This is a genomic window from Silvimonas sp. JCM 19000 (assembly GCF_054652575.1).
Window position 1 is genome coordinate 228,119 of record NZ_BAAIHC010000003.1, and the last position, 56,431, is coordinate 284,549.

Consider the following 56,431-nt stretch of genomic DNA (forward strand, 5'->3'; position numbering starts at 1 on the left):
TGGTCCGGGCGTTTTTTATTGCCGCAAGCCACGCCGTAACCGATCAACCCAGCACAGGAAACGCATCATGCACGCGCTTGATCCCGTGGTACGCCAGCATTTGCAAGGGCAGGCACCGCAACGCCTGGCGCTGGCGGGCGCGGCAGGGTATGCGGTGGTGTATCTGTTTGAAGATTCGCAGAGTTGCCTCACTGTCGATGGCCTCGGTGGCGGTCGGGCGGCTCTGGCGCCGGGCGAATGGCTGTGTGCCCCGCGCGCGCAGGCCGAGTTGCAGCTGCAAGGCATCGGCAATCTGCATGTGCATGGCATTGTGCTGGCGCTGGAGTCCGCCCCGGTGCCGCGGCGCTTGTTCAGCAAGTGCGAAATTCCGGTGGCGATCGGGCCGGGATGGCGGGTGCGGATACTGGCGGGGGCGGCGTGCGGCAAAAGCGCGCCGTGTAGCGCTGCGCCCATCGCCATGTTTGATGTGTTTCTTGAAGCCGGCGCAATGCTGGATGATCCTGCCTTTGCTGGCTGCACGGTCGAAGTGTTGCAGGGCGGCCTGGCTATCGGTGCGCGCCAGCTCGCGAGCGGCAGCGTTAGTCATCTGGGGGCTGAACACACCGCCTTGCAGGCCACGCAACGCACCCATGTTCTGGTGACGCAAGGCCTGGCCGAGGCAGTTGCTTAGCCGCGCCGCCCACGCCATCCGCGTGTGCGCGCTAGCTACCGGGCAGCCTGGTACCGCGCACCGCCAGATATACCGCATAGAGCGAACTCGACGCGGTGATAAACAGGCGGTTGCGCTTGAGTCCACCAAAGCACAGATTGCTCGCCGTTTCTGGCAGACGAATCTTGCCCAGCAGCCTGCCTGCGGCCGAATAACAATGCACGCCATCGGCGGCGCTGCTCCAGACATTGCCCAGCTCATCAACCTTGATCCCATCCGGCATGCCAGGGCTGATCTCGGCCAGCACGCCCTGATCGCTTAATGTGCCGTGCTCGTCCAGACCAAAGCGGCGGATATGATGCGGTCCGTCGGCAAGGTGCGAGCCGCCGCTATCGGCCACGTACAGCAGGCGTTCATCGGGCGCAAAGGCCAGCCCGTTGGGTTTGACCATATCGGTGATCATGGCGTGCAAGCGGCCCCATGGGTCGATACGGAACACGTGGCAGCACGGCTGCTCGGGTGCGGCGCGCTCGCCTTCGTAGTCGGTCAAAATGCCGTAGTCGGGATCGCTAAACCAGATGCTGCCATCGCGTTGCACGACCACATCATTAGGCGAATTAAGGCGGCCGCCGCCAAAGTGCGAGACTAGTGTGGTCGTGCTGCCGTCATGTCCGGTGCAGGTAACGCGGCGGGCGCCGTGTTCGCAGGTGATGGTGCGGCCCTGCCCATCGCGCGCCCGGCCATTGGCAAAACCTGAGGGTTGCCGAAACACGCTCACCCCGACGCCTTCAATCCACCGCAGGATACGGTTTTCCGGGATGTCGCTGAACAACAGATATTGGCCATCGCCATACCACTGCGGGCCTTCGGCCCAGCGCGCGCCGCTGTAGAGGCAATCGATGCTGGCATGCGGCAGTACCAGTGCGCCGAAGGCCGGATCGATAATTTCATAACCCGTCATGGCTGGCGCTCGATAAAACGCGGCGCCAGCGTGAATTGCGCCTGCAGCACTTCGCCCGGCTCCAGCCAATGGCCACCCAGCGTGTCGGGTTGCACGCGCTGCAAATTGAGCCAATCAGTGCAATTGCTAACCGGTTCCATGCAGAAATGATCCAGAGCGGGCGGCACATACAGCACAAAGAAATCAAATGGCGCGTGGGCAGTCATGGTCAACGCGGCGCCATGCTGCGGCCACCGGACTTCGCTCTGGCGTTGCCAGCCGGTGAAGTTGTTATCAAGGTTGAGCTCATCAATCAGACAGCCCTGGCGCAACTGCGCCAGCAGCGGCGGGCTGCTCAGATGCGTGGGCATTAGCTCGGCATCGGATTGCCACATGCCGCTGACGTCGCTGCGCAACCAGGTGCGGGCGTCGCGCAAAAAATACGGATGATGGCCCAGACCAGCGGGCATGGCCACGCTGTCGCGGTTTTCCAGCGTCATGGTGATATGCAGCGCGTCATCCAGCTCAAAAAACTGGGTGGCCCGAAAATCAAACGGCCAGTCATCGCGTGCGTGGTCTAGCGTCAAGGTGGCGGTATTGCTGGTTTGCGCTGCCACTTGCCACGGCAGCCGCCAGCCCACGCCGTGCAGGGTATGCGGCGAATCAGGCATGTTGGCGCGCATCTGGATGGTCCGCGCGCGTGCGGGGGCGCGACCTTCCCGAATGCGATTGCAGAACGGCAGCAAAGGAAAACTGGCCATCCCCAGTGGATTGCCCTGCGCCAGGGCCGCCGCCGAGGCCGGGCGCAACCATTCAAAACTGGCGTCACCACGTTGGCTGAAATAACGCACGATGCTGCCGCCTATGCCCGGCGCAAGGATCAATGCATGCGGCCCGTGGGCCAGATGCAACAGGTCTGGGGACGTCTGGACCATGCTGGTTCTCTGTGGTTGGGGGCAAAGTGCCGTCAGTTTTGGCGCTAATATACCAATATTATTACTAATAAAGACGATTTATTTTAGTGCGCTATGAGCAATCGAGCGGAAAAAAAATGGCTGATCGCATATCATGCTGATCGACATGGCGCGCCCGCGTGCGCTGTTACATCGCAATCAGGAAGGACCGCATGAGCCGCACTTCGCGCAAGATGGAAAAACTGCCGCAACGGCGCCCCACCATGACCGACATCGCCAAGCTGGCCGGGGTGTCGCAATCGACGGTTTCGCTGGTGCTCAATAACAATTTGTCCGGCGCCAAACTATCGGGCAAAACGCGCGAAAAGGTTCTGCAGATTGCCAACGATCTGGGCTATCGCCTGACGCAGCGCACCACCGCCGCCCCGCGCCAGGGCCGCAATCTGATTGGTTATATTGTCGATTCAATTTCAACCAGCCCGCATCCGGTGGTCAGCGTGGATGGTGCGCGTGATGCGGCGTGGGAACACGATTGCGTGCTGTCGGTATTTGCCACGCGGGGGGATCCCGATGTCGAGGCCGCCATCCTGGCGCATCTGTTGGCAAACCCGGCGCTGGTGGGCGTGATTTATTCAACCATCTTTACCCGTAGTATCGAAGTGCCCACCGTGCTTAATCGCACGCCCACTGTGCTGCTCAACTGTTACAGCGAAGAACGTGCTTTTTCGCATGTTGAACCGGGCGAAGTGGGCGGGGGCCATACCGCGACCGAATATCTGATTAATGCCGGTCATACCCGTATCGGGTTTATCAATGGTGAGCCATGGATGGATGCGGCCAAAGATCGCTTTAAAGGCTATCGCACCGCCCTGGCCACGGCTGATCTTCCATTTGATCCGCGCCTGGTGCGGGATGGGGACTGGATGTCGGGTACCGGCTTTGAACAAACCTTGTCGCTGATGGCAGAGCCGCGGCCGCCCACTGCAATTTTCTGCGCCAACGACTTGATGGCGCTGGGCGCGCTGGAGGCGCTCAAGCAGTTGGGGCTCAAGGCGCCGGATGATGTTGCGATCATGGGCTACGATGATCAGGAAATCGCGCGCCATACGCACCCTCCGCTCACCACGGTGTTGTTGCCCAACTATGAAATGGGGCGCTGGGCGGTGGATACGCTGATTGCCGAAGCTGCGTCACCCGAAGATGCGGCCACGCAAGGGGCGCTGCGCAAGCGCCATATCAAGATGGAATGCCCGCTGGTGGTGCGGGAATCGGTAAGCCGTGCTGATAAAGATCAATAATATTTGACAAATATTATTAACCATCCAAGAATCACCTCGCTGTAGTCAAAAAACAAGAAGTACAAAAGTAACGACACTCTTTTGCGTAGTGGATGTTTACCCCGAGGAGATTTGTGATGCGAGTACGATCTGCAGTACTGGCCAGCCTGATTGCAACCTGCTGCGTGGCTGCTGCCACTGCCGCCGCGGATGGCCTGCCCAAACTACCCAAAAAAGCCGCCTACAAGGTTGGTTTTTCCCAGACTGAAAGTAACAACCCGTGGCGTATCGCCGAAACGCAGAGCATGAAGGACATCGCCAGCAAATGCGGCTGGACCCTGGTTAACACCGATGCCGCCAGCTCTGCGTCCAAACAAGTGGCCGATGTGCAAAGCATGATTGCGCAGAAAGTCGATCTGATCGTTTTGGCGCCGCGAGAAGAAAAACCGCTGGTCCCCGCCGTGATGGCGGCCAAGAAAGCCGGTATTCCGGTGATTGCGGTTGACCGTGACCTTGATCAAAGCGTGGCCAAACCAGGCCGCGATTACGTGACGTTTATCGGTTCCGACTTTGTCGACCAGGGCCATCGCGCCGCGGAATGGCTGATCAAGGCCACCGGCGGCAAGGCCAAAATCATTGAGCTGGAAGGCACCACCGGCGCTTCGCCCGCCAACAATCGCAAGAAGGGCTTTGACGAAACCGTCAAGAAACAGCCCGGCATGCAGATTATTGCCTCGCAAGACGGCGATTTTGCCCGCGATAAAGGCCGTCAGGTGCTCGAATCCTTGCTGCAAGCGCATCCGGACGTGACCGCGGTGTACGCCCACAACGATGAAATGGCCATGGGCGCCATCGCCGCGCTCGAAGCCGCGGGCAAAAAGCCGGGCAAAGACGTAATCGTGGTGTCGATTGACGGCACCAAAGATGCGCTGCAAGCCATCATCGACGGCAAGCTGGGCGCAACCGTGCAATCGAGCCCGTTCTTTGGCCCGATTTCTTGCAAGGTGGCGCAACGCTATGCGGCTGGCGAAAAGATCGAACCCTGGGTGAAGGTGAGCGATTTGTTCTTTGACAAGAGCAACGCACAAGCCAACCTGGCAAACGGTTTCTGATGATCAAGACGGGTCGCAGCGTGCTGCGGCCCGTTTTTTGATGGACTCCGGCCCGCGTGAACCGTCGCGCCGGATCTACGCAGAACCTTCGGTCGGAGCGGTCTCCGCTTCATCCTCTGTTATGGCCGCCCGGCGGCCATTTTTTTACCGGCGCGCCATGCGCCGGTGGTCGAGGAATACAGCCATGAATTCGCAAGCGTCCGCACCGCTGCTGCAAATGCGTGACATCACCAAGGCATTTTCCGGGGTGGCGGCATTAAAGAATGCGCGGTTGACGATCGGCCACGCCGAAGTCCATGCCCTGATCGGGCAGAACGGCGCCGGCAAATCCACCCTGATCAAAATCCTGACTGGCGCTTATAAGCGCGATAGCGGCGAAATCCGTTTTGCCGGCCAGGCCATCGATTTTTCTACACCGCTGCAGGCGCAACGCGGCGGTATCAGCACCATCTACCAGGAACTCAATCTGATCCCGCTGCGCTCAGTGGCCGAGAATATTTTTCTCGGCCGTGAGCCACGACGGCTGGGCCTGATTGACTGGCCCGCCATGTATCGCCAGGCCGAGGCCCTGCTCAGCAAACTGGGCATCGGCGCCGATGTGCGTTTGCCGCTGCATCTATGCAATACCGCTACCCAGCAAATGGTCGCGATTGCGCGGGCGGTGTCGCAGCAGGCGCAACTGGTGATCATGGATGAGCCGACCTCGTCGCTGGATGAGCAAGAGGTGGAAACGCTGTTTCGCGTTATTCGCCAACTGAAGGCCGATGGCGTCTCCGTCATTTTTGTCAGCCACCGGCTGGATGAGTTGTATGCGGTATGCGATCGCGTCACGGTGATGCGCGATGGCCAGACCGTGGCCGAAAAAGCCATGTCCGAGATGGACAAACTGCAACTGGTGACCACCATGCTGGGCCGCGAACTGGCCAGCAGCGTGGCACGCGCCGCCAGCGATAGCGCAAGCACTGACACGGGTCGCGCGGCCACCTTGCAACTGGATCAGCTCAAAAGCGGCTTACGCGTTAACGACGCCAGCTTCGCGGTGCATCCGGGCGAAATCGTCGGGCTGGCGGGTTTGCTCGGCGCCGGCCGGACCGAAACGGCGCGCTGCGTATTCGGCGCCAACAAGGTGGATGGCGGCCAGATGAAGCTGAAGGGCGAGACGGTGCGCTGGCAAAGCCCGGCCGACGCCATCGCGCAGGGCGTGGCCTATCTGTCGGAAGACCGCAAGATTGAAGGCATCATCCCCGAGATGTCGGTGGCGGAAAATCTGACGCTGGTGTTGCTGCCCAAGCTGGTCAAGCTGGGCGTGGTCAACCGCCAGGCGCAGCAGGAAATCGTGCAGAAATTTATCAGCCGCCTGCAAATCAAGACCTCCGGCCCGCAACAGAAAATCCGCGAGCTTTCGGGCGGCAATCAGCAAAAGGTGCTGCTGGCACGCTGGCTCTGTTCCAGGATTGATCTATTGATGCTGGACGAGCCTACGCGCGGTATCGACGTCGGTGCCAAGGCCGAGATCCTTAACCTGATCCGCGAACTGGCCGATGACGGCCTTGCCGTGCTGATGATTGCGTCCGAACTGGAAGAGCTGACCGCCTATGCCCAGCGCGTGGTGGTGCTGCGCGATGGTTATAGCGTGCGCGAACTGCAAGGCGGCGAGATCAGCGAAACCAACATCATGGCGGCGATGGCCAATGCCGGCCGCGCCACCGCAGAGGAGGGCGTGCAATGACGCTGACGCTGAAAACCCCGGGCCCGCGCAGTCTGCCCAAATGGGCCAAAGTGCCCTCGGGCGCGCTGTTGGGGCTGGTGCTGCTACTGCTGTTCAATTTGTGTTTTACCGACCACTTTTTGTCGCTGCAGACGCTCAATATCAATATGACCCAGGTCTCGACCATCGTGATTGTGGCGGTGGGCATGACCATGGTGATCGCTACCGGCGGCATCGATTTGTCGGTCGGCTCTTTGATGGCGATTTCGGGGGCGCTGGCGCCGCTGATTTTTGGCGCAAAGACCGGCCTGCTGGCGATCCCCGCCATCGGCATGATCGTTGCCATCGTGTTGCCGATATTGGCGGCCAGCATAGGCGGTGCGCTGAACGGCACGCTGGTGGCACGCTTTCGTATCCAGCCGATTGTGGCCACGCTGATCTTGTTTATCGCCGGGCGCGGCGTAGCGCAGGTGCTGACCAATGGCAATCTGCAAACCTTTAGCCATGCCGGATTCCGCTGGCTCGGTCTCGGCAAGGTGCTGGGCATACCCTTCCAGGTGTTGCTGATGCTGGCGATCGTGCTGCTGGCGGCGTGGGTAATGCGCTCGACGCTGTTTGGCCGCTATATCCTGGCCACCGGTGGCAACGAGCGCGCGGCGCGGCTGGCCGGAATTCCGGTGCAGCGCGTCAAGCTGGCGGTGTATGTGATCTGCGGCGCGCTGTCGGGCCTGGCGGGTTTGCTGGTGATTGCGATCAACTCGTCGGCCGACGCCAACCTGATCGGACTGGGCATCGAACTCGACGCCATCGCCGCCGTTGCAGTGGGTGGCACACTGCTGAGCGGGGGCCGCGCCCGCATCGTCGGCACCTTGGTGGGCGCGCTGATCATCCAGCTGGTGCGTTACACCTTGCTGGCCCACGGCGTGCCCGACGCGGCCGCGCTGGTGGTCAAAGCCGGCATTATCCTGGTCGCCGTATACCTGCAAAAGCGGGAGAACTGAGATGTCTGAATCCATACCGATGAACGCAGGCCATCTGGCACAAGCGCTGGCCGCGCCGATCGCGCGCAAACGCAGCCGCTGGCATTTGCTGCGTACCCAGGGCGTGCTGGTGGCGCTGGTGTTGCTAATCATTTTTGGCGCCACGCGCTACGACAACTTTCTGGGCGCGTATAACGTGCTGTCCCTGCTGCGCTACAACAGCATGTTCGGGCTGATCGCCGTGGGCATGGCATTTGTAATCATGACGGGCGGTATCGATTTGTCGGTGGGCACAACGGCGGCGCTGGCGAGTGTGATTTCAGCCTTGCTGAGCGCGCATGGCGTGGCCTTACCGCTGGCCGCCGGTGTCGGTGCGGGCGCGCTGATAGGCTTGATCAACGGCCTGGTCATTACCCGACTGAAAATCCTGCCTTTTATCGTGACGCTGTGCACGTTTCTGGCGGCACACGGGCTGGCGCTGCTATTTGCGGGCAACCAGTCGGTGTCGGTGTCATGGGACAGCGGGTTCACCGAAATCGGCCAGGGGGATTTTCTGGGCTTTCCGATTCCTGCATGGTTGGGGGTGCTTGCCTTTGTCTGTGGCGCCTTGCTGCTTAACTTCAGCGCCTTTGGTCGCACCGTGCTGGCCATCGGCGGCAACGAAGAAGCCGCGCGCCTGATGGGCTTGCCGGTGGATCGGGTCAAGTTTCTCACTTACTTGATGAGCGGGGCGTTGGCAGGGCTGGCGGGGGTGATCCTGGCCTCGCAATTTGGCGCGGGCCAACCCAACGAGGGCAACGGCTGGGAATTGTTCGCCATCGCCGCGGTGGTGGTGGGCGGCACGCGCCTGACCGGTGGCGAAGGCTCAATTGGCTCTACCTTGTCGGGCGTGCTGCTGCTGGGGCTGATCTTTAACATCCTTAACTTTGAAAATGGCAAAGGCGTGATCAGCCTGTCGGCCTATTGGCAATCGGTGATCCGTGGCGTGTTTTTGCTGATTGTGGTGCTGCTGCAAGCGCGGCTGGCCCAGAAGGAACACGAGGCGGGTGGCTGACGCGGCCGCGCTGACAGCAACGCCCTCCGGCACAGACTGCGGAGGGCGTTTTTGTTTCGGATGTATCTGATCTGGATCAAGCTCTCAAAATTCGGTGGCGATCAGGCTGTTGACCTCGAAAGGCCGCGCTGCGCAAGATGCAATTCCTGGAATGCAATGCGGAGTCGGGCCATGCAAGTTAAACAATGGGGTGATCAGTTGGTTGTGTGCGTACCGGAAAGCATTGTGGATGCATTGAAATTGAGCGAAGGCGACGAGGTTGAAGTGGAGATCGCCCGCGCAAATGGGACCGAAGCGCGCTCTGCGGCCGAGGTGGCGCGCGCTCTGGCCCAACTGCGTTCTCTGCGCGGTTTGCTTCCTGCGGATTATGTGTTTGACCGAGAGGAGGCAAATTCGCGTGGCCAAGGTTTTTCTTGATAGCAACGTTGTGCTTTACGCTCTACTGGATGGCGGCAGCAAAGCGGACCGCGCAGAGGAATTACTGCGGGAAGATCCGCAAATCAGCGTGCAGGTTTTGAACGAGGTAAGCAATGTGCTGCGTAGAAAGAACAAGCAACGCTGGCCGGAAATTGACTTCGCAATCGATGCCATCAAAAGGATCTGCACGATTCACCCCCTGACCGTCGCTACGCATGATCAAGGGCGTGCGGCCGCGGCCAGGTACGGCTTCGCGATTTATGACGCGATGATAGTCGGGTCTGCGCTTGCGGCGGGATGTGACACCTTGTACTCGGAAGACCTGCAGGCCGGGCTCGAGATTTACGGTCAGTTGCGCATCGTGAATCCCTTCGTTCAAGAAGGGACCGGTATAAAAAATACGTCGCCGCCTGGCTATCCCTTGTAAGCAAAGTCCCTGATAACACGTTATAATCGACGGCTTTTCTATCGTCTTTCCAGCGATGAACCTGCTCGTACTCGGCGTCAATCACGAAACCGCACCGCTTGCTGTGCGGGAGCGGCTTGCGTTCTCGCCAGACGAACTGCAGGCCGCTTTGCCTGGCCTGATCGCCCAACCAGGCGTGTCTGAAGCCGCCATTATCTCCACCTGTAATCGCACCGAACTGTATTGCAACGCCCGTGATATGCGCGCATTGCTGGACTGGTTTGCGCAGAGCCGTGGCCGCAAGGCCGACGAAGTGGGCCAGTATCTGTATGTCCACAGCGGCGAAGCCGCGGCGCGGCATACTTTTCGCGTGGCGGCCGGGCTGGATTCCATGGTGTTGGGCGAAACCCAGATTCTGGGCCAGATGAAAGACGCGGAACGGCTGGCGCGCGAAAGCGGCAGCATGGGCGTGTTGCTCAACGGCCTGTTCCAGCGCGCCTTTCAGGTGGCCAAAGATGTGCGCAGTCATACCCGCATCGGTTCGGCCTCGGTCTCTATGGCGGCCGCGGGTGTACGGCTGGCCGAGCGGATTTTTCCCAAGGTGGCGGACTGTAGCGTCTTGTTTGTGGGCGCGGGCGAGATGATCGAACTCTGCGCCACCCACTTCTGTGCGCAGAAGCCGCGCAAAGTCGCGGTGGCCAACCGGACGCTGGAGCGCGGGCAGAAGCTGGCGGCTGAGCACGGTGGCGAAGCAATGCTGCTGACCGAGTTGTCCGAGCGCCTGCACGAATTCGACATCATCGTCACCTCGACCGCCTCGCCCTTGCCCGTCATCGGCAAAGGCATGATCGAGCGTGCCATCAAGCTGCGCAAACGCCGCCCGCTGTTTATTGTCGATCTGGCGGTGCCGCGTGATGTTGAGCCCGAAGCCGCAGCCCTGGCCGACGTCTATCTATATACCGTTGATGATTTGCACGAAGTCGTGCGTCAGGGCGTGCAATCGCGCCAGGGCGAAGTGGTCGCGGCCGAAGGCCTGATCGCTGAACATGTCGATGAATTTGCGCACTGGTTGACCAGCCGTGAGCTGGTGCCCACCATCCGCGATCTGCGCGACCACGCCGAACGTACCGCCCGCAATGAACTGGCGCGGGCACGCAAACGTCTGGCGGCGGGAGACGATCCGGAAGACGTACTTGAAAAGCTGACCGCACAATTGTCGGCTAAATTTCTGCACGCGCCGCTAGCTTCGTTGAATGCCGCAACCGGCAACGAGCAAGCCGCGCTGGTAGCCGCCACCCGCCGTCTTTTCCGCCTGCACGACGAGGAATAGCCTTGATGTCCCACTTTCAGACCGCCCGTTGGCAACAGGGCGCGTTTGAGGTCGACACCGACCCTGCGCGCCTTGATTTTGATACCGCTTATGACTTTATTGGCCGCCAGTCTTATTGGGCGGCCGGCATGCCGGTGGAAACCTTCCGCCGCTCGGTGGTAGGCGCGCTGTGCTTTGGCGTGTATGAGGGCGAGCGCATGGTCGGCTTTGCCCGCGTGATCAGTGACGGCGCCACCATCGCCTATCTGGGCGACGTGTTTATTGATACTGAATACCGTGGTCGGGGCCTGTCGAAGTGGTTGCTTGCTTGCATCCACGCGCACCCCGATCTGCAATCCTTGCGGCGCTGGATGTTGTTCACCGCCGATGCCCACGGCCTGTACCAGCAATTTGGCTGGACAGCCGCGGCCCGTCCCGAGCGCTATCTGGAACGGCTTAACCCGGACGTCTACAAACAATGAAACCTTCTATTGCCGCGCGCCTGGCGCAACTGGCGGATCGCCTCGAAGAAGTGGGGGCGCTGCTCGCCACGGAAGAAGCCACGCGCGACATGAACCAATATCGCAAGCTCACGCGCGAACACGCCGAGCTGGAGCCGGTGGTTGCGCTGTATACGCAGTTTCGCCAGGCCGAGTCCGATATTGCGACAGCCCAGGAGTTGCTGTCCGATCCCGATATGAAGGCATTGGCTGAAGAAGAACTGGCCGACGGCAAGGCGCGCATCGAGGCGCTGGAAATCGAGTTGCAGAAAGCGCTGCTGCCCAAGGATCCCAACGACGAGCGCAATATTTTTCTGGAAATCCGCGCGGGCACGGGGGGCGATGAATCGGCGCTGTTTGCCGCTGATTTGTTCCGCATGTACAGCCGCTTTGCCGAGCGCAATCGCTGGCAAGTCGAAATCATGTCGGCCAGCGAATCGGATCTGGGCGGCTACAAAGAAGTCATTGCGCGCGTGGTGGGCTTCGGCGCCTATTCGCGGCTTAAATTTGAATCAGGCGGCCATCGCGTGCAGCGCGTGCCCGCGACCGAAACCCAAGGCCGCATCCATACCTCGGCGTGTACCGTAGCGGTGATGCCGGAGGCGGACGAAGCCGAAGAAATCAATATCAATCCGTCTGAATTGCGCATCGATACCTTCCGCGCTTCGGGCGCGGGTGGCCAGCACATCAACAAAACCGACTCGGCCGTCCGCGTGACGCACTTGCCGACCGGCATTGTGGTGGAGTGTCAGGATGATCGCAGCCAGCACAAGAACAAGGCGCGCGCGCTGGCAGTGCTGGCCGCGCGGATCAAGGATGTGCAGGACCGCGAACGCCACGCCAAAGAGGCGGCCACGCGTAAAAGTCTGGTGGGCAGCGGCGATCGCAGCGAGCGCATCCGCACCTACAACTTTCCGCAAGGCCGCATGACGGATCACCGTATCAATCTGACCTTGTACAAGCTGGACGCCATCATGGATGGCGATCTGGAAGAACTGACTCAGGCGCTGGTTAACGAACAGCAGGCCGAATTGCTGGCCCAGTTGGGCGAATAAAGCAGCGCGCTATTCAAACCAGTCGGGGTGCTGTGCCTCGACCTGGGTGAGCGTTTGGGTGAGCTGACCCAGATGCTCGGCAATGGCTGTGCTGGCGGCATCGGCATCGTGATTGCGCAAGGCAGTCAGAATCTGCTGGTGCTGCTCCAGCAGCTCTTGCATCGGCGAAATATGATCCAGCGTCAGATAACGTACGCGATCCATATGCGCCTTCAGTTGCTCGATGTTTTCCCATGCTTTGGCGCAGTCGATGCTGGTGGCCAGCGCGGCATGGAACGCATCGTCCAGCGCCAGGAACTGCGGCATGTCTTTGCGGCTGCAGGCTAGCGCCTGCAGCTCCAGGTTGTGCGCCAGCCAGTTTAGTGTTTCCGGACTGATGCGTGCGGCGGCCTGGCGGATGACGGCAATCTCGATGGCTTCGCGAATAAAGCGGGCGTCGAGCACTTCTTTGGCCGAAATCTTGCGCACAAAGGTGCCGCGCTGCGGCAGCACGCGAACCAGGCCGGCTTCGCCCAGTTTGATAAATGATTCACGTACCGGTTGGCGCGAGACCTCAAACATGGTCGAGACATCGGTTTCTGATAACGGCGTGCCAGGCGGCAACGTGCAATTGATGATCGCGCTGCGCAGCGCTTTGAACACGCGCTGATTGACCGGCAAGTAATCGTCGTCGGGCGAGCTGGATTGAACCAGAGAGGGCGGCAAGGCCAGGGTTTTGCGGGGACTGGGCATGAATGATCTAAAAGGTGAACGGCCAGGTCGGATGACCTGGCCGCTTTTAATATCAGAATCATTGGCAGTGTATGCCCGGCCGCGTCTTTGCTACAAGCTGGCTGAGTTCAACTCGGCCACCTGCGGCGTGCGCGGGCCACGTGGCTCACGCAAGGCAAACAGCACCCACAGTGCCCCCGTTGCAGCCACCACGCCCGCCAGCACAAATGCGCTGTCAAACTTGCCGGTGTTCTGCACGATCATGCCGGTGACGATGGGGCCGATGATGCCCGAGATGCTGCCCACCAGATGCACGCAGCCGCTGACCCCGCCCACGCGCGCCGGATGCACCACGTCCTGGATGATGGCCCAGTAAATCGAACCGGTGATGTACAGAAAGAACACCGATACCGACATCATTGCCACCGCCGGCACCACGCTGGCGATCGTGCCCGCCAGCGCCACGCACACCGCGGCGACGCCAAGGCAAGTACTCAAAACGATCTTGCGCGATAACAGCGATTTGCCGGTCAAGCGCAAGATCACATCCGAAATCACGCCGCCCAGCGCCAGACCGATAAACCCGACCACCCACGGAATCACAGTGACCAGGCTCATCTGTTTGATATTCAGACCGTGTGCCAGCATCAGATAGCTGGGAAACCAGGTCAGGAAGAAAAACAGGATGTAGTTGTAGCAGAAGAAGGCGAAGGCAGTGGCCATGATGACCGGCTGTTTGATGTAGTGCAGCAGCCCGTCGCTAGCCGATGTGACCTGCGGTGCGGCAGGATCGCTGGCTTTCAGGCTTTCGATCAGTTCGCGTTCTTTGGCAGTAACGCGTGTGCTGTCCGCTGGCTTGTTGGCCACCAACAGAAACCAGACTACGGCCCAGACCAGACCGATGGCGCAGATCACTACAAACGCCTGCCGCCAGCCCAGGCTGACTGCCAGCATGCCGACGATGGGCCCGGCCACCGCGCCACCCAGCGGTGAACCGGCGCTGAGTATGCCCATGGCCGTCGCCGCCTGGCGCCGGGGGAACCAGCCATTAATCATCTTGTTGGCCGAGCTGCAGATCGGGCCTTCGGCCATACCGAACAGCACGCGCAGGATCAGCATTGAATAAAAGCCGGTAGCCACTGCGGTCAAGCCGCAGAACAGCGACCAGAAAATAACCGCTAGCCCCATCACCACTTTGGGTCCGTAGCGATCAACAGCCAACCCGCCGATGAAATTGAACACAGCGTAGCCAAAGAAAAAGCTGCCCAGAATCACACCAAACTGCTGTGCGTTCAAATGCAGATCTTGCTCGATCAGAGGCACGGTCAGCGAGAGCGCCACCCGGTCCAGATAGTTGATCATGTAAACCAGTAACAGCAGAAATACCAAGGTCCAGCGCAGATTCTTGATCATGTCGCGTCCGTCCGAGAGGGGTGGAGAGTCGTATTCCAGCGGACTCGCAGCGGGTACTTCGCCCGCTGCTTGATGTGGCCAAGCCATGGAGCGGTCAGAAGCGCAAAACCACCTTGCAGCAGGCCGCGGCATCGTGTTCAAACAGGTGCAATCCGCGCTCCACTTCGGCTAGATCAAAAGCGTGGGTGATCAAAGTGCCCGGCTGCACCAGCCCACGCTGAAACCAGCTGATGACTTCCGGAAAGCGCGCGCTGTTGAGCCGGGAGGTAAAGATGGAAAGCTCTTTGCTGGTCAGTGATTGCTGCGTGACGCTGCTGGGTTCAGCGGAAAAGCCCATCAGCCCGATGCGGCCGGCGGGCGACGCCAGCAAAGCGGCTTCTTGCAGAATCGAGGGATGGCAGGCGGCATCCGCGATCAAAGTGGGGCGTATCTGCAAACGCGCCAGTTCTTCGGGCAGCGGGGTAACACTGCTGTCGATCAGGATGTCGGCGCCGCTGGCCTTAGCCAGTTTGAGCCGGCTGGGCAGCCGATCTGCCACGATGACTTGCTTGACGCCATAAACGCCTTTCAAAGCCTGGATCATGGTCAAACCCATAGGCCCGGCACCGTAGACCAAGGCGATATCGTCGGGTACTGGCTTGAGATGGCCGCATAGATTGGCGGCGATTGTAAACGGCTCGATCATGGGCGCGATGTCATCGCCGATGCAGTCCGGCAACAGGTAGGCATTGCGAGAGGGGGCAATCGCGTATTCGCTAAAGCCACCGTCCAGATGCACCCCGATTACTTGCAGCGTGGTGCAGACATTGGGCTTGCCTATAGAGCAGGGATAGCAATGGCCGCAACTCACCACCGGATCGACCGCGACACGGCTGCCAATGCGGGCGCTGTCCACGCCTTGGCCCACCGCATCAATCACGCCGCTGAATTCGTGTCCGATCACGCGGGGGTAGCGCGCAAACGGATTGTTGCCATGAAAAATATGCACATCCGAGCCGCAGATGCCCGCCGCCACGACTCTGACGCGTACCTCGCCCGGGCCGGGCTGGGGCTGTTCGCGCTCGGCAATCCGCAGCACGCCGGGTTTCTCGATCACGACTGATTTCATTGCTGTTCTCCTGGGTGTGTAAGCGATGAGCAGATGGATTTACCAACTGGCCAGCGTGCCGTCTTCGAGGCGGGCCACCGGCAAATAGGCGGGTTCATAGGGATAGCGCGCGGCCAGCTTTTCATCGATTTCAACGCCCAGACCGGGCGCGTCGCCGGGGTGCATATAACCGTCTTCAAAGCGCCAGGCATGCGGGAATACTTCGAGCATCTGCGCGGAATAACCCATGTATTCCTGCATGCCGAAGTTGGGCGCCCACAGATCGAAATGCAGCGCCGCGCCCATGCACACCGGGGACAGGTCGGACGGGCCGTGGCTGCCGGTACGCACCTGGTACAGCGCCGCCAGGTCGGCTATCCGGCGCAGATGGGTGATGCCGCCCGCGTGGGTGACCGTGGTGCGGATGTAATCAATGAGCTGTTCTTCAATCAGCTGTTTGCAATCCCAGATGCTGTTAAATACTTCGCCGACCGCGAGCGGCGTGGTGGTGTGCTGGCGGATCAGCCGGAAGGCCGCTTGATCCTCGGCGGGGGTGGGGTCTTCCAGCCAGAACAGGCTGTAGGGTTCGAGTGCTTTGCCCAGGCGTGCGGCTTCGATGGGCGTGAGTCGGTGGTGCACGTCGTGCAACAAATGCTCATCAAAGCCAAAGCGATTGCGTACCGCTTCAAACAGCTTGGGCACGTAGTTCAGATATTTTTCGGACGACCAGCATTGTTCTTCCGGCCAGCCTTTGGTTGCGGGTTCGTAGGCGGCGTCTTTGCTTTTGGCCACGCCATACACCGATTTCATGCCGGGGATACCGCATTGCACACGGATGGCTTTGTAACCGGCCGCCTGTTTGGCCGCGTACTGGTCCAGGGTTTCTTCGATATCGCGACCGTTGGCATGCGTATAGACGATGACGCCTTCCCGCGATGCGCCGCCGAGCAACTGATACAGCGGCAGATTGGCCACCTTGCCTTTGATATCCCACAAGGCCATATCCACCGCCGCAATGGCCGACATGGTTACCGGGCCGCGGCGCCAGTACGCCCCCTTGTACAAGTACTGCCAGATGTCTTCGATGCGGGACGGATCGCGCCCGATCAGCAGCGGGCAGATATGGTCTTTCAGGTAACTGGCCACCGCCAGTTCGCGGCCGTTGAGGGTGGCATCCCCGATGCCGTCGGGGCCGGAATCGGTACGGATTTTGAGCGTGACAAAATTGCGGCCCGGGCATGTGACGATGACGTCGGCGTGGGTGATTTTCACAGCGCTTCTCCTTGGCTTTTGAACGATGGAACCGTTAACTTGTGATGCGAAACATACTACCATACAAGAATGTTTTCAAAGTTTGTCGCAGGTTTTCTTGATCCATCACCTATGGAGCATCGCAATGAACGTTCGCACCGCTACACCCGCCCGCCTTGATCGCCAGCAACTGGCGCGCCTTGGGGCGCATACCCTTGGCCACTGGAGCGCGCCGCCGGGAATAGGCATCGTCCATCTCGGCGTGGGCAATTTTCATCGCGCGCATCAAGCCTTGTTGACCGAGGCGGCAATGCATGCGGCGGGCGGCGACTGGGCCATATGCGGCGTCAATCTGCTTGATGACACGGCCATGCAGAACGCGCTGGCGCCACAAGACAATCTGTACAGCGTGTTGGTGCGCGACCGTAACGGCGAGCAGGCGGTGGTGGTGCAGTCCATACGCGAAATACTGGTTTTGCCGCGCGAGCCCGCGGCGGTGATGGCACGGCTGCGCGATCCGGCCACGCGCATCGTGTCGCTGACGGTCACCGAAAAAGGCTATTGCTACGATCCGCGCAGCGGGGGCCTCGATCTGACGCACCCGGCGGTGCAGCACGATCTGACGCATCCACACGCGCCGCGCAGCGTGCCGGGCTTGCTGGTGGCGGCCTTGCGTGCCCGGCGTGAGCAGCCGTTTACGGTGATGTCATGCGACAACCTGGCGCACAACGGCCGGGTGCTGCGGCAGGTGGTGATCGATCTTGCGGCGCAATCCGATCCGGAACTGGCGGACTGGATAGCCCGCGAGGTGTGCTTTCCGTGCACCATGGTTGATCGCATCGCGCCCGCAACCACCGATGAGGACCGGGCTGCCGCCACGCGCGCCCTGGGCGTGCTCGACGCCTGGCCGGTGCCGTGCGAGCGCTTCTACCAATGGGTAATCGAAGACCGCTTTGCTTGCGGCCGTCCAGCGTGGGAGCGCGTCGGCGCCACGCTCACCGACGACGTTATCCCCTATGAGCTGGCCAAGCTGCGCATGCTGAACGGCACACATTCCACCATCGCGTATTTATCGCTGCTGGCGGGTTACACCACGGTGGATGAGGCGATTGCGGTGCCGCTGTTCTACGCCTTTATCCGCCGCATGATGACCGAAGAAATTGCGCCCACTTTGCACATGCCCGCCGATTTCGACGTACTGGCCTATCGCGACGAATTGCTGGAGCGGTATGCCAACCCCTCGCTAAAACACCGGACGGCGCAAATCTCGATGGATGGCAGCCTGAAGTTGCCGCCGCGTTTGCTGGGCACCCTGCAGGAAAGGCTGGCCGCTGGCCTGCCCGTGCGACGCCATGTGCTGGCGGTGGCGGCGTGGATGCGCTGCCTGTGGGGCATAGACGATAACGGCAAGCGCTTTGAGCTGAGCGATCCGATGGCATCGCGCCTGTTGCATATCGCCGCGACGTGCACCAACGCGCCCGACCAACTGGTGGTGGGTTTGCTCAGTGTGAGCGAAATTTTTCCGCCGCAGCTGGCGCAATCGGCACAGCTGCGCGTCGATCTGCTGCAAGCGTTGCTGGCGCTGGAGGGCGGTGCGCAACGCGCCATTGAGGACCTGGCCTGACGCCGCATGCCGTAGTGTGGCCTGCCAGATATTTGGCCTGGCGGGCCACTCGGCCAGACCCGCGCGCAGGGCGGTCCGCGCAAATTCATATATAATCGCGTGCTTTGCTGGAAGGGTGGTGCATGCACGTTTTTTATGAAGAAGAGGGTGGCTTCAAGGTCGCTACGGTCAAGGAATCGCAAACGGCGAGCCTGATGGTGGAAGACGTGCGCGGTAAGCGCAGCAAGGTGAAAGCCGCCAACGTGCTGCTGCGCTTTGAACGTCCGGGCCTCGATACCATCATGGTGGAAGCCGAAAAACTGGCCGCCGACATCGATATCGACTTGCTGTGGGAAAGCTGCGGCGAGCACGAGTTCGGCTTTGAAGAACTCGCCGCCGAGTACTTTGGCGCCAACCCGAACGCGCAATCGCAAATTGCCGTGGTGCTGCGCATCGTCGCCTTCCCGATGTATTTCTACAAAAAGGGTCGTGGCCGCTACAAAGCCGCGCCTGCCGAGAACGTCAAGGCGGCGTTGGCCGGGCTGGAGCGCAAACAGCGCGAAGCCGCGCAAATGGCCGAATGGCAGGCCGAACTGGTCGCCGGCAACATCCCCGAGGTGTTTGTGCCGCAACTGAACAAGTTGCTACATCGCCCGGACAAAAATTCTCTTGAATACAAAGCGATCGCCGCCGCCGCTGATGCCCAGCACATCGCGCCGCTGCGTTTGCTGCAAAACGTTGGCGCTATTCCCGACGTGGCCGACTATTTTCTGCAGGGTTTCCTGATGGAAACCTTCCCCAAAGGCCGCGAAGCGCAAATGGCGGGCGAGATTGTCATGCCGGATGATCTGCCGATTGCCGATGTGCAGGCGTTCTCGATCGATGACGTCACCACCACCGAAATCGACGATGCGCTCAGCCTTAAAAAACTGCCCAATGGCAACTGGCAAGTCGGCATCCATATTGCCGCGCCCGCGCTCGGCATCCTGCCCGGCACGCCACTGGATAAAGAAGTGTTTGATCGCCTGTCGACCGTGTATTTTCCCGGCGACAAGATCACCATGCTGCCCGACGCCGCGGTGGATGTGTTCACGCTGAAAGAAGGCTCGGCGCGCCCGGCCTTGTCGATGTACCTGGAGGTTTCTCCCGGCTACGACATCCTGTCGCATCGCTCGAAAGTCGAGCGCGTGCCGGTGGTGGCCAACCTGCGCCATGACCAGATCGAAGCACACTTCAACGAAGAAACCGCCGGTCAGCAAGATGGCCCCGATTTTCCGTGGAAGACCGAACTGACTTTCTTGTGGCGCATGGCCGGTGAAATGGAAGGCCGTCGCGGTCGTTCCGATCCGCCGCCAGGCCCGCCGCGGGTGGATTACAGCTTTTATGTAGATGTGCTGGAAAACGGCGAAAAACGCGTGCGCATCCTGCCGCGTAAACGCGGTTCGCCCATGGACAAACTGGTGGCCGAGATGATGATCCTGGTCAACAGCCAATGGGGCAAGGATTTGAAAGAAGCCGAAGTCGCCGCCATCTATCGCGTACAGAACAACGGCCGCGTCCGCATGACCACGCAACCTGGCCCGCACGTGGGTCTGGGCGTTGAGTTCTATGCCTGGTCGTCGTCGCCGTTGCGCCGTGCCGTAGACTTTATCAACCAGCAGCAGTTGATTGCGATGATCAATGGCAGCACGCCACGATTCCAGCGCAACGACGCCGAATTGTTTGCCGCGATTGGTGCGTTTGACGAGGCTTATGCCGCGTACGCCGATTTCCAGGACAAGATGGAACGCTACTGGTGTTTGCGTTATCTGGAACAAGAAAACAAAAACGAGTTTTCGGCCATGGTGATCAAGGAAAATCTGGTGCGCGTTGACGGCATGCCGTTGATGTTGCGTGTGCCTGGCTTGCCCGAATTGCCAGCAGGGACGTCTGTGGCGCTGCAACGCCTGAAGACCGACTGGCTGGAACTGGGCCTCGATTGCCGTCTCGCCACGATCTGAACGCAGGATAGCCATCATGCAAGCTAAACGTCCGTTAAACCGCTACCTGCCGATCCGCTTTGCCAATGGCGAGCAGATCCGGCAGTTTTCCAAGCCCTGCGTGCGTTGCGGCACCATGCTCAACGCGCGCGATATGGTCGGTGTGGCGCGCATGCTGGACGACAGCCTGGCCATCGCCGCCAAAGCGCATTGCCCCAAGTGCGGCGAAACCTTTGGCGTTGCTTGCCGCGTGGATAACCAGAAGCGTGTATCGCGCGTGGTGTTTCCGGCGCTTTTATTCAGCTGGTTTCTGCGCAATATGCCGCTGCAAGCCAATGAGCGCGAGCCTTCGGACGAAGCGCGCATGGATGATGCCACCCCGGTGGCCGCAGCGCCTGCCCCCGCGCCGCAACCGCAGCCCAAGAGCGTGGTCCGGGCCGAAGAATCGGTCGGTAGCTATCGCGGCAAGGTCATCCCGGCGTGGGTGGAGGTCGATGGCCGCCAGCTGCGCTTTGATCGTATTTCGCTTAACTCCAGCTTCAGTTCGGAAGAGTTTTTGCTGGATGAGTTTCTGGTCTATCGCGGCTGATCCTGCGCTAGATCTTTTGCCGATGCCCCGCGCCGCTGTCATCCCCCACGGCCGCCGCATCAGAATCGGAACCTTGCTGGAAGACTGTTCATGAACCGTACCATGCTCAAATCCAAGATTCATCGCGTCACGGCTACTCATGCCGAGCTGCATTACGAAGGCTCGTGCGCCATCGATGAAGACTTGCTCGAAGCGGCTAATATCCGCGAATTTGAAGAAGTGCATATCTGGAACATCAACAACGGTGCGCGTTTTTCCACGTACGCCATCAAAGGCGCGCGCGGTTCGGGCGTGATCTCGTTGAATGGCTCGGCGGCACGCCAGGCGCAAGTGGGCGATTTGCTGATCATTGCCACGTTTGCCCAATACAACGAAACCGAACTGGCCACGCACCATCCGGCGCTGGTGTATGCCGACGCCGAGAACAAGATCGCGCGTATCGGCCACGCCATTCCGACCCAGGAATAAGCGGCACGCAGCCAGATACTGCAAACAGAAAAACGGCCCCGGCGGCCGTTTTTTTATGGCGCTGTGACTTTTGCACATTCCGCCCGTGGGCGTACTATCACGCCTCTTTGTTCAGTCCCCCACAAGGCTCCGCTTATGTCCTCCGCCACTCAGGTCAAAGATTATTTGCTGTCGTTGCAGCAGAACATTGTTGCCACGCTCGAGAATCTGGATGGCCACAGCTTCCGGCTGGACCAGTGGCAGCGCGAAGAAGGCGGCGGCGGTATTTCGCGCCTGGTGGAAGAGGGCGGGGTGATCGAGCGCGGCGGAGTCAATTTTTCGCACGTGCTGGGCAAAACCCTGCCACCCAGCGCAACAGCGCATCGACCTGAGTTGGCCGGTCGCGCATGGGAAGCCATGGGCGTGTCCCTCGTCATCCATCCACGCAATCCCTATGTACCCACGGTGCATATGAATGTGCGGCTGTTCCGCGCCTACGCCGAAGGCCATGACGACGTGTTCTGGTTTGGTGGCGGCATGGATCTGACGCCGTACTACGGCTTTGAAGAAGATGCCGTGCACTTCCACCAGACCTGTCATGACGCGGTTCAGCCGTTCGGCGACAAGTACTACCCCGAATTCAAAGCCTGGTGTGATCGCTATTTCTTTCTTAAACACCGCAATGAGCCACGCGGCATCGGTGGTCTGTTCTTTGATGATCTGAGCGAGTTGGGCTTTGACGGTGGCTTTGCCTTTATCAAGGCGGTGGGTGATGCGTTTCTGCAGGCCTATGTACCTATCCTTGAGCGCCGTCGCGAATATCAATACGGCGAGCGTGAGCGCGATTGGCAAGCGTATCGGCGTGGTCGCTATGTCGAGTTCAATCTGGTCTGGGATCGCGGCACGCTGTTCGGGCTGCAATCGGGTGGACGCACCGAATCGATCCTGATGTCGATGCCGCCGATTGTTAAATGGCGCTATGACTGGCACGCGCCAGCCGGATCGCCCGAGGCGCGATTGCACACTGATTTTCTGATCGGCAAAGACTGGCTGGGCAAGGCACCCGCCTGAGCATGCGCCCCGGCCAGCGCGCTGCAAGCCGCGCCCAGCCTGTTTAAAACGCGTTCTGGCGTTTTGTAGTTGCATCCGCGCAATTACAAGCTAAACGGCAGCGCGGCGCAAAAGCTTGCTATTCGGGCTTTTCCGGATGGTCCGGCAATTTTTGCACCGGTTTATGACGTCTTTTTGAAATTTCGCCTCTGTTTGGGGCGAAAAATCTGGCAATATGGTTGCCATTTTCTGCATTGCGTAATACCCCTACGTAACGCACCTTAGCGCCGGCTACCCCGCCGGCCATGTTGACGCCTGATACGTACGATCCGCATCGGCTGCTCGACCCCCGCAGTGAGTCGCTAACAAAACTGTTCTGGCCAGGCGCCGGACAGAAAAAAATCTGGCCGCAGCGCAGAACCATTCTGTTAGCGGCGCTTGCACCATGTAGATGTGAACCGACCAGGTCAACGCAACGTTGGCCTTTTTTGACCTGCGCGCCGAGAGGCGCTTAGCCAGAAGGAAGACCGTGATGGATCACGTGATGCCCCAGCCACAGGGGATGTACGATCCCGCACACGAGCACGACGCCTGTGGCGTCGGCTTTGTCGCCCACATGAAGGGCCAGAAGAGCCATTCGATCGTCGAACAAGGGTTGTTGATACTCAAGAACCTGGATCACCGTGGTGCGGTCGGTGCCGACCCGCTGCAAGGTGACGGCGCCGGCATTCTGATCCAGATTCCAGACGCACTCTACCGTGAAGAAATGGCCGCGCAAGGCGTGGCGCTGCCGCCTGCGGGCGAGTATGGCGTCGGCATGATTTTCCTGCCGCAAGAAGCCGCCTCACGGGCAGCGTGTCAGGAAGAAATCGAGCGCGCCGTGCGTGCCGAAGGCCAGGTGGTGTTGGGCTGGCGTGATGTGCCGTCCAACCGCGATATGCCGATGTCGCCTACCGTGCGCGCCAAAGAGCCGGTCATTCGCCAGATTTTTGTTGGCCGCGGCGCCGATGTGCTGGTGACCGACGCGCTGGAACGCAAGCTGTACATCATCCGCAAATCGTCCAGCCACGCCATTCGCCGCCTCAAGCTCAAGCACGGCCACGAATTCTATGTGCCGTCGTTCTCGGCGCGCACGGTTAACTACAAGGGCCTGCTGCTGGCTGATCAGGTCGGTGTTTACTACGCCGATCTGGCCGATGCCCGCTGTGTGTCCGCGTTGGCGCTGGTGCACCAACGCTTCTCCACCAACACCTTCCCGACGTGGGATCTGGCGCATCCGTTCCGCATGATTGCCCACAACGGTGAAATCAACACCGTGCGCGGCAACGTCAACTGGATTAGCGCGCGTGAAAAAGCCATCAGCTCGCCCATCCTGGGCAAGAGCCTCGAAAAAGTCTGGCCGCTGATTTATCCGGGCCAGTCTGATTCCGCATCGTTTGATAACGCGCTCGAACTGCTGGTGATGGGCGGCTATACGCTGGCCCAGGCCGTGATGATGATGATTCCGGAAGCGTGGGAAAAGCACACGCTGATGGACGAAAATCGTCGCGCCTTCTACGAATACCACGCCGCCATGATGGAACCGTGGGATGGCCCGGCCGCCGTCGCGTTTACCGATGGCCGCCAGATTGGCGCCACACTGGACCGTAACGGCCTGCGCCCCGCGCGCTATCTGGTCACCAACGATGATCTGGTGGTGATGGCGTCCGAATCGGGCGTGTTGCCGATCGCGGAAAGCCGCATCAACAAGAAATGGCGTCTGCAGCCAGGCAAGATGTTCCTGATCGATCTGGAACAAGGCCGCATCATCGACGACCAGGAAATCAAGAACACGCTGGCCAACGCCCGTCCGTACAAGGAATGGGTGGGCAAGATCCGTATCAAGCTGGACGAAGTCCAGACCGCGACCGAGATCCCGCAAGCGCCCTGTTCCACTATCCTCGATTGCCAGCAAGCCTTTGGTTACACGCAAGAAGACGTCAAGTTCATCCTTGAGCCGATGGCGCGCCTGGGCGAAGAAGGCACGGGTTCGATGGGTAACGATGCCGCGCTGCCGGTGCTGTCGAGCAAGGCCAAGCCGCTGTATTCGTACTTCAAGCAGCTGTTTGCGCAGGTCACCAACCCGCCGATCGACCCGATCCGCGAAGACCTGGTGATGTCGCTGGTGTCGTTTATCGGCCCCAAGCCCAACCTGCTGGACCCGAGCGATATCAACCCGCCGATCCGTCTGGAAGTGTCGCAGCCGGTGCTGGCCGAACACGATATCGAGAAGATCCGTCATATCGAGAAATACACCGGCAACAAATTCCGTTCGCACGAACTGGACATCTGTTACCCCGCTGCCTGGGGTTCGGACGGCATCGAAGCGCGCCTGGCCTCGCTGGCGGCCGAAGCCGAAGACGCGGTCAAGGGTGGCGCCAACATCCTGATCATCAGCGACCGCAAGATGGACCGTAACCACGTTGCGATCCCGGCGCTGCTGGCCACGTCGCACGTGCATTTAAGCCTGGTGCAACAAGGCCTGCGCACCAGCACCGGCCTGGTGGTGGAAACCGGTTCGGCGCGCGAGACGCATCACTTTGCCTTGCTGGGCGGCTTTGGCGCGGAAGCGGTATACCCGTACCTGGCGATGGCCACGCTGGCCGATATGGCCAAGGGCGATGCCGAGCTGGCCACCAAGTACCAGAAAAACTTTATCAAGGCCGTGGGTAAAGGCTTGATGAAGGTGATGTCCAAGATGGGCATCTCCACCTATATGTCGTACACCGGCGCGCAGATTTTTGAAGCCGTGGGCCTGCAAAAGAGCCTGGTCGACAAGTACTTCTCCGGTACGCCCACCAAGGTCGAAGGCCTGGGCCTGTTTGAAGTGGCGGCTGAGACCTTCAAGCTGCACACCTCGGCGTTCTCGGCTGATCCGGTGTTGGTTAACGCGCTGGAAGCGGGTGGCGAATACGCCTTCCGTATCCGCGGCGAAGAACACATGTGGACGCCCGATTCGATCGCCAAGCTGCAACACGCCACGCGCGCCAACAAGTACGACACGTACAAGGAATACGCGCGTCTGATCAACGACCAGACCAAGCGCCAGCTTACGCTGCGCGGCCTGTTCGAGATCAAGCCGGTGGGCGAACCGGTGCCGCTGGAAGAAGTGGAATCGGCCAAGGAAATCGTCAAGCGCTTTGCCACGGGCGCGATGTCGCTCGGTTCGATTTCGACCGAAGCGCACACCACGCTGGCCATCGCCATGAACCGGATCGGCGGCAAGTCGAACACCGGTGAAGGCGGCGAAGATGCACGCCGCTTTATTCCGCTGAAGCAAGGCGAAAAGCTGTCCGAAGTGATCGGCAAAGGCCGGATCGAGCGCGACTACACCTTCCAGGAAGGCGATAGCCTGCGTTCGGCGATCAAACAGGTGGCCTCAGGCCGCTTTGGTGTGACCGCCGAATACCTGGTCAACGCCGATCAGATCCAGATCAAGATGGCCCAGGGCGCCAAGCCGGGCGAAGGCGGCCAGCTGCCGGGTCACAAGGTCAGCGAATATATCGGCTACCTGCGTCACTCGGTACCGGGCGTGGGCCTGATCTCGCCACCGCCGCACCATGACATCTATTCGATCGAAGATCTGGCACAACTGATCCACGATCTGAAGAACGTCAACCGCAAGGCATCGATCTCGGTCAAGCTGGTTTCCGAAATCGGCATCGGCACGGTAGCGGCCGGTGTCGCCAAAGCCAAGGCCGACCATATCGTCGTGGCCGGTCATGACGGCGGTACCGGCGCTTCGCCGCTGTCGTCGATCAAGCATGCGGGCACGTCATGGGAACTCGGCCTGGCCGAAACCCAGCAAACGCTGGTGCTGAACCGCCTGCGTAGCCGTGTGCGCGTTCAGGTGGATGGCCAGATGAAGACCGGCCGCGATGTCGTCATTGGCGCGTTGCTGGGTGCGGATGAATTCGGCTTTGCCACCGCACCGCTGGTGGTGGAAGGCTGCATCATGATGCGCAAATGCCATCTGAACACCTGCCCGGTGGGCGTGGCCACGCAAGACCCGGTGCTGCGTCAGCGCTTTAGCGGCCAGCCCGAGCACGTGGTTAACTTCTTCTTCTTTATTGCGGAAGAAGTGCGCGAACTGATGGCTCAACTGGGCGTACGCAAGTTTGACGAACTGATCGGCCGCGCCGATCTGCTCGACAAGCGCGCAGGCGTGGAACACTGGAAAGCTGCTGGTCTCGACTTCAGCAATGTGTTCTATCAACCGGCCGTGCCGGCGGAAGTGCCGCGTCTGCATACCGACGTGCAAGATCACTCGCTGGAAAAAGCGCTGGACAACCAACTGGTTGAACGCGCCCAGGCTGCCATCGAACACGGCGAAAAAGTCCGCATTGAACTGCCGGTTAAGAACATCAACCGTACCGTCGGCGCCATGCTCTCGGGCGCGGTGGCCAGCCGTTATGGCAACAAGGGCCTGCCCGATGACACCATCCATGTGGCGCTGACCGGTACCGCTGGCCAGAGCTTCGGCGCCTTCCTGGCGCGCGGTGTCACGCTCAGCCTGACTGGCGAAGGCAACGATTACGTCGGCAAAGGCTTGTCCGGCGGCCGTATCGTGATCCGTCCTTCGGCTGACTTCAGCGGCTTTACCGCCGACAACATCATCAGTGGCAACACCGTGCTGTACGGCGCGACTGAGGGTGAAGCCTTCCTGGCGGGCGTGGGCGGCGAACGCTTCTGCGTACGCAACTCCGGCGCGACCGCGGTGGTGGAAGGCGTGGGCGACCACGGCTGCGAATACATGACGGGTGGCACGGTGGTGGTATTGGGTCGCACCGGCCGCAACTTTGCGGCAGGGATGTCGGGCGGTATCGCTTACGTCTACGACATCGATGGCGATTTTGCTGATCGTTGCAATATGGCGCAGGTGGCCCTCGAAAGCGTGCTGCCGGCCAATGAGCAAGTCGACGCCGATGCGCTGCACCGCGGCCAGACCGATGACGCGCAACTGAAAGCGCTGATCGAACAGCACCACGCACTTACCGGCAGCCCGCGCGCCGCTGAACTGCTGGCGGACTGGACCAACGCGCGTAGCCGCTTTGTCAAAGTGTTCCCGAACGAATATCGCCGTGCGCTGAAAGACCTGGCGGCTGCGCCGGTTGCGCAGCAGAAGGAGATTGCATAAATGGGTAAGCCCACTGGTTTTATGGAATTCGACCGCGTTAGCGAAAGCTACGCACCGGTGGCCGAGCGCGTCACCAACTACCGCGAATTCGTGCTGCGTCTGACCGATCAAGCGGCCAGCACGCAGGGCGCGCGGTGTATGGATTGCGGCATTCCGTTCTGCAATAACGGCTGCCCGGTTAACAACATCATCCCGGACTGGAACGACCTGGTGTATCGCGGCAACTGGCAAGAAGCGTTGCAAGTGCTGCATTCCACCAACAACTTCCCCGAATTTACCGGCCGCATCTGCCCGGCCCCGTGTGAAGCGGCCTGTACCCTCGGCATCAATGCCGACCCGGTCGGCATCAAGTCGATCGAGCGTTACATCGTCGACAAGGGTTGGGAACACAACTGGATCGCGCCGCAAATCGCTCGCGTTAAAACCGGTCGTACTGTTGCCATTATTGGCTCCGGCCCGGCGGGCATGGCGGCGGCGCAACAACTGGCGCGCGCTGGCCATTCGGTCACGGTGTTCGAGAAGAATGATCGCGTGGGCGGCCTGCTGCGTTATGGCATCCCCGACTTCAAGCTGGAAAAATCCACCATCGACCGTCGGATGACGCAGATGGAAGCCGAAGGCGTGGTGTTCCGCACCCGCACGCTGGTGGCGGCCGATGGCAAGTTGCCAGCTGGCATCACCAACGACGCCATCACCGTCATCAGCCCGGACCAGCTCAAGGCTGAATTCGACGCCGTATTGCTGACCGGTGGTTCTGAAGTGCCGCGCGATCTGCCGGTGCCGGGGCGCGAATTGCAGGGCGTGCATTACGCGCTGGAATTCCTGATTCCGCAGAACAAGGAAGTGGCTGGCGACCAGCCCAACCCGATCAATGCCGGTGGCAAGCACGTAGTGGTGATTGGCGGTGGCGATACCGGTTCGGATTGCGTCGGCACCTCCAATCGGCATGGCGCGGTTGCGGTCACGCAGCTGGAAGTGATGCCGATGCCGCCCGAGCAAGAAGACAAGCCGCTGGTGTGGCCGTACTGGCCGCTCAAGCTGCGTACTTCCAGCAGCCACGAAGAAGGCGTCGAGCGCGATTTCTCGGTGATGACCAAAGAGTTCATCGGCGAAAACGGCAAGCTGACCGCGATCAAATGCGTGCGTCTGGAATGGCAAGGCGGCAAGCCGGTGGAAGTTGCGGGCTCGGAATTCGAGATCAAGGCGGATCTGGTATTCCTGGCGATGGGCTTTACCAATCCGATCGCTAGCGTGCTGGAAGGCTTTGGCGTGGAGCGGGATGGCCGTGGCAATGCCAAAGCCAGCACGGACGGCGAGGGTTGCTATGCCACTAATGTCGGCAAAGTGTTTGCGGCGGGGGATGTGCGCCGTGGGCAGTCGCTGGTGGTCTGGGCAATCCGCGAAGGGCGTCAGGCGGCGCGTGAAGTGGATGCGTTTTTGATGGGTAGCTCGCTGCTGCCCCGTTAAAACGCGACCGCGTCTGATATTGCAAAGGGACTCCAGCTTAGGCTGGGGTCTTTTTTTTTGCGCGGATGCGGTTGAACTGGCTGGAGTACGCGGTAAGCATCGCATTTGCGGCCAGCGACGTATTGCTTTGATTTTCTACCCAAGGCGCCATGCTGACGATGTTGGATAGCCAGCACCCACCGCTCGCACAGGCTTTTCGCTCATGGAGCGAGGGTGTTGCATGCGCCGGCGGGCCTTTGCCGGGATGTTAATCGTCAGCTTTCAAAGTGGTCAGCGTGTAACTGATACAAAATTGTACGTTTTGAACCACTCTGCTTACAAAAAAGTTGGAAAAGTTCCGCTTATTTGCTCAAATCCCTACGCGCGATTTTGCCGGGGGCTTACCGGGGCGCGGGCTGAACAAATAAATCCAATAAATTTGAGTGGGATGACGACGATGAACGTGTTGTTACAAAGGCTGTCGGGGCTCGCCCTGATGATGGCGTTGGCCGCATGCGGCGGCGGCGGGGGGGGCAGCAGCAGCGATGCCGCGCCAGCAAAATCAGCCATCAGTGTGTCGCCCGCCAGCGTGAGCATGACCTTGCAGGCGGGTGCGGTGGGCACCGCGCTGGTTGACGCAACGGTCACCGACCAGGACGCGTTCAAGAACGTCACTTCCACCATTTTTGCCGAACTGGTCGATAGCCAACAGGTGCTGGATACGTCGATCCCGTTGATGCAGAAAGATGCGCTGCATTACACGGCAACCATACACACCCGCACCGGGCTGGCTACTGGTCATTACACCGGTAATTTCCAGCTTCACTTATGCGTCGACCTGGCTTGTCATAGCGAAATTGATGCGCCGTTAAGCATTCCCTACGACATTACAGTTACGGCTGCCGGTGCCAATGCAGGTAGCACGCCGACCACGCCGACACCCACTTTAACGCCGACGCCTACCCCAACCCCGACGCCCAGCGCCACGGTATTCGGCACCTCAGGCTTTAACGCCACGCCGCGTTCCAGTACCACGGTGAGCTTTACGCTTGGGGGTGCCCGTCCGGCCGATCTTGCCATCGACGTCAACACCGGCCTGGGCTGGAGCGCCAGCACGCCCGATAGCTGGCTGTTGGTGCACGCTGCCGCCACCGGTTCCGGCTCCTTCGGCGTGACCTTTAATCCCGACGGCCTTACTGCGGGCACATATACCGGCAGTGTGGTGCTGACTGCTCTGGATGGTGAAGTGCTGCAGATTCCGGTGGTGCTCAAGATCAGCGGCACGACGACGAGCACGACCAGCAACAATGGGACCGGCCAGGCCAGCGCGGTATTCGTGCCCGCGCTGCGCTTGTCGCAACAGGCCGTGGTCTTTAGCAATTCGGCCGCAGCCGGCCCTGTGTATCTGAATAAAACGATCCAGGTCAGCAGCAATGATGCCGTCAGCCACCCGTGGACGGCGCGTTCGTCGACTGGATGGCTTTCGGTGACCGCCAGCGGTAATAGCGGCGCCGCCAACAGCCTGGGCCTGACCGTAAATACCTCGGTGGTGAATGCGGATACGGTTTACACCGCCACGGTGCAGGTCAGTTCCAGCGATGCTGGCGTAACGCCAGCGACCTTGCGCGTTTCGTATATCAAGTACGGCATGGCCCGGGCCCCGGTCATTACGATCAGCCAGCCCTATCAGCACATCGTGGCTGATCCGCTGCGCCCCTATGTGTACGTCAACAACAACGGCAGCGTCATTACTGCTTACGATGTCCGCACTGGCGCTCAGCTGCACACCCTGACCAATCCGGTGGGTAGCTGGGGCGAAATGGCCGTGAGTCCGGATGGTTCAACGCTGTACGCGCTTGATCCGGGCAATCGCAATTTGCGTAGTGTTAACCTGGATACCTGGACGGTTGGCACTTCACAAACGCTGCTCAATGCAGTCAACGCGGCGACGCCGATGATCGTGGTGCATCCCGAATCAACTGATGTTGTCGTGCTTGGCGATGGCAGCACGTATACCGCTGGTTATGCCAGTCAGACCCTGCTCCGCGGCACTCTGCTTGCAGCGGGCAACGGGGGCCAGAATCTCTACGCCGAGGACACCAGCACCAGCCCGGCCACGATCCGCGCATGGCTGATCGACACGACGGGTAATACGGTGACGGTTACGCCACGGCTCAGCAGCGCCATTCCGCTGGGTGCCAGCATCCAGGATCTGGCCGTGAGCCCGGACGGCGCACACGTATATGTCACTGGCGATTCATTTGCCTGCCTGACGCTGGACAACGCACTGCTCGCTACAAGTTCGCCGCAGGGCACTTATGGCCCGGGCGCAAACGTGCAGGTGGCCGCTGATGGCCACGTGGTGTGCAGCGCTCAGGTCGCTACGACGGACAGCGCGGGGTCGGTGACGGGCAACCCGGATCTGCCCGATGTGTGGGTGAGCAATGTGGCAGGCAGTTTGCTGGGCAGCTTTGCTGTCTCCACGCCATCGACCACGCCGGGCGTGCGGATTTTACCGCGACAACTGGTGACCTCTGCCGGCAGCAGCAGCCTGGTCGTACTGACCAGCAAGCCGGCCCTGTCGATTTATCTGATGCCCTGATGCCTCAGAAACAGTAAGCGGAGTGCCTGAAACCCTCGCTTGTAGCGGGGGTTTTTTTATCATGGATATCTCAATACGCAACGCCTTTGCTGCATCGCAGTCTATGCATTGTGGATAACCCTGATATTTGATTAAGATAAATACCTTTTCGCTGTTTGCGCCGTTTCTTTAAAGGTCGTGCCATGGATAGACAAAGCTGGTTGGGCGGAACGCTCTATCGTCCTGAGTTTGAGCAAGATAGCTGCGGTTTCGGGCTGATTGCGCAAATGGATAACAAACCCAGCCACTGGCTGGTCAAAACCGCTATTTCTTCGCTGGCCAGCCTGACACACCGTGGTGCGGTGGCGGCGGATGGCAAGTCGGGCGATGGCTGTGGTTTGCTGTTTGGCAAGCCGGACAGCTTTCTGCGCACCGTGGCGGGCGAGTTGGGCTTTACGCTTGATGCGCTGTATGCGGCGGGCCTGGTATTTGTCGGGCAGGATGAAAGCGTTGGCGCGGGCTCGCTCAAGACCTTGCAACAGACATTGCAAGATCAGGGTCTGAGCGTCGCGGGCATACGCGTGGTGCCGATCGATATCGAGGCCTGTGGCGAATACGCTTTGCGCACCTTGCCGGCCATCAAGCAGATCTTTGTCAACGCGCCGGCCGGCATGGCGCAAGACGATTTCGAGCGCAAGTTGTATCAGGCGCGGCGCATGGCGGAAAAAGAAAACCGCAATAGCGATCCCGCGTTTTATATCCCCACGCTAAATTCGCAAACGCTGTCCTACAAAGGTCTGGTAACGCCCGAAAACCTGCCGGTGTTTTATCGCGATCTACAAGATCCGCGCTTTGAATCGGCATTGGCGGTGTATCACCAGCGTTTTTCCACCAATACCTGGCCGCAATGGAAACTGGCGCAGCCGTTCCGTTTTCTGGCGCATAACGGCGAAATCAATACCCTGATGGGTAACCGCTTATGGGCCAAAGCGCGTGAAGCCATCATGCATTCCGAACATCTGGATATGCAGGCGGTGCGCCCGATTGTGCAAACCGATGGCTCCGATTCGATGAGCCTCGACAATATGCTGGAAGGCCTGATGCTGGGCGGCATGGATGTGTTCCGCGCCTTCCGCATGCTGGTGCCGCCAGCCTGGCAAAACGTGGATAACAATGATCGCGATTTGCGCGCGTTTTATGAATACAACTCCATGCATATGGAAGCCTGGGATGGCCCGGCCGGTATCGTCTGGACCACCGGCAAATACGCGGGCTGTATGCTCGACCGCAATGGCTTGCGCCCGGCGCGTTATGTGATTACCAAAGACCGCCATTTCACCGTGGCGTCGGAAATCGGCGTGTGGAATTACAAGCCGGGAGACGTGGTCAAGAAAGGCCGCGTCAAACCTGGTCAGATTGTGGCGGTCGATATGCAGACCGGCGAATTCCTTGATACCGAGACCATCGATGGTCGGCTCAAGAACACGCATCCCTATCGTAAATGGATCAAGAAAAACGCCATCCAGCTGGAACTGGCCGAAGACAGCAGCCCCCTGCCGGAAATGGGCAAATCCGAATTGCTGATCTTCCAGAAGCAATTCCAGCTGACGTTTGAAGAGCGCGATCAAATCCTGCGGGTGTTGGCTGCCGATGGCCAGGAAGCAGTTGGCTCAATGGGCGACGATACGCCGATGGCGGTGTTGTCGGAAAAAGTGCGCTCGCCGTTTGATTATTTGCGCCAACAATTTGCCCAGGTCACCAATCCGCCGATTGATCCGATCCGCGAAGCGATTGTGATGTCGCTGAATACCTGCTTTGGCCCGGAACGCAATGTGTTCTCGGTGACCGAAGATAACGCCAAGCGCCTGGAAGTGCGCTCGCCGGTGTTATCCAGCGATAAATTCGACGCCTTGACCTCTTTGCCGGGCGACGATTACAAGCCGTTTATCTTTGATATCACCTACGACCCCAAGCAACACAATCTGCAGCAAGCGGTACAGCATTTGCAGGACCAGGTGCTGGCCAGCGTGCGCAACGACCGCACTGTGATTGTGGTGCTTAGCGATAAACATATCGCGGCGGGCCGCTTGCCGATTCACGCTTTATTTGCCACCGGCGCGGTACACCACGCGCTGGTGAATGCCGGTTTGCGTTGCAAGATCAACCTGGTGGTGGAAACCGCCACCGCACGCGATCCGCATCACTTTGCCTGCCTGATCGGTTATGGCGCGACAGCGGTATTCCCCTATCTGGCTTATCAGACGATCAAAGAACTGGTCGATACCGGCGCAATCGAATATCCGCTGGAAAAAGCCGCCAATAACTTCCGCAAAGCCATCAATAAAGGCCTGCTGAAAATCCTGTCCAAGATGGGGATTTCGACGGTGGCGTCTTATCGCGGCGCGCAGTTGTTTGAAGCCGTGGGCATCGGCGAAGAAGTGATCAAGCAATGCATGGTGGGCACCGTGTCGCGCATAGGCGGCGCCACATTTAGCGATTTTGAAGCCGACGCCTTGCGCCTGAATAAACTCGCCTTTAATCCGATGCGGCCGATCCAGCAGGGCGGTCTGCTCAAGTATGTGTTTGGCGAGGAGTACCACGCGTATAACCCCGACGTGGTAATGCAATTGCAAAAGGCCGTGCAGAACGGCGATTACAAAGACTATTTGCGCTATGCCGATCTGGTGAACAAACGCCCGGTGGCGATGCTGCGCGATTTGATGGCGCTGAAGCTGGACGATTGCCGCGCCATTCCTTTGGATGAAGTCGAATCCGAAGCGGCCATTCTGGCGCGCTTTGATTCGGCCGGAATGTCATTGGGCGCATTAAGCCCCGAAGCGCACGAAGCATTGGCCGAAGGCATGAACCGCCTGGGCGGGCGTTCCAATTCGGGCGAAGGCGGGGAAGACCCGGCGCGCTATGGCACGCTGAAAATGTCCAAGATCAAGCAAGTGGCATCGGGCCGCTTTGGCGTTACGCCGCATTATCTGGTGAATGCCGAAGTGCTGCAGATCAAGGTGGCGCAAGGCGCCAAGCCGGGCGAGGGCGGTCAGTTGCCGGGCGATAAAGTCAGTCCGCTGATTGCGCGCTTGCGCTGTTCCAAGCCCGGCATCAGTTTGATTTCGCCGCCGCCGCATCACGATATTTATTCGATTGAAGATCTGGCCCAACTGATTTTTGATTTGAAGCAGGTTAATCCGGCTGCGTATGTCTCGGTCAAACTGGTGGCCGAACCGGGCGTGGGCACCATTGCCGCAGGCGTGGCTAAAGCCTATGCCGACTTGATTACCATTTCGGGCTATGACGGCGGCACCGGTGCATCGCCGCTCACCAGCGTTAAATACGCCGGCACGCCGTTTGAATTAGGCCTGACCGAAGCGCAACAAGTATTGCGTGCCAATGGTTTGCGTGGCCGCGTGCGCGTGCAAACCGATGGCGGTTTAAAGACCGGCCTGGATGTGGTGAAGGCCGCGATTATGGGCGCGGAAAGCTTCGGCTTTGGCACCGGGCCGATGGTGGCGCTGGGCTGCAAATATCTGCGTATTTGCCATCTGAACAACTGCGCCACCGGCGTCGCGACGCAAGAAATCAAACTGCGCAGCAAATACTTTATTGGCCTGCCGGATATGGTGGTCAATTACTTCACCTTTATCGCGCGCGAAACCCGCGAATGGATGGCGAAGCTGGGTGTGCGTTCGATGGCCGAATTGATCGGGCGCAGCGATTTGCTGGCGCTGGCCGAAGGCGCCACCGAGCGCCAGAAGAAATTGCGGCTGGATGTGTTGCTCAGCCAGGGTTCCATCCCCGAGAGCGAGCCGCGTTTTTGCACGCAAGACCGCAATCCCTCATTTGATAAAGGCGAACTGGCCGAACGCATGGTGACCGATGCCATTGCCGGTATCCACAGCAAGGCTAAACAGCGTTTTGAATATCCAGTCGGCAACGTCAATCGCTCAATCGGCGCGCGGCTGTCTGGCGAAATCGCCAAAGCGCATGGTGCCGCCGGGCTGCCGGACGATACGCTGCATATCAAACTGTATGGTTCGGCCGGTCAGTCTTTTGGCGTGTGGAATGCAGCCGGTTTAACGCTGGAACTGGAAGGCGATGCTAATGATTACGTCGGCAAAGGCATGGCCGGCGGCCGCGTGGTGATTTATCCGCCCAAGGTCAGCGAATTTGCCGCGCACGATGCGGTGATTGTCGGCAATACGTGTTTGTACGGCGCGACCGGGGGCGAACTGTATGCCGCGGGCCGTGCCGGTGAGCGTTTTGCCGTGCGCAATTCGGGCGCTTTGGCCGTGGTGGAAGGCGTAGGCGATCACGGTTGCGAATATATGACTGGCGGCACTGTCATCGTATTGGGCGAAACCGGCTATAACTTTGGCGCGGGTATGACCGGTGGATTTGCGCTGGTGTATGACCCGGTCGAGAAATTTGCCTATCGCTACAACAACGAGCTGGTCGATATCAATTTGATTAACGGCGAAGCCTATGGCGCGGTGCGTGCTTTCCTTAAAGCCAGACTGAAAGCGCATCTGGCGCAAACCGGTTCGGCGCGCGCCCAGGCCATGCTGGAAGACTTTGACGAAGCCGTCGACAACGTGTGGCTGGTAAAGCCGAAAGCGGCCAAGCTCGACGACCTGCTCAAAGACTGATCAAAGCGCGGGTTTAACCCGACCGAATTGACGAGGATGGGGCCGTGCAGGCCCGATCACATCGAGGTAATTATGGCTGCAGATGTATTCCAGTTTATGAATGTGGCGCGCAACCCCGGCGACAAAGTGCCGGCGCGCGAACGCGTGCACGTTTTCAAAGAAATTTACCAATCGCTCAGCGCGGCCGATGCGGCGGATCAATCCAGCCGTTGTCTGTCTTGCGGCAATCCGTATTGCGAATGGGAATGCCCGGTTCACAACTACATTCCCAACTGGCTGCAGCTGGTGAAAGAAGGCAAGTTGTTTGAGGCGGCCGAGCTAAGCCACAAAACCAATTCATTGCCGGAAATCTGCGGCCGCGTTTGTCCGCAAGACCGGTTGTGCGAAGGCGCCTGTACGCTCAATACCGGCGGCTTTGGCGCGGTGTCGATTGGTTCGGTGGAGAAATACATTACCGATACGGCCTATGACCAGGGCTGGCGCCCGGATATGTCCGGCGTGATCTGGACCGATAAAAAGGTCGCCATTATCGGCGCTGGCCCGGCCGGTTTGGGCGCGGCCGATATCCTGGTGCGCAATGGCGTTAAACCGGTGGTGTTTGATCGCTATGAAGAAATTGGCGGCTTGCTGACCTTTGGCATTCCCGAATTCAAGCTGGAAAAAGAAATCGTCGCTCGCCGCCGTGAAATCATGGAAGGCATGGGCGTGCAATTCCGCCTTAACACCGAAATTGGCCGCGATATCAGCATCGAGCAATTGCTGAGCGAATACGACGCCGTATTCATGGGCATGGGCGCTTATAAATACATGCGCGGCGGTTTTGCTGGCGAAGATTTGCCGGGCGTACTCGAAGCGCTGCCGTTCTTGATTAACAACGTGCGCCAATCCATGGACACGCTGCCGGTGGATGAAGCGCCGGTTTCAATGAAAGGCAAGCGTGTGGTGGTGCTGGGTGGCGGCGATACCGCGATGGATTGCAACCGCACCTCGGTACGCCAGGGCGCGGACCAGGTGATTTGCGCTTATCGCCGCGACGAGGCCAACATGCCGGGCTCGCGCCGCGAAGTATCCAACGCGCGCGAAGAAGGCGTCGAATTCATGTGGAACCGCCAACCGATCGGTATCAGCAAAAACGTGGACGGCAGCCTGGCGCTCACGCTGGTCACCACGCGCCTGGGCGAGCCCGATGAGAAAGGCCGCCAGCGCGCCGAAAACATCGCCGGTTCGGAAGAAGTCATCGAATGCGATCACGTGATTGTGGCGTTTGGCTTTCAGGCGGAGGCGGCCGACTGGTTTGGCGCGCACGGCATCACCACCGACGCCAGCGGCCGCACCGTGGCCCCGGCGCGCCAACCGTACAAACACCAGACCGCCAACCCGAAGATTTTTGCGGGCGGCGACCAGGTGCGCGGTGCGGATCTGGTGGTGCGCGCAGTCTACGAAGGCCGCCAGGCGGCGGAAGGCATCCTGGAATTTATTGGCGTCTGGTAAGGCGCAAGCTGGATGGTCGGAACAAAAAAGGACGCTGCGGCGTCCTTTTTTTAATTAGCGATCCGAAGGCACAAACGGATGCACCTCCCGCCAGTGCCGGGCAATATCCACGCGCCGACACACCCAGACGCGATCATGCAATTCGATATGGTCCAGAAAGCGTTGCAGCGCGCGCATGCGGCCGGGGCGGCCCAGCAAGCGGCAGTGCATGCCGATGCTCAGCATCTTGGGGCTGTCCGCGCCTTCGGCATACAGCACATCGAAGGCATCGCGCAGATAGGTAAAAAATTCTTCGCCGGTGCCAAAGCCTTGCGGCGAGGCAAAGCGCATATCGTTGGTGTCCAGCGTGTACGGCACGATCAGATGGGGTACCGCTTCGCCATCCGAGCGCGTCACCTGGGTCCAGAACGGCAGGTCGTCGCCGTAGTAATCAGAGTCGTATAAAAACCCGCCGTAGTCGGCCACCAGGCGCCGCGTGTTGGGGCTATCGCGTCCGGTGTACCAGCCCAGCGCGCGTTGGCCGGTTAGACGCTGGATGATGTCCATGCCGACACGCATGTGCTCGCGTTCTTCGGCCACCGGCATATCCTGGTAATGAATCCAGCGCCAACCGTGGCAGGCGATTTCGTGCTCCAGTTCGACCACGGCCTGAGTGAATTCGAGATTGCGCTCCAGCGCCATCGACACGCCAAACACCGTCAGGGGCAGGCCGCGTTTCTCAAATTCTTTCAGGATGCGCCACGCCCCGGCGCGCGAGCCGTATTCATAGATCGATTCCATCGACAGATGCCGATTGGTAAACGCGGCCGGGTTAAACATCTCGCTGAGGAATTGCTCGGAGGCCGGGTCGCCATGCAAAACGCAGTTCTCGCCGCCTTCTTCGTAATTGAGCACAAACTGCACGGCGATGCGCGCACGGTTGGGCCATTGCGCATGTGGCGGGTTGCGGCCATAGCCGATCAGATCACGCGGGTAGGCGCTGGGGTTCATCGCTGCGGCGTCCTTAGCGTGAGAAATGAGAAAACTGGCCGACGAAGGCTTTGGCAGGGGGCGTATCGAGGTCGCCGAATTTGCTGGTCTGTAGCTTCAGCGACACCATCGCTTCAGCCAGTGCGACGGCGGCAGTCACGCCTTCCACCACCGGCAGACCCACTGCGGCCGAAATCGCGTCGGTGAGATTGGCCATGCCGCCGCAGCCCAGCACGATGGCGCCGATATTGTCCTCAGCCTTGGCGCGCAAGGATTCCGCCACGATGCGCTCAAACGCGGCGCGCGGATTATGTTCCAGTTCCAGCACCGGGATTTCGGCGGCACGTACTTTGCGACAACGCACGGCCATGCCGTATTCGTCCAGTAGTCGCTCGGCGATGATGCCGGTGCGGCCCAGCGTGGTGACGATGGAAAAGCGCGTGGCGATCAGGCTGGCCATATGGAAGGCCGCTTCGGCGATACCGATAACCGGGGCGCGCGTCAGTTCGCGTGCGGCGTACAGGCCGGGGTCGCCAAAGCAGGCGATCACATAGGCATCGGTGCCCGCCTGCTCGCCCGCGCGGATTTCTTCACACACGCCGATGGCGGCGACTGCTTCATCAAAATGCGATTCGATCGACACTGGCCCGCTGAGCGGATTGACCGCAATGATTTCGGTGCCGGGCCGTGCCACATGCAAGGCTGCGGTGCCGATCTTGTCGGTCATCGCGGCCGTGGTATTGGGGTTGATCACACGGATACGCATGGGCACTCCTGGCAGGGTCAGAGCCTTTAGCTATGCAAGTCCTGTGCCACGTTGCGCGATCGTACCAAGGATGGCTTTCAGATCAGGCTCGGCTTCTTCTTGCGCAAAGCTGCAACTGCGCTCCACTGACAACAAATGCTGGTCCATCCAGGCAACGGCGTCGGCGGTGGCGCGGTTGCTGATCAGGTCGAGGATTTGCTCGTGTTCGGAATGGCGGCAAGACACGGCGATCGGCGCGCCGTAGGTGGCGATGATCAACGAGGAGCGCGCCACCAGCTCGCCAAGAAAATGCGCCAGCGTGTCGTTGTCGGCGATGCGGATCAGCGCCAGATGAAACTCGCCCGAATAGCGGATGGCGGCAGCGCGGTTGCCCGCCAGTTGCGCGTCGTCTTCCTTGAGCATGATGGCGCCCAAGGCCTTGATCTGCGCGGGCCGCGCATGGCCTATCACCTGGGGCAGGGCGGCGCATTCAATCATGCGGCGCGCGGCAAACACTTCGCGCGCTTCCTTGACCGAAGGCTGCGCCACCGACGCGCCACGGTTGGGGATGATATCCACCAGCCGCTCATGCGCCAGCCGCTGCAACACTTTGCGGATGCCGGTGCGCGACACGCCAAAGGTCTCCGCCAGTTCGTCTTCGGGCAGTCGCGTGCCCGGCGGTAACTGCACTTCAAAAATCGCCGCGTGCAGGTTTTCGTAGATGACTTCGTCGCGGGTTCGGCTCGACATGTTTGCCTTCTTTGCGCCCATTGCCGGTGCGGCTTGCACCAATTACAGGCAATTTTGTATGCGATGTTATTAAAAATTGTATACAAAGTTTCGCGAATTTCAGCGCATGCAACAGCAGCGCCACAGCGCGCTGCAATCATAGTGAAAGCTCAAACGCTTGTCAGTGACAAACGCTGGAACGCTTTTTGCTGCACTCAGGTCGCTGGCCCATCCACGCAAGCGAATGACCAGGCGGGGCACAAGCATCTGATTGTATACAAAACGCGTTTCGCGGCCGGCCACACGGCGCGAGATACAGTGAATCCAACAGGTCGGGAGTCATTCAATGTCTGAGCAAACCCCTGCCGGTTATAGCGACCGGCTGTACAACGAGGATCTGGGTCCGCTTAAAAAGCAGAACTGGAACTGGTACAACATCTTTGCCTTCTGGATGTCCGATGTGCATAGCGTGGGCGGCTATGTGTTTGCGGGTAGTTTGTTTGCGCTGGGCTTGTCCAGCTGGCAAGTGTTGGTGTCGTTGCTGGTGGGTATCTGTCTGGTTAACCTGTTTGCCAACTGGGTGGCCAAGCCCAGCCAGATGGCCGGCGTGCCCTATCCGGTGATCTGCCGGATGGCCTTCGGTGTCTGGGGCGCCAATGTGCCCGCGATTATTCGCGGACTGATTGCGGTGTCCTGGTACGGCATTCAAACTTTTCTGGCCTCCAGCGCCTTAACCATCGTGTTGCTGCGTTTCTTTCCTGGGCTGGAATCCCTCATCCACACGCAATTCCTCGGCCTCAGTTATATGGGCTGGATGGGTTTCATGATCATGTGGGTGCTGCAGGCCGTGGTGTTCTGGAACGGCATGGAGACCATCAAGAAATTTATCGATTGGGCAGGCCCCGCCGTTTATATCGTGATGGTGATGCTGGCACTGTGGATCGTGATGAAGGCAGGCCCAGGCAAAATCAATTTCACGCTGGGCGATGTTAAATATCACGGCATGGATGCAATTGGCCCGATGATTACCGCCATTGCTTTGGTGGTGTCTTATTTCTCTGGCCCGATGCTTAACTTTGGCGATTTCTCGCGTTATGGCAAATCGTTTTCTGAAGTTAAACGCGGCAATTTCTGGGGTTTGCCGGTCAACTTTCTGTTCTTTTCGATTGTGACCGTGGTGATCACCTCGGGCACCATTCCCGTGTTCGGTACCATGATTACCGATCCGATTCAGGTGGTTGCCAGGATCGATAACACCACCGTGGCTTTGCTGGGTGCGTTTACCTTTGTCACCGCCACCATCGGTATCAATATCGTGGCCAACTTTGTGTCGCCGGCTTTCGATTTCTCCAACGTCAGCCCGGCCCGTGTGTCTTTCCGCGCAGGTGGTTTTATCGCAGCCATCGGCTCGGTGTTTATCACGCCGTGGAATCTGTTTAATTCGCCCGACGTCATCCACTACACGCTCGATACGCTGGCCGCGTTTATTGGTCCGCTGTTCGGGATTTTGTTGGCGGATTTCTATCTGGTGCGCAATCAGCAGATTGAAATCGATGATCTGTACAAGGACAAAGCCGGTGGCGCGTATTGGTATGAAAACGGCGTGAACAAACGCGCGCTGTATGCACTGGTGCCTTCGGTGGCAGCGGGTTTGTTGATTACCTTTGCCGGTATCAAAGCGCTGGCTGACTTTAACTGGTTTATTGGTTGCGCCCTGGGTGGCGTGTCTTATCTGATGATCATGAAAACCAGCGCCGTCAGCATCCGCCCGGCACGCCAGGCGGTTTAAACCCACGCACTGATAGGGTGGGTCATGACCCACCACCCAAAGCCAGAGATCCGAACCATGCGGTCTGGATTTATGGCTGTTGAGTGGTGGCCAAGACCCGCCCTATAGCGTGATCAGCACCGGCAGTGGCAAATCCAGCTCATCGCAATTCGGCCCTTCGCCCGCGCGATCGACCACCAGAAAATCACTGACCGCGTCGAGTGCCAACAACGGGTGGTGCCAGGTGCCCGCCGCGTAATTCACGCCCTGATCGCCACGCGCCAGAAACACGCGGATGTCGCTCAAGGCCACGTGCTCGCCTGCAGGCGCCACCGCCACCAGATAGCACCGCCCCTGCAGCGGCATAAACGCCTGACTGCCATGCGGATGCCGCTCCAGCATCGTTAACGTCAAAGGCAACGCGCGTGGCTGCCCGCGGAAGATGCTGATGATGGGCCGCGCACCCGCATCGACTTCAATGTTTGCCAGATCGTGATAGCGCTCGGTGTTGCCGCCATTGATGCTGAAATGACCCGCGGCGTCGCTGGCCTCGATCACATCACCAAATGGCGCAAACGCCGCGGCCGTCAGCGGCTGGACTGTAATGCAATATGCGCCGTCGCTCATCGCGCCACCTTGCCCCACAAACGCAGCCGCGATACACCGCCATCCGGGATGATATTCAGCCGCACATGGCTCACCGGCCCCAGCGCGGCCAGTTGCGTGTTGAAGCTATGGATGGCGTCCATCTGCAGCGGCTGCTCGGGCAATAGCACCGGCCAGAACATGCTTTGCGTAATCAGCGATTGATCGGTGCCACCCTGCATCAGCGCGGCTTGCAGCATGCAGCGATCGGGATAATTGCCTTTGAAATGCGCGGTATCGACTTCGATGCGCTCGATAATGCCGGGCATGCCCAACTCGATCAGGCACCAGTCATTACCCGGCTCGCGGCGACGGCGGGTTTCCCAGCCGTCACCCATATTGATGCCGCGCCCGGGCAGCAACAGATTGGAGGCCTGGCCAAAATGCGCGTCATTCCACGCCACGGCGCGCCCGCCATTTTCCAGCGCGGCCAGGTCGTACAGCGTGTCGGCATCATGGAATGCGCCCACCGGCTGACCATAGACGCGCAGCCGCGCGATGCCGCCGTCCGGGTAAATATGGATGCGCAGATGGGTGTACTCACCGGCGTCCACCGCGCTTAGCCAATGATGGCTATTGCCGCTAAGGCTGGTGGAGGGCAATACCTCGCTCCAATGCGCGGCTTGCAGGACGTTGATGTCATCGCTGGCGCTGGCGGTGGCTTCTATCGAAACAGCGGGTGCGTAGTTGCCGGTAAAGTGGCTGGTGTCCACGTCAAAACCCGCAATCACGCCACGGCGGCCCAGTTTGATGATGCTCCAGTCGTGGCCCATCACCCGCTTGCGCCGGGTTTCCCAGCCATCCATCCACTTGCCGTTTTCGTCGTATTTGCCAGGAATAAACGTCGCGGGCGCGGGGTCGAGCATGCGGCTGAGCGGTGCGAAGAATTCATCGCTGGCGGCCAGTCCGCGCGCGCCCAGGCGTGGGTCAGCCAGGTTGATCGATCGGCTAGCCCAAAGCGGTAAGTCAGAAGTCGTAGCGTGCATGGTGGGGTCCTGTTTTTATGAGGGCGAGCGGGGCGTCGCTCGCATTACGCAGCAATATCCATACCAACTTGTATACAAGCACATTCGGGCTAGCGGCAATTGGGCAGCAAGGGCGCGTTGTGCTTGAATGGCGGCCATGACGCATACCTTTCTTTCGGCCTTTGTGCTGCTGTTGCTGGTGACCGACCCGTTTGGCGGCATCCCGCTATTTGTTTCGCTATTAAAGAACGTACCGGCCCACCGCCGCCGGCTGGTTATCATCCGCGAAACGCTGGTGGCCTTTGGCATTCTGCTGGCGTTTATGGTGTTCGGCCGGGCGTTTTTGCAAGTCATGCATCTGAGCGAAACCTCGCTGGGCATCGCTGGCGGCGTCATCCTGTTCTTGATTGCCTTGCGTATGGTGTTTCCGCATGCACAGGGCGTATTCGGTGATCACGATGGCACCAGCGAACCGTTTATCGTGCCGCTGGCGGTGCCGCTGCTGGCGGGTCCGTCGGCATTGGCCACGGTTTTGCTGCTGGTGTCGCATGAACCCGAACGCATTTTTGAATGGATCGCGGCGCTGGCCCTGACCATGCTGGTGTGCGGGCTGGCGATGGCGTTTGCCGAGCGCATCAGCAAATGGCTGGGCGAACAACTAACCCAGGCCTTTGAACGTTTGATGGGTTTGATCCTGACTGCTATCGCCGTCGAAATGTTGTTGTCCGGCATCCGCGAATATCTCCATACCTTGTCCTGACGCAAAAGCGCGCGGGGCAGGCTGGCTGGTACAATTACGCCGTTCGCGTGGCTGCTCAGGCCGCGCCCGGTTCAGACCAGAGGAAACCTCATGACTCAAAACGAACTGAAAGAAGCCGTCGCACGCGCGGCCATCGAATATGTGCCGGACAATTGCATTGTTGGCGTCGGCACGGGCAGCACCGCCAATTATTTTATTGATGCGCTGGCCGAGATCAAAGGTCGCATCGAAGGCGCCGTTGCTTCGTCCGAAGCCAGCGTGCAACGCCTGCGCGGCCATGGCATTGCCGTGTTTGATTTGAACAGCGTCGACAAGCTGCCGGTGTATGTGGATGGCGCTGACGAAATCAATCATCAGCTGCAGATGATCAAAGGCGGTGGCGCAGCGCTGACGCGCGAGAAGATTGTGTCGGCCGTGGCGGAACAATTTATCTGCATCGCCGATGAATCCAAATATGTGAGCGTGCTGGGCAAGTTTCCGCTGCCGGTGGAGGTGATCCCGATGGCGCGCTCGTATGTGTCGCGCGAGATCGTCAAACTGGGCGGCCATCCGGCTTATCGCGAAGGCGTGGTGACGGACAACGGCAACATCATTCTGGACGTGCATGGCTTGCAGATTACCGAGCCGGCAAAGTTTGAAGCCGAGCTGAACCAGATTGTGGGCGTGGTCACCAACGGCCTGTTTGCGCGTCGTCGGGCCGATGTGTTGCTGCTGGGCACGGCGTCTGGCGTAAAGACCTATAAGTAAAAAACACAAGCTTGGGGCCAATCAGCGCAAAAGCTGCACCGGTTGGCCAGACTTGAAACAAATCTTTAATGACAGCGTGCTATTTTGCACGGCTTGATGATCATTGGTCCGTCGCTGGAGACGCAACGCATGGCTGAACATATTTCCAAACAATTCGACTCTGAACTGGAAGCGATCCGCTCCAACGTGCTGGGCATGGCCGGGTTGGTGGAAGAACAAGTGCGTCTGGCCATGGAAGCGCTGGCCACGGGCGATCTGGTCACCGTCAACAAGGTGCTGGAGCAGGAAATCCGCGTTAACGCGATGCATCTGCAGCTCGACGATATGTGTATCCACATGATCGCGCGCCGCCAACCGGCTGCTGGCGATTTGCGCATGGTGATGACCGTGATCAAGTCGGTAGAAGATCTGGAGCGTATCGGCGACAAAGCGGCCCGCATTTGCCAACGCACCAAGAACATTTATGAAGCCGGCCGCCTGCAAGTGCCGCGCTTTAATGAACTGAACCACGTGGCCGAAGAAGCGCTCGATATGCTGTCGCGCACCCTGGATGCCTTTGCCCGCCTCGATGCCGTGCAGGCCACCGAGGTAATCCGCGACGATCGCCGTATTGACGACGAATATCGCGCGCTGCAACGCCAACTGATCACCTTGATGATGGAAGACCCACGCACCATTTCGCTGACCATGGACATCCTGTGGATTGCCAAAGCCATCGAACGAATTGCCGATCTGGCGGTGAATGTGGCGGAACAAGTGGTGTTCCTGGTCAAAGGCCAGGATGTGCGCCACAAGACGGCCGACGAAGTCGAGCGTCTGGTAATGGCACCGCCCAGCGAAGCGTAATGGGCGTGGCGGTGATCACTCAAGCGGCCTGCGGGCCGCTTTTGTTTTGTCTGCGCATCAGCCTGCGCAATCCGGCATGACAAATATTGTCAGCCAGGGCGGCCTTCGCTAAGGTGGCCCCAATGCGGCGCCTGCCGCGCTTGAGAAACTGCATGTCCGCCGACCCCTCCGATACCCTGATCGCCGCTGTAGACCTGGGCTCCAATAGCTTTCGGCTGCAGATTTGCCGCTTGCTCGACCAGACGCTGGTGCCCATCGAAACGCTCAAGGAAACCATACGTCTGGGCGCGGGCCTGGATGAACACAACAATCTGAGCGACAGCGCACGCCAGCAGGCGGCCGAGGCGCTGTCGCGTTTTGGCGAGCGTTTGCGTGGCCTGCCGCCGCAGCAGGTGCGCGCGGTGGCCACCAATGCCTTCCGCGTGGCGCGCAATGGTGCTGAGTTTCTGGCGCAGGCCGAAGCGGCGCTGGGCTTTCCGATTGAAGTGATCGCCGGGCGCGAAGAAGCGCGGCTGATCTATATCGGAGCCTCGCACAGCCTGCCGGCCTCGCGTGACAAACGCCTGGTGGTGGATATTGGTGGCGGCTCAACTGAATTTATCGTCGGGCGCCAGCACACGCCGCTGGTGACCGAAAGCACGGTGATGGGCTGTGTGTCGTGGAGCCGGCGGTTTTTTGCCGATGGCACCATTACGCCCGATCGACTGGCCGCCGCCGAAATCGCGGCCGGTGAATATATCCAGCCCTTGGTGGGCGAATTTAACGCCGGCGCCTGGCAGACCGCCATCGGCACCTCCGGCACCGCGCGCTCGCTGGCGGATGTGATGGAGCAGAACGGTTTGTCGGCCGTTGGCATCAGCAAATCCGGGCTGGCGCGGGTAAGGCAGATCCTGTTGCAGGCTGGGCACGTTGATAAGGTCAAACTCAACGGCCTGCGCGAGGACAGACGCCCGGTGCTGGCCGGCGGCTTTGCCATCATGCAGGCGGTGTTTGATCTGCTGGGCATCCAGCATATGCAGATTACGCAGGGCGCATTACGCGATGGCGTGCTGTATGACTTGCTGGGGCGCCGCGGCGAGCACGATATCCGCGATCACACGGTGCAGACTTTCCAGAAGCGTTATCACGTTGATGTGGCCCAGGCACAGCGCGTGGCGGCGTTGGCGCGCACGCTGGCCACGCAGATCGGGCTGGATGCCGCATTAATCCGCGACGTGCATTACGCCGGCTTGCTGCATGAGACCGGACGCTCGATTGCCCACGCCAGCTTTCACAAGCATTCGGCCTATATTTTGCAATATGCCGATATGCCCGGCTTTTCCAGCCGCGAACAGAACCAGATTGCCCAACTGGCGCTGGCGCAACGCGGCAAGCCGGAAAAGCTGGGCAAGAATACAACCGACCCGGTCTGGCGCGCGGCACTGGCGTTGCGCCTGGCCTGCATCATGCATCGGGCGCGCCTGGAACAAGCGGAACCAGGCTGTCGGCTGCGGCTGGAGCACAAGCGTTATGTATTCTCATTACCCCGCGGCTGGCTGGCCGCGCATGCGCTGACGCGTCACGCACTTACCGAGGAAAGCAAGGCATGGCAAAACGCCGGGCACGATCTGATCATCAGCGAACATCCCGCATAAAACATCACCTGGCCGCCACCAAAGCCGGCGCGCAGCCGGGCACCATTCTGTATGTAGGCAAAGAGGACATCCGCGACACTGATGCATCGCTGATCGAATTCGGGCCGCAGGCAGGTGATCTCAAGCAAACGATATTCACCGATTCGCACCCGGAACTGCCCGAAGTCACGCCAGACCGCACGCTGTGGGTCAATGTGCATGGCCTGGCCAATGCTGAGTTGCTGCAGGCTATCGGCCACCATTTCAGCCTGCATCCGCTGGTGATGGAAGATATTTTCAATACGCAGCAGCGTTCCAAAGTCGAAATCTATTCCGGCTATCTGTTTATCACCGCGCGCCTGGTGCGGGTGGATGCAGAGGCAGTCATCCAGAGCGAGCAGATCAGCATCGTGCTGGGGCGTGGCTTTGTGCTGACGTTTCAGGAAGAGGCTTCCGGCACCTTCAAAGGGATACGCGACAATTTGCAGAATGAGCAGTCGCAATTACGTCGGCTGGGTGCCGATTATCTGGTCTATTCGCTGATGGACAAGCTGGTCGACCGCTATTTTGCCGTGCTGGAATCGCTGGGCGAGCGCATGGAAGAGATCGAGGACGATCTGGAAATGGATGCCCGCCCCAAATGCCTGACCGACGTGCAGACCCTGCGCCGCGCCTTGCTCGCCGTAAAGCGCGGCCTGTGGCCGCTGCGTGAGATGGTGAACACGCTGCAGCGCGACGAGCCCGATTTCTTTCGCAGTGAAACCCAGCTGTATTTGCGCGACGTGTATGACCACACCGTGCAATTGATCGAAAGCACCGAGGCATTACGCGACCTGGTCGGCAGCTTGCAGGACACCTATCTATCGCTGCAGGGCCACCGTATGAACCAGCAAATGCGCGTGCTGACGGTGATTACCACCATCTTTATGCCGCTGACGCTGATTGCCGGCATCTACGGGATGAACTTCGAGCACATCCCGGAGCTGCATTGGCGCTATGGCTATTTTTATTGCGTGGGGCTGATGGCGATGATTGCGCTCAGTCTGGCGGGCTATTTCAAGTTCAGGAAGTGGTTCTGACGCGGGCTGCCCGCTTAATGATGTTCATCGCTGGGCGGCACGGGGTCGCCCAGATCTTGCAGTGTGGTCCACGCATGCCGACGTTCGCCACCGGAACGGCGCTCGGCCATGACGATGCCTTCTTCGGTCAACCACGGCCCCGCCACCGGTGCAGCCTGGCGGCGATCGTCTTCGTGGCGGTGCAAGCGAAGCTGCAGGTCTTGCGGCTGTATCAGATCTTCTACGGTTGGAATCGGCTTGCTGGCCATGATGGTGCGTTACTCCTTGCGATGAAACCAATATAGTGCTGAATCGAAACAGTGCAGCATCTATATGGATTACGTCAGTAAATAGACAGAAACAAAAATACCCAACATCACCAGCGCAATCGCCACCTTGGCGACTGCCCCGAACAGCAAGCCCAGCCACGTCGCGACACCCACCTTGCCCGCCTGCAACACATCGCGCCGGGCATACAGTTCGCCCAGCACCGCGCCAATAAAGGGCCCCAGCACCAGTCCAGGCACACCGGCAAACATGCCAGCGAATGAGCCGATCACCGCGCCGCTCACTGCTTGCTTGCTCGCGCCCACGCGTTGGGCACCCAGCGCACCGGCCATCCAGTCCAGTAACGCCGACAACAAAACCAGCGCAAACAGGACGGCCAGCGTGAGGTAGCCCACATGACTAAAGCCATCCGCCCACGCACCGACCAGCATGCCAAAGAACAAAAACGGCGTGCCTGGCAACAGTGGAAACACCGTGCCGACCAGACCGACACCCATTAAAACCAAAGCCAGCAGCCACCAGAGCGTGCTTGCATCCATGCAGCGAGGTTCCTGTTTGTGAGCCGTATTGCGGTTACGTGGGCACGGCGAGCGCATCCTGCAAGGTGGCTGGGCCAACTGCCAGGGCGTGGGCCATAAAAAAACGCCGCAGGCGGGCGGCGTTTTGGGCAGGCGAGGCGGGGTCCATCAGCGCGGCTTGCGCGACGAAATCCAGAACAAATGGATGCCCAGGATAATCATCGGCACCGACAGCCATTGTCCCATCGACAGGCCAAGCTTGAGCAAACCGAGGAAATCATCCGGCTCGCGCGTGAACTCAACGCAGAAACGGCTGAGGCCATAGCCCAGCATGAACAGCGCCGAAACCTGACCCACCTTGCGCGGCTTGCTGGAATAGATAAACAGCACCAGAAACAGCAGCACGCCTTCGAGCAGCATTTCATACAACTGCGAAGGATGGCGCGGCAGCATGCCGTAATCGGCCAGCCAGCGCGCCCATTGCGGATTACGCATGGCGGCCGTTGCATCGGCAGTGGCGGCGCTGGGAAAACCCATGGCCCACGGCAGCGACAGATCGGTTACACGGCCCCACAATTCGCCGTTGATAAAGTTGCCGAGCCGGCCAAACAGCAAGCCCAACGGCACCAGCGGGGCAATAAAGTCGCTGACTTCAAAAAAGCGACGCCTGGTTTTATGCGCAAACGCCCACACGGCTACCAGCACGCCGATAAAACCACCGTGGAACGACATGCCGCCTTCCCACACCTTGACGATATCGAGCGGGTGGCCCAGGTAAAAATCAGGCTTGTAAAAGAAAACGTAGCCCAGACGGCCGCCGAGAATGACCCCCAGCACGCCGTAGAACAACAGATCATCCAGCTCGCTGAGCTGCCAACCCGCCGGACGGCCACGCTTGATGCGCATGCGGCCGAGCGCCAGAAACAGCAGAAAACCAATCAGGTACATCAACCCATACCAATGGATCGCCACCTTGCCGATCTGGACGGCGATAGGGTTGAAATGCGGGTGAATTAGCATGTGGGGCGGCTTCTGGATAAAATCGGGCATTATACAGCAACGCCTTTCCCGCCAAACGCGCCACAAGCCTGTTTAATCTTCGCGTAATCGCCACCCACATCCCGGCCATGGTGTTACTCGAAACTCGATCCGTTTACTCGTAAACTGCCTGTTTCGTCGCCTGTTGCGCGACGACATTGCTATCCGGTTTCAAGGACCCGTTTTATGCCAGCCTATCGTTCCCGCACTTCGACCCACGGCCGCAACATGGCCGGCGCCCGCGCACTGTGGCGCGCGACCGGTATGAAAGACGATGATTTCGGCAAGCCGATCATCGCGATTGCCAACTCGTTTACCCAGTTTGTGCCGGGCCACGTGCACTTGCACAACCTGGGTCAGATGGTGGCGCGCGAGATCGAGAAGGCCGGCGGCATCGCCAAAGAATTCAACACCATCGCCGTAGACGACGGCATCGCCATGGGCCACAGCGGCATGCTGTACAGCCTGCCCAGCCGCGATCTGATCGCCGACTCGGTGGAATACATGGTGAACGCCCACTGCGCCGACGCGCTGGTGTGCATCTCCAACTGCGACAAGATCACCCCGGGCATGTTGATGGCTGCCATGCGCCTGAATATCCCGGTGATCTTTGTCTCGGGCGGCCCGATGGAAGCGGGCAAGGTGCAATGGCGCGGCGAAGAACGCCACGTTGATCTGATCGACGCCATGATCGAAGCGGCCAACCCCAACGTCAGCGACGCCGAAGTGGCATCGATGGAACGTTCGGCTTGCCCCACCTGTGGTTCTTGCTCCGGCATGTTTACCGCCAATTCGATGAACTGCCTGACCGAAGCGCTGGGTTTGTCGCTGCCGGGCAATGGCTCGATGCTGGCCACCCACGCCGATCGCAAACAACTGTTCTTGCAAGCGGGCCGCACCATTGTTGAATTGGCGCGTCGCTATTACGAGCAAGAAGACAGCAGCGTGCTGCCGCGCAATATCGCCACGTTTGAAGCGTTTGAAAACGCCATGAGCCTGGATGTGGCCATGGGCGGCTCGACCAATACCGTGCTGCATTTGCTGGCCGCGGCCAATGAAGCGGGCGTCGACTTCAAGATGTCGCATATCGACAAGGTGAGCCGTCGCGTGCCGTGCCTGGCCAAGGTCGCCCCGGCAACGCAGAAATATCATATGGAAGACGTGCATCGCGCCGGTGGCGTGATGGCCATCCTTGGCGAACTCGACCGCGCCGGCCTGATCCATGGCAACGCCCACACCGTGCACGCGCCGACCATGAAAGACGCGCTGGACAAGTGGGATATCAAACGTCAGCCCGAAGATAGCGTGGCGCATCACTTCTATCGCGCCGCCCCCGGTGGCGTGGCTACCACCATCGCGTTCTCGCAATCGATGCGCTACCCGACGCTGGATCTGGATCGCGCCGACGGCTGTATCCGCAGCAAAGAGCACGCCTACAGCCAGGACGGCGGTTTGGCCGTGCTGTACGGCAATATCGCTGAGCGTGGTTGTATCGTTAAAACGGCGGGCGTCGATGATTCCAATCTGCGCTTTACCGGTCGCGCGCGGATCTTCCAGAGCCAGGACGATGCAGTAGCGGGCATTCTGGACGACCAGATCGTGGCGGGCGATATCGTCATCATCACCTACGAAGGCCCGAAGGGCGGCCCGGGCATGCAGGAAATGCTGTACCCGACGTCCTACCTCAAATCCAAGGGTCTGGGTAAGCAGTGCGCGCTGCTGACGGATGGCCGCTTCTCGGGCGGCACCTCGGGCTTGTCGATTGGGCATTGCTCGCCGGAAGCGGCAGAAGGCGGCGCAATTGGCCTGGTGGAAGAAGGCGACACCATCGAGATCGATATCCCGAATCGCACCATCCACCTGGTGATCCATGACGAAGAACTGGCCGCGCGCCGGGAACGCATGGAAGGCCGCGGCGCTGCGGCGTGGAAGCCAACGGATCGCGAGCGCTATGTGAGCGCAGCACTGCGCGCTTATGCCGCAATGACGACTAGCGCCGATACGGGTGCGGTGCGCGATGTGTCGCAGGTGGAGCGCAAGTAAGGGCGCGCCAGGCATCAGGCGTTGCGTCTGGTGCGTTGCGGGATGAAAAAAGGGCAGCTGCGGCTGCCCTTTTTTATGCGCCGCCGTTAGGGCAGGGTGCACGCGGACCCAAGTGGCAGGGGCGGGCGCAAGGGGCTTTGGCGGAAAGCGGCGCATTGCTATGCTGAGCGCTTTCTGACGCTGCTGACCCCATGCCTATGCGCACGCCCAACAAAACGCCTTCCAGCGTGATTTCTGTCGCCATCATCAACGTCGTTGCCCGCATCCCGCCGCAAACAGTGGCCACCTATGGCCAGGTGGCCGCGCTGGCCGGCTATCCCCGCCATTCCCGCCTGGTCGGCCGGGCACTAGGCAACACCGACCGCGACGTGCCGTGGTTCCGGGTTATCAACAGCACCGGGCGCGTCAGCGCACGCGGGCTGGATGGCAATGATGATCTGCAACGGATGCTGCTGCAGGCGGATGGCGTGGAGTTCGGGGAGGGCGGCCGGATTGATTTGAAGGTCTGGGGCTGGCGGCCGGAAGAAGAGTGACCGCTGCCCGCTGCCAAGCGAGGACAAAAAAAACGCCGCATTGCTGCGGCGCTTTTGTTTACTGCTTAGGCGTCAGCCCTGATCAGTTGATCTTGGTCGAGGTGACTTGAACATCGGCGTTGAACGGCGACGGCGGCAGATGGCAAGTGGTCACGTCATCTTCCAGTACACCAAGACGGAACACCGATTGCGCCGAGGTCTGCGTACCTTGTACCAGCGTGGTAGCGCGGATGCGCGAGACAATCCAGATCGCGTTCGACTTCAGATAGGTGTAGGTAAAGTTTGCCACACCGTTGGCATCGGTCGTTACCGTTGCAGGCAGCGTACCTGCAGCCGAGTTGGACGGCAGCAGCGAGGAGCGACCCGCGGTCACCGAGGTCACCGAAGACGGCAGGTATTCCGTCGTGGTGGACGATGCCGGGTGGTACGGATACACGCTCAGCAGGCCCAGTTGTGTGAACGAAACGTCATCCAGGCGCTGCAGGTAGCCAATTTCGCCAGCATCTGCGGTCAGGTTTTCGTTGATATCTTCGTTCGCAAACGTCATGTCCGGTGGGCCACACGCAGCTCCGATGGAATAAGCGATCGGCCACACCGACAGCGAAACCTTGGTGTTGGCAACCGGGTTACCGTTCGAGTCAGCAACAATCACCGACATCGGCAACTGGTATGCCGTCTGGTCCGTGTTCTGGCCAATCTGGCTGGACTGACCAATCGAAACCGAACCGGCGGTACCACCGATCACGATATTGGCGGGCGTCACGCTGGTCTTTTGCGTGCCATCCGGCAGCAAAGCGGTCGCAGTGATCGCAATAGGCACACCTTGGGTGGTTGGCAGCGAACCCGAAGTAAAGGTCGCGGTCGCCTGGCCCAGCGGTGAACTGCTGGTGATCACCACTTGCGGCGAAATCGCTTCGCCACCATTGGGCTGACCCGTCATGGTGAAGGCAACCGGCACGCCTGCAATGCCTTGGCCGTTGATATCGGTGACCATGGCCGTCAGGGTGGACGTATTCGCCTGGCTGCCGGTCGTGGGTGCCAATACCGCCGGCAGGGCCTGGATGACGACCTTGTTGGTTTGCGAGACCGGCGCGCTGACTGCAACCGTTACGCTAGCCGTGGTACTCGGATTGGACGCGTCGTACGCAGTGATGGTGGCTACGCCGCCCGCATCAGACTGGAACACGACCGAGGCAAGGTGGCTGCTGTTTACGGTTGCTTGAGTAAATGCAACCGAGCTGCCATTCACGATGAAGTGGCCTGTCGTGGTCACGAACTGCACTGCCGTGGAGTTCGGCGCCTTCACCGTCACCGTGAGCGGCGTGCTGGTCAGCAACGCGCTCTGGCTGGTGGCCGGAGAGGTGAACGAGAACGACGAGGTATCGCCGATCGTCAACGTCAACGCCGATGTTGCGCTCAATGCAGACATGCTGACATTGGCCGCACCTGCACCCGCGCCAGTCACGGTGATCCGGGCAATACCCGAAGCATCGGTCACTGCCGAGGTGGCGCTCAGTCCAACAGAACCCGCACCCGTCGTCGAGAAGCTCACAGTCGCGCCCGAAATAGCCGCGCCGGTGCCATCTACCACGGTAGCGTCCACTTCTTCGCTCGCGCCCGAGGCCAGCACCAGGCCGTTTACAGCCGTGGGCGTGATCTTGGTGCCACTGATTACGATCGCGGTGCTCGCGGTCGAAGTGCCATTAGTAAACGTAATCCCCTGGGTACGGTTATTGCGATCCGAGCCCGGGTTAAATGTAAATGTCGCCTTGCCGTCGGTACCCGTGACAATTGCGCTGCTGCTCAGGATGCCGCTGGAAGCGGATGCAATGATCGTTGCACCTGGCAGTACGGCATTGTTTGCGTCCAGCGCGGTTACAGTCAGGGTCGCCACATCAGTAGAACCGGTTTTGAGGCTGGTCTTGTCCGTGTTAACGATCAGGCTGGTCGCTACGATGGGCGTAGCAGTCGGCGTTGGCGTCGTGGTTGTAGTACCGCCACCATTAAAAAGTGTGCTGCCATCGGAGCCGCCACCGCAGCCGGCTAACACCAGCATTGCGGCCGTGGTCAGCGCCAGGCCAGAGGCGCGGAGTGCTTTCGCGCCGGACAAATTGATCATGTTGCTCCCCTGATTACTGGATAGGTACGCGGCTCTACAAATTCGCGTGAAAGCCTTACGGAATGTTTGTAAACATTTCCGACGTATCAGAATTAAACGATATAGCGGTCAATTCTGGCAATCATTGAAATCTTGCTTGTGTCGAATTTGGTAACGGGGTTACAGCACGGCGTAAGCGGCTACGCGGGTTGCGGCCTGGCAGCATGGCAATGCCGCGCGTATATCGGTGACAAGAGGCAAACGCGGCGATAAGGCGCAAACAAAGAGAAGCTATGGCGAGTTAAAGCGGGATAAATGCAGACGGGTAAAGCGGGGATGAAAAACAGCAGTAGAAAAACAAAAAAGCCGATCAACAGATGCTGATCGGCTTTAATGTTTTTAATTCTGGTGGCCAGTCGCGGAATCGAACCACGGACACGCGGATTTTCAATCCGCTGCTCTACCAACTGAGCTAACTGGCCTTCGAGAGGACCGAATTAAACACTATGCCGATTTGGGTGTCAACACTCTCTCGAAAAAAAATTGAAATTAATGTTCGAGCGACGATTTGTTCGTCTTGCATATATATAACGCGCGCGAGCGCGTCGTGGGCGGGGATATCGAGCAAGCGGAATCGGGTGGGCAGGGTCCAATTGGATAGGTAGAAGCCGAAAGTGGCGGGCTTGGCGTGCTATATCGGCGATTCGAAGATTGATAATCGCACCTGAATTAGCTGTATCAACGCGGGTATAAAGAAATCTTCCAGGAAAATATGCCGACAAATCAGTCTCTTGTTATTTTTTATGGGGTGCGGGGATAAAAAGGTTTGACACAAAAGAAGCCGTTCGCCATAATGCCGTTCTCGTTCAGGAGGGATTCCCGAGTGGCCAAAGGGATCAGACTGTAAATCTGACGGCTCCGCCTTCGAAGGTTCGAATCCTTCTCCCTCCACCAAATACGCGGTCGTGAAGAGTAATCTTCTCCGCTGGCCAGTAAGTGCAGCGTGATCAGAAGTAAATTGAATAGTCGTTGTACGGCTCCAAGCGGGTGTAGCTCAATGGTAGAGCAGAAGCCTTCCAAGCTTACGACGAGGGTTCGATTCCCTTCACCCGCTCCAGATGCGCTGATGTAGCTCAGGGGTAGAGCACTCCCTTGGTAAGGGAGAGGTCGTGGGTTCAATTCCCACCATCAGCTCCATAATTCGCTGGCATATTTCAAGTTCTCGAGAAGGAAATATCATGGCTAAAGAAAAATTTGCGCGGACGAAA

44 protein-coding genes and 4 tRNA genes are annotated in these 56,431 nt (G+C 59.6%); 32 read left to right on the forward strand and 16 right to left on the reverse strand.

All coding sequences use genetic code 11. From position 1 onward, the window contains the following. Positions 1-67 precede the first annotated feature (67 nt). Positions 68-670, forward strand: a complete 603-nt coding sequence (locus ACYQ1A_RS04835) for a pirin family protein (protein WP_062221944.1) — start codon at positions 68-70, stop codon at positions 668-670. A 31-nt stretch (positions 671-701) separates the two neighbouring features. Here the strand turns inward: ACYQ1A_RS04835 and ACYQ1A_RS04840 are convergent, their stop codons facing one another. Together ACYQ1A_RS04840 and ACYQ1A_RS04845 are read right to left on the reverse strand one after the other, a co-directional pair. Further along, positions 702-1,610 carry an SMP-30/gluconolactonase/LRE family protein gene (locus ACYQ1A_RS04840; RefSeq protein ID WP_499360673.1) on the reverse strand — a complete coding sequence of 303 codons (909 nt, stop codon included), beginning with the start codon at positions 1,608-1,610 and terminating at the stop codon, positions 702-704. After that, the gene (locus ACYQ1A_RS04845; protein WP_499360674.1) at positions 1,607-2,524 is read right to left on the reverse strand and encodes an aldose 1-epimerase; all 918 of its coding nucleotides are present in this window, start codon (positions 2,522-2,524) and stop codon (positions 1,607-1,609) included. The genes ACYQ1A_RS04840 and ACYQ1A_RS04845 overlap by 4 nt, the downstream gene beginning before the upstream one ends. 191 nt (positions 2,525-2,715) lie before the next feature. Between ACYQ1A_RS04845 and ACYQ1A_RS04850 the strand changes: the two genes are divergently transcribed. From ACYQ1A_RS04850 to prfA, 10 genes are all read left to right on the forward strand, one after another. Next, entirely contained in the window at positions 2,716-3,801 is a 1,086-nt protein-coding gene (locus tag ACYQ1A_RS04850) for a LacI family DNA-binding transcriptional regulator (RefSeq protein WP_499360676.1), read from the forward strand. A gap of 116 nt (positions 3,802-3,917) precedes the next feature. Next, on the forward strand, positions 3,918-4,892 hold the full coding sequence (locus ACYQ1A_RS04855; protein WP_499360677.1) for an ABC transporter substrate-binding protein: 975 nt from the start codon (positions 3,918-3,920) through the stop codon (positions 4,890-4,892). Between the two features lie 184 nt (positions 4,893-5,076). Further along, entirely contained in the window at positions 5,077-6,621 is a 1,545-nt protein-coding gene (locus ACYQ1A_RS04860) for a sugar ABC transporter ATP-binding protein (protein WP_499360679.1), read from the forward strand. Beyond that, positions 6,618-7,601, forward strand: coding sequence for an ABC transporter permease (locus tag ACYQ1A_RS04865; RefSeq protein WP_499360682.1), 984 nt, complete (start codon positions 6,618-6,620; stop codon positions 7,599-7,601). The genes ACYQ1A_RS04860 and ACYQ1A_RS04865 overlap by 4 nt, the downstream gene beginning before the upstream one ends. Before the next feature lies 1 nt (position 7,602). Next, entirely contained in the window at positions 7,603-8,634 is a 1,032-nt protein-coding gene (locus ACYQ1A_RS04870) for an ABC transporter permease (RefSeq protein ID WP_499360683.1), read from the forward strand. Positions 8,635-8,805: 171 nt separating this feature from the next. Continuing rightward, positions 8,806-9,051 carry an AbrB/MazE/SpoVT family DNA-binding domain-containing protein gene (locus tag ACYQ1A_RS04875; RefSeq protein ID WP_499360685.1) on the forward strand — a complete coding sequence of 82 codons (246 nt, stop codon included), beginning with the start codon at positions 8,806-8,808 and terminating at the stop codon, positions 9,049-9,051. Further along, a complete protein-coding gene (locus ACYQ1A_RS04880; protein ID WP_499360687.1) occupies positions 9,032-9,478 on the forward strand; it encodes a PIN domain-containing protein in 447 nt (148 codons plus the stop codon). Before ACYQ1A_RS04875 ends, ACYQ1A_RS04880 begins: the two co-directional genes overlap by 20 nt. Before the next feature lie 55 nt (positions 9,479-9,533). Then, entirely contained in the window at positions 9,534-10,787 is a 1,254-nt protein-coding gene (hemA, locus tag ACYQ1A_RS04885) for a glutamyl-tRNA reductase (protein ID WP_499360689.1), read from the forward strand. A 5-nt stretch (positions 10,788-10,792) separates the two neighbouring features. Beyond that, positions 10,793-11,248: a GNAT family N-acetyltransferase gene (locus ACYQ1A_RS04890; protein WP_062224779.1), complete on the forward strand. Its 456-nt coding sequence runs from the start codon at positions 10,793-10,795 to the stop codon at positions 11,246-11,248. Further along, complete coding sequence (prfA, locus tag ACYQ1A_RS04895; RefSeq protein WP_499360690.1) at positions 11,245-12,321, forward strand: peptide chain release factor 1; 1,077 nt, start codon at positions 11,245-11,247, stop codon at positions 12,319-12,321. Before ACYQ1A_RS04890 ends, prfA begins: the two co-directional genes overlap by 4 nt. Positions 12,322-12,330: 9 nt before the next feature. Here prfA and ACYQ1A_RS04900 read toward each other — a convergent pair whose 3' ends face one another. From ACYQ1A_RS04900 to manD, 4 genes are all read right to left on the reverse strand, one after another. Beyond that, the gene (locus ACYQ1A_RS04900; protein ID WP_499360691.1) at positions 12,331-13,053 is read right to left on the reverse strand and encodes a GntR family transcriptional regulator; all 723 of its coding nucleotides are present in this window, start codon (positions 13,051-13,053) and stop codon (positions 12,331-12,333) included. Between the two features lie 90 nt (positions 13,054-13,143). After that, complete coding sequence (locus ACYQ1A_RS04905) at positions 13,144-14,445, reverse strand: MFS transporter (protein WP_499360692.1); 1,302 nt, start codon at positions 14,443-14,445, stop codon at positions 13,144-13,146. A gap of 94 nt (positions 14,446-14,539) precedes the next feature. After that, complete coding sequence (locus ACYQ1A_RS04910) at positions 14,540-15,553, reverse strand: Zn-dependent oxidoreductase (protein ID WP_499360695.1); 1,014 nt, start codon at positions 15,551-15,553, stop codon at positions 14,540-14,542. A 39-nt stretch (positions 15,554-15,592) separates the two neighbouring features. Then, positions 15,593-16,804, reverse strand: a complete 1,212-nt coding sequence (gene manD, locus ACYQ1A_RS04915; RefSeq protein WP_499360697.1) for a D-mannonate dehydratase ManD — start codon at positions 16,802-16,804, stop codon at positions 15,593-15,595. A 124-nt stretch (positions 16,805-16,928) separates the two neighbouring features. Here manD and ACYQ1A_RS04920 point away from each other — a divergent pair, with 124 nt between their 5' ends. The 10 genes from ACYQ1A_RS04920 to ACYQ1A_RS04965 all read left to right on the forward strand — a co-directional run bounded on the left by ACYQ1A_RS04920 (position 16,929) and on the right by ACYQ1A_RS04965 (position 37,800). Further along, positions 16,929-18,407, forward strand: coding sequence for a mannitol dehydrogenase family protein (locus tag ACYQ1A_RS04920; RefSeq protein ID WP_499360699.1), 1,479 nt, complete (start codon positions 16,929-16,931; stop codon positions 18,405-18,407). Between the two features lie 122 nt (positions 18,408-18,529). After that, positions 18,530-20,386, forward strand: a complete 1,857-nt coding sequence (locus ACYQ1A_RS04925; protein ID WP_499360701.1) for a ribonuclease catalytic domain-containing protein — start codon at positions 18,530-18,532, stop codon at positions 20,384-20,386. A gap of 16 nt (positions 20,387-20,402) precedes the next feature. Then, positions 20,403-20,954 carry a hypothetical protein gene (locus ACYQ1A_RS04930; RefSeq protein ID WP_499360702.1) on the forward strand — a complete coding sequence of 184 codons (552 nt, stop codon included), beginning with the start codon at positions 20,403-20,405 and terminating at the stop codon, positions 20,952-20,954. Positions 20,955-21,044: 90 nt separating this feature from the next. Continuing rightward, positions 21,045-21,422 carry an aspartate 1-decarboxylase gene (gene panD / locus ACYQ1A_RS04935; RefSeq protein ID WP_499360703.1) on the forward strand — a complete coding sequence of 126 codons (378 nt, stop codon included), beginning with the start codon at positions 21,045-21,047 and terminating at the stop codon, positions 21,420-21,422. 135 nt (positions 21,423-21,557) lie between these two features. Continuing rightward, the gene (gene hemF, locus ACYQ1A_RS04940) at positions 21,558-22,472 is read left to right on the forward strand and encodes an oxygen-dependent coproporphyrinogen oxidase (protein WP_499360704.1); all 915 of its coding nucleotides are present in this window, start codon (positions 21,558-21,560) and stop codon (positions 22,470-22,472) included. A 523-nt stretch (positions 22,473-22,995) separates the two neighbouring features. Then, the gene (gltB, locus tag ACYQ1A_RS04945) at positions 22,996-27,627 is read left to right on the forward strand and encodes a glutamate synthase large subunit (protein ID WP_236692060.1); all 4,632 of its coding nucleotides are present in this window, start codon (positions 22,996-22,998) and stop codon (positions 27,625-27,627) included. Further along, positions 27,628-29,094, forward strand: coding sequence for a glutamate synthase subunit beta (locus tag ACYQ1A_RS04950; protein ID WP_499360706.1), 1,467 nt, complete (start codon positions 27,628-27,630; stop codon positions 29,092-29,094). A gap of 436 nt (positions 29,095-29,530) precedes the next feature. Then, positions 29,531-31,675 carry a hypothetical protein gene (locus ACYQ1A_RS04955; protein WP_499360707.1) on the forward strand — a complete coding sequence of 715 codons (2,145 nt, stop codon included), beginning with the start codon at positions 29,531-29,533 and terminating at the stop codon, positions 31,673-31,675. Between the two features lie 182 nt (positions 31,676-31,857). Next, the gene (gene gltB, locus ACYQ1A_RS04960; RefSeq protein ID WP_499360708.1) at positions 31,858-36,309 is read left to right on the forward strand and encodes a glutamate synthase large subunit; all 4,452 of its coding nucleotides are present in this window, start codon (positions 31,858-31,860) and stop codon (positions 36,307-36,309) included. Positions 36,310-36,381: 72 nt separating this feature from the next. Then, complete coding sequence (locus ACYQ1A_RS04965; protein ID WP_499360710.1) at positions 36,382-37,800, forward strand: FAD-dependent oxidoreductase; 1,419 nt, start codon at positions 36,382-36,384, stop codon at positions 37,798-37,800. Positions 37,801-37,854: 54 nt separating this feature from the next. Here ACYQ1A_RS04965 and puuE read toward each other — a convergent pair whose 3' ends face one another. The 3 genes from puuE to ACYQ1A_RS04980 are packed head-to-tail and all read right to left on the reverse strand — an operon-like array spanning position 37,855 to position 40,264. Next, positions 37,855-38,790 (reverse strand): allantoinase PuuE, encoded by a 936-nt coding sequence (gene puuE / locus ACYQ1A_RS04970; protein WP_499360711.1) that lies wholly within the window; start codon positions 38,788-38,790, stop codon positions 37,855-37,857. A gap of 13 nt (positions 38,791-38,803) precedes the next feature. Continuing rightward, positions 38,804-39,535, reverse strand: coding sequence for an aspartate/glutamate racemase family protein (locus ACYQ1A_RS04975; protein ID WP_053938691.1), 732 nt, complete (start codon positions 39,533-39,535; stop codon positions 38,804-38,806). 30 nt (positions 39,536-39,565) lie between these two features. Continuing rightward, positions 39,566-40,264 (reverse strand): GntR family transcriptional regulator, encoded by a 699-nt coding sequence (locus ACYQ1A_RS04980; protein ID WP_499360713.1) that lies wholly within the window; start codon positions 40,262-40,264, stop codon positions 39,566-39,568. Positions 40,265-40,589: 325 nt separating this feature from the next. Here ACYQ1A_RS04980 and ACYQ1A_RS04985 point away from each other — a divergent pair, with 325 nt between their 5' ends. Further along, the gene (locus ACYQ1A_RS04985) at positions 40,590-42,032 is read left to right on the forward strand and encodes an NCS1 family nucleobase:cation symporter-1 (RefSeq protein WP_499360714.1); all 1,443 of its coding nucleotides are present in this window, start codon (positions 40,590-40,592) and stop codon (positions 42,030-42,032) included. A gap of 102 nt (positions 42,033-42,134) precedes the next feature. Here ACYQ1A_RS04985 and ACYQ1A_RS04990 read toward each other — a convergent pair whose 3' ends face one another. Beyond that, on the reverse strand, positions 42,135-42,638 hold the full coding sequence (locus ACYQ1A_RS04990; protein WP_062222533.1) for an ureidoglycolate lyase: 504 nt from the start codon (positions 42,636-42,638) through the stop codon (positions 42,135-42,137). Beyond that, entirely contained in the window at positions 42,635-43,642 is a 1,008-nt protein-coding gene (gene alc / locus ACYQ1A_RS04995) for an allantoicase (RefSeq protein ID WP_062222541.1), read from the reverse strand. Before alc ends, ACYQ1A_RS04990 begins: the two co-directional genes overlap by 4 nt. A gap of 136 nt (positions 43,643-43,778) precedes the next feature. On the opposite strand from alc, the gene ACYQ1A_RS05000 reads away from it, so the two are divergent. From ACYQ1A_RS05000 to corA, 5 genes are all read left to right on the forward strand, one after another. Continuing rightward, entirely contained in the window at positions 43,779-44,381 is a 603-nt protein-coding gene (locus ACYQ1A_RS05000; protein ID WP_062222539.1) for a MarC family protein, read from the forward strand. A 90-nt stretch (positions 44,382-44,471) separates the two neighbouring features. Next, positions 44,472-45,128 carry a ribose-5-phosphate isomerase RpiA gene (gene rpiA, locus ACYQ1A_RS05005; protein WP_062222531.1) on the forward strand — a complete coding sequence of 219 codons (657 nt, stop codon included), beginning with the start codon at positions 44,472-44,474 and terminating at the stop codon, positions 45,126-45,128. A gap of 129 nt (positions 45,129-45,257) precedes the next feature. Next, positions 45,258-45,974: a phosphate signaling complex protein PhoU gene (phoU, locus tag ACYQ1A_RS05010; protein ID WP_062222537.1), complete on the forward strand. Its 717-nt coding sequence runs from the start codon at positions 45,258-45,260 to the stop codon at positions 45,972-45,974. 152 nt (positions 45,975-46,126) lie between these two features. Then, complete coding sequence (ppx, locus tag ACYQ1A_RS05015; RefSeq protein WP_499360718.1) at positions 46,127-47,608, forward strand: exopolyphosphatase; 1,482 nt, start codon at positions 46,127-46,129, stop codon at positions 47,606-47,608. Continuing rightward, on the forward strand, positions 47,560-48,666 hold the full coding sequence (corA, locus tag ACYQ1A_RS05020) for a magnesium/cobalt transporter CorA (RefSeq protein ID WP_499360720.1): 1,107 nt from the start codon (positions 47,560-47,562) through the stop codon (positions 48,664-48,666). Before ppx ends, corA begins: the two co-directional genes overlap by 49 nt. A gap of 14 nt (positions 48,667-48,680) precedes the next feature. Here corA and ACYQ1A_RS05025 read toward each other — a convergent pair whose 3' ends face one another. The 3 genes from ACYQ1A_RS05025 to lgt form a co-directional block, all read right to left on the reverse strand. Then, positions 48,681-48,914: a hypothetical protein gene (locus ACYQ1A_RS05025; protein WP_499360721.1), complete on the reverse strand. Its 234-nt coding sequence runs from the start codon at positions 48,912-48,914 to the stop codon at positions 48,681-48,683. Between the two features lie 69 nt (positions 48,915-48,983). Beyond that, positions 48,984-49,472, reverse strand: coding sequence for a DUF456 domain-containing protein (locus tag ACYQ1A_RS05030; RefSeq protein ID WP_499360723.1), 489 nt, complete (start codon positions 49,470-49,472; stop codon positions 48,984-48,986). Between the two features lie 147 nt (positions 49,473-49,619). Further along, positions 49,620-50,471: a prolipoprotein diacylglyceryl transferase gene (lgt, locus tag ACYQ1A_RS05035; RefSeq protein WP_499360724.1), complete on the reverse strand. Its 852-nt coding sequence runs from the start codon at positions 50,469-50,471 to the stop codon at positions 49,620-49,622. Between the two features lie 204 nt (positions 50,472-50,675). On the opposite strand from lgt, the gene ilvD reads away from it, so the two are divergent. Together ilvD and ACYQ1A_RS05045 are read left to right on the forward strand one after the other, a co-directional pair. Further along, positions 50,676-52,532: a dihydroxy-acid dehydratase gene (gene ilvD / locus ACYQ1A_RS05040; RefSeq protein ID WP_499360726.1), complete on the forward strand. Its 1,857-nt coding sequence runs from the start codon at positions 50,676-50,678 to the stop codon at positions 52,530-52,532. A 191-nt stretch (positions 52,533-52,723) separates the two neighbouring features. After that, the gene (locus ACYQ1A_RS05045) at positions 52,724-53,065 is read left to right on the forward strand and encodes an MGMT family protein (protein WP_499360729.1); all 342 of its coding nucleotides are present in this window, start codon (positions 52,724-52,726) and stop codon (positions 53,063-53,065) included. An 82-nt stretch (positions 53,066-53,147) separates the two neighbouring features. Here ACYQ1A_RS05045 and ACYQ1A_RS05050 read toward each other — a convergent pair whose 3' ends face one another. Both ACYQ1A_RS05050 and ACYQ1A_RS05055 read right to left on the reverse strand, forming a co-directional pair. After that, on the reverse strand, positions 53,148-55,184 hold the full coding sequence (locus tag ACYQ1A_RS05050) for a beta strand repeat-containing protein (protein WP_499360731.1): 2,037 nt from the start codon (positions 55,182-55,184) through the stop codon (positions 53,148-53,150). Positions 55,185-55,569: 385 nt separating this feature from the next. Beyond that, positions 55,570-55,645: transfer RNA gene (locus ACYQ1A_RS05055), tRNA-Phe, on the reverse strand. Between the two features lie 387 nt (positions 55,646-56,032). Between ACYQ1A_RS05055 and ACYQ1A_RS05060 the strand changes: the two genes are divergently transcribed. The 3 genes from ACYQ1A_RS05060 to ACYQ1A_RS05070 all read left to right on the forward strand — a co-directional run bounded on the left by ACYQ1A_RS05060 (position 56,033) and on the right by ACYQ1A_RS05070 (position 56,360). Then, positions 56,033-56,117 (forward strand) — tRNA-Tyr (locus tag ACYQ1A_RS05060). Between the two features lie 89 nt (positions 56,118-56,206). Next, a tRNA-Gly gene (locus ACYQ1A_RS05065) sits at positions 56,207-56,280 on the forward strand. Between the two features lie 5 nt (positions 56,281-56,285). After that, positions 56,286-56,360, forward strand: a tRNA-Thr gene (locus tag ACYQ1A_RS05070). The last annotated feature ends 71 nt before the right edge of the window (positions 56,361-56,431 follow it).

Excerpts from the sequence above, each read along its gene's own strand:
- hemF (WP_499360704.1), top strand. The coding sequence starts at position 21,558 with ATGTCCTCCGCCACTCAGGTCAAAGATTATTTGCTGTCGTTGCAGCAG.
- ACYQ1A_RS04840 (WP_499360673.1), bottom strand. The coding sequence starts at position 1,610 with ATGACGGGTTATGAAATTATCGATCCGGCCTTCGGCGCACTGGTACTG.
- ACYQ1A_RS04850 (WP_499360676.1), top strand. The coding sequence starts at position 2,716 with ATGAGCCGCACTTCGCGCAAGATGGAAAAACTGCCGCAACGGCGCCCC.
- puuE (WP_499360711.1), bottom strand. The coding sequence starts at position 38,790 with ATGAACCCCAGCGCCTACCCGCGTGATCTGATCGGCTATGGCCGCAAC.
- ACYQ1A_RS04920 (WP_499360699.1), top strand. The coding sequence starts at position 16,929 with ATGAACGTTCGCACCGCTACACCCGCCCGCCTTGATCGCCAGCAACTG.
- ACYQ1A_RS05030 (WP_499360723.1), bottom strand. The coding sequence starts at position 49,472 with ATGGATGCAAGCACGCTCTGGTGGCTGCTGGCTTTGGTTTTAATGGGT.
- alc (WP_062222541.1), bottom strand. The coding sequence starts at position 43,642 with ATGCACGCTACGACTTCTGACTTACCGCTTTGGGCTAGCCGATCGATC.
- ppx (WP_499360718.1), top strand. The coding sequence starts at position 46,127 with ATGTCCGCCGACCCCTCCGATACCCTGATCGCCGCTGTAGACCTGGGC.
- ACYQ1A_RS05045 (WP_499360729.1), top strand. The coding sequence starts at position 52,724 with ATGCCTATGCGCACGCCCAACAAAACGCCTTCCAGCGTGATTTCTGTC.
- ACYQ1A_RS04855 (WP_499360677.1), top strand. The coding sequence starts at position 3,918 with ATGCGAGTACGATCTGCAGTACTGGCCAGCCTGATTGCAACCTGCTGC.
- prfA (WP_499360690.1), top strand. The coding sequence starts at position 11,245 with ATGAAACCTTCTATTGCCGCGCGCCTGGCGCAACTGGCGGATCGCCTC.
- lgt (WP_499360724.1), bottom strand. The coding sequence starts at position 50,471 with ATGCTAATTCACCCGCATTTCAACCCTATCGCCGTCCAGATCGGCAAG.
- ACYQ1A_RS04990 (WP_062222533.1), bottom strand. The coding sequence starts at position 42,638 with ATGAGCGACGGCGCATATTGCATTACAGTCCAGCCGCTGACGGCCGCG.
- ACYQ1A_RS04875 (WP_499360685.1), top strand. The coding sequence starts at position 8,806 with ATGCAAGTTAAACAATGGGGTGATCAGTTGGTTGTGTGCGTACCGGAA.
- ACYQ1A_RS04870 (WP_499360683.1), top strand. The coding sequence starts at position 7,603 with ATGTCTGAATCCATACCGATGAACGCAGGCCATCTGGCACAAGCGCTG.
- ACYQ1A_RS04865 (WP_499360682.1), top strand. The coding sequence starts at position 6,618 with ATGACGCTGACGCTGAAAACCCCGGGCCCGCGCAGTCTGCCCAAATGG.
- hemA (WP_499360689.1), top strand. The coding sequence starts at position 9,534 with ATGAACCTGCTCGTACTCGGCGTCAATCACGAAACCGCACCGCTTGCT.
- ACYQ1A_RS04910 (WP_499360695.1), bottom strand. The coding sequence starts at position 15,553 with ATGAAATCAGTCGTGATCGAGAAACCCGGCGTGCTGCGGATTGCCGAG.
- ACYQ1A_RS04900 (WP_499360691.1), bottom strand. The coding sequence starts at position 13,053 with ATGCCCAGTCCCCGCAAAACCCTGGCCTTGCCGCCCTCTCTGGTTCAA.
- gltB (WP_499360708.1), top strand. The coding sequence starts at position 31,858 with ATGGATAGACAAAGCTGGTTGGGCGGAACGCTCTATCGTCCTGAGTTT.
- ilvD (WP_499360726.1), top strand. The coding sequence starts at position 50,676 with ATGCCAGCCTATCGTTCCCGCACTTCGACCCACGGCCGCAACATGGCC.
- rpiA (WP_062222531.1), top strand. The coding sequence starts at position 44,472 with ATGACTCAAAACGAACTGAAAGAAGCCGTCGCACGCGCGGCCATCGAA.
- ACYQ1A_RS04835 (WP_062221944.1), top strand. The coding sequence starts at position 68 with ATGCACGCGCTTGATCCCGTGGTACGCCAGCATTTGCAAGGGCAGGCA.
- ACYQ1A_RS04890 (WP_062224779.1), top strand. The coding sequence starts at position 10,793 with ATGTCCCACTTTCAGACCGCCCGTTGGCAACAGGGCGCGTTTGAGGTC.
- ACYQ1A_RS05025 (WP_499360721.1), bottom strand. The coding sequence starts at position 48,914 with ATGGCCAGCAAGCCGATTCCAACCGTAGAAGATCTGATACAGCCGCAA.
- ACYQ1A_RS04905 (WP_499360692.1), bottom strand. The coding sequence starts at position 14,445 with ATGATCAAGAATCTGCGCTGGACCTTGGTATTTCTGCTGTTACTGGTT.
- ACYQ1A_RS04975 (WP_053938691.1), bottom strand. The coding sequence starts at position 39,535 with ATGCGTATCCGTGTGATCAACCCCAATACCACGGCCGCGATGACCGAC.
- ACYQ1A_RS04930 (WP_499360702.1), top strand. The coding sequence starts at position 20,403 with ATGCAAGCTAAACGTCCGTTAAACCGCTACCTGCCGATCCGCTTTGCC.
- ACYQ1A_RS04950 (WP_499360706.1), top strand. The coding sequence starts at position 27,628 with ATGGGTAAGCCCACTGGTTTTATGGAATTCGACCGCGTTAGCGAAAGC.
- ACYQ1A_RS05050 (WP_499360731.1), bottom strand. The coding sequence starts at position 55,184 with ATGATCAATTTGTCCGGCGCGAAAGCACTCCGCGCCTCTGGCCTGGCG.
- ACYQ1A_RS04925 (WP_499360701.1), top strand. The coding sequence starts at position 18,530 with ATGCACGTTTTTTATGAAGAAGAGGGTGGCTTCAAGGTCGCTACGGTC.
- phoU (WP_062222537.1), top strand. The coding sequence starts at position 45,258 with ATGGCTGAACATATTTCCAAACAATTCGACTCTGAACTGGAAGCGATC.
- ACYQ1A_RS04965 (WP_499360710.1), top strand. The coding sequence starts at position 36,382 with ATGGCTGCAGATGTATTCCAGTTTATGAATGTGGCGCGCAACCCCGGC.
- ACYQ1A_RS05000 (WP_062222539.1), top strand. The coding sequence starts at position 43,779 with ATGACGCATACCTTTCTTTCGGCCTTTGTGCTGCTGTTGCTGGTGACC.
- gltB (WP_236692060.1), top strand. The coding sequence starts at position 22,996 with ATGCCCCAGCCACAGGGGATGTACGATCCCGCACACGAGCACGACGCC.
- ACYQ1A_RS04980 (WP_499360713.1), bottom strand. The coding sequence starts at position 40,264 with ATGTCGAGCCGAACCCGCGACGAAGTCATCTACGAAAACCTGCACGCG.
- corA (WP_499360720.1), top strand. The coding sequence starts at position 47,560 with ATGGCAAAACGCCGGGCACGATCTGATCATCAGCGAACATCCCGCATA.
- ACYQ1A_RS04985 (WP_499360714.1), top strand. The coding sequence starts at position 40,590 with ATGTCTGAGCAAACCCCTGCCGGTTATAGCGACCGGCTGTACAACGAG.
- ACYQ1A_RS04860 (WP_499360679.1), top strand. The coding sequence starts at position 5,077 with ATGAATTCGCAAGCGTCCGCACCGCTGCTGCAAATGCGTGACATCACC.
- ACYQ1A_RS04955 (WP_499360707.1), top strand. The coding sequence starts at position 29,531 with ATGAACGTGTTGTTACAAAGGCTGTCGGGGCTCGCCCTGATGATGGCG.
- ACYQ1A_RS04845 (WP_499360674.1), bottom strand. The coding sequence starts at position 2,524 with ATGGTCCAGACGTCCCCAGACCTGTTGCATCTGGCCCACGGGCCGCAT.
- panD (WP_499360703.1), top strand. The coding sequence starts at position 21,045 with ATGAACCGTACCATGCTCAAATCCAAGATTCATCGCGTCACGGCTACT.